The organism is uncultured Roseovarius sp. (assembly GCF_963972555.1).
GTDB lineage: Bacteria > Pseudomonadota > Alphaproteobacteria > Rhodobacterales > Rhodobacteraceae > Roseovarius > Roseovarius mucosus.
In genome coordinates this window covers 1-56,232 of the sequence record NZ_CAXAUM010000013.1, presented here as the reverse complement: position 1 = coordinate 56,232, position 56,232 = coordinate 1, and the positions used below count along the sequence as shown (strand labels likewise).

55 protein-coding genes (1 of these 55 only partly in view) are annotated in these 56,232 nt (G+C 63.1%); 30 read left to right on the top strand and 25 right to left on the bottom strand.

The features are described 5' to 3' along the window. The 5 genes from atpA to AACZ65_RS13110 all read right to left on the bottom strand — a co-directional run. Nucleotides 1–32: the start of a F0F1 ATP synthase subunit alpha gene (atpA, locus tag AACZ65_RS13130; protein WP_037272596.1), read on the bottom strand. Its footprint begins 1,507 nt before the window's first position; the window shows 32 of its 1,539 coding nt (coding positions 1–32); its start codon is at nt 30–32; its stop codon lies off the left edge, out of view. Further along, entirely contained in the window at nt 33–599 is a 567-nt protein-coding gene (locus AACZ65_RS13125; RefSeq protein ID WP_339671548.1) for a F0F1 ATP synthase subunit delta, read from the bottom strand. Nucleotides 600–968: 369 nt separating this feature from the next. Continuing rightward, nucleotides 969–1,631 (bottom strand): NnrU family protein, encoded by a 663-nt coding sequence (locus tag AACZ65_RS13120; protein WP_339671547.1) that lies wholly within the window; start codon nt 1,629–1,631, stop codon nt 969–971. Further along, nucleotides 1,631–2,845 carry an NnrS family protein gene (locus AACZ65_RS13115; protein ID WP_339671545.1) on the bottom strand — a complete coding sequence of 405 codons (1,215 nt, stop codon included), beginning with the start codon at nt 2,843–2,845 and terminating at the stop codon, nt 1,631–1,633. The genes AACZ65_RS13120 and AACZ65_RS13115 overlap by 1 nt, the downstream gene beginning before the upstream one ends. Then, complete coding sequence (locus tag AACZ65_RS13110) at nt 2,842–3,537, bottom strand: 5-formyltetrahydrofolate cyclo-ligase (RefSeq protein ID WP_339671542.1); 696 nt, start codon at nt 3,535–3,537, stop codon at nt 2,842–2,844. The genes AACZ65_RS13115 and AACZ65_RS13110 overlap by 4 nt, the downstream gene beginning before the upstream one ends. Nucleotides 3,538–3,653: 116 nt before the next feature. On the opposite strand from AACZ65_RS13110, the gene AACZ65_RS13105 reads away from it, so the two are divergent. After that, the gene (locus AACZ65_RS13105) at nt 3,654–4,076 is read left to right on the top strand and encodes an Rrf2 family transcriptional regulator (RefSeq protein WP_339671540.1); all 423 of its coding nucleotides are present in this window, start codon (nt 3,654–3,656) and stop codon (nt 4,074–4,076) included. Nucleotides 4,077–4,121: 45 nt separating this feature from the next. Here the strand turns inward: AACZ65_RS13105 and AACZ65_RS13100 are convergent, their stop codons facing one another. Then, complete coding sequence (locus AACZ65_RS13100) at nt 4,122–4,862, bottom strand: class I SAM-dependent methyltransferase (RefSeq protein WP_037272581.1); 741 nt, start codon at nt 4,860–4,862, stop codon at nt 4,122–4,124. A 63-nt stretch (nt 4,863–4,925) separates the two neighbouring features. Between AACZ65_RS13100 and gloB the strand changes: the two genes are divergently transcribed. The 3 genes from gloB (at nt 4,926) to AACZ65_RS13085 (ending at nt 9,158) form a co-directional block, all read left to right on the top strand. Then, entirely contained in the window at nt 4,926–5,693 is a 768-nt protein-coding gene (gloB, locus tag AACZ65_RS13095; protein WP_339671537.1) for a hydroxyacylglutathione hydrolase, read from the top strand. Nucleotides 5,694–5,847: 154 nt separating this feature from the next. Continuing rightward, nucleotides 5,848–8,184: an ATP-dependent Clp protease ATP-binding subunit ClpA gene (clpA, locus tag AACZ65_RS13090; protein WP_339671535.1), complete on the top strand. Its 2,337-nt coding sequence runs from the start codon at nt 5,848–5,850 to the stop codon at nt 8,182–8,184. A 41-nt stretch (nt 8,185–8,225) separates the two neighbouring features. After that, a complete protein-coding gene (locus tag AACZ65_RS13085) occupies nt 8,226–9,158 on the top strand; it encodes a M23 family metallopeptidase (RefSeq protein WP_339671532.1) in 933 nt (310 codons plus the stop codon). A 6-nt stretch (nt 9,159–9,164) separates the two neighbouring features. Here AACZ65_RS13085 and AACZ65_RS13080 read toward each other — a convergent pair whose 3' ends face one another. The 3 genes from AACZ65_RS13080 to AACZ65_RS13070 form a co-directional block, all read right to left on the bottom strand. Further along, entirely contained in the window at nt 9,165–10,925 is a 1,761-nt protein-coding gene (locus AACZ65_RS13080) for a peptidoglycan -binding protein (protein WP_339671529.1), read from the bottom strand. Nucleotides 10,926–10,927: 2 nt separating this feature from the next. Then, nucleotides 10,928–12,154: a biopolymer transporter ExbB gene (locus AACZ65_RS13075; protein WP_339671528.1), complete on the bottom strand. Its 1,227-nt coding sequence runs from the start codon at nt 12,152–12,154 to the stop codon at nt 10,928–10,930. 67 nt (nt 12,155–12,221) lie between these two features. Beyond that, nucleotides 12,222–12,746, bottom strand: a complete 525-nt coding sequence (locus tag AACZ65_RS13070) for a gamma-glutamylcyclotransferase (RefSeq protein WP_037272570.1) — start codon at nt 12,744–12,746, stop codon at nt 12,222–12,224. 72 nt (nt 12,747–12,818) lie between these two features. On the opposite strand from AACZ65_RS13070, the gene AACZ65_RS13065 reads away from it, so the two are divergent. Then, a complete protein-coding gene (locus tag AACZ65_RS13065) occupies nt 12,819–13,820 on the top strand; it encodes a DUF2125 domain-containing protein (RefSeq protein ID WP_339671526.1) in 1,002 nt (333 codons plus the stop codon). Between the two features lie 2 nt (nt 13,821–13,822). Here AACZ65_RS13065 and AACZ65_RS13060 read toward each other — a convergent pair whose 3' ends face one another. The 3 genes from AACZ65_RS13060 to cobU are packed head-to-tail and all read right to left on the bottom strand — an operon-like array spanning nt 13,823 to nt 15,856. Continuing rightward, nucleotides 13,823–14,701, bottom strand: coding sequence for a glutathione S-transferase (locus tag AACZ65_RS13060; protein WP_339671523.1), 879 nt, complete (start codon nt 14,699–14,701; stop codon nt 13,823–13,825). 58 nt (nt 14,702–14,759) lie between these two features. Then, a complete protein-coding gene (locus AACZ65_RS13055) occupies nt 14,760–15,332 on the bottom strand; it encodes a histidine phosphatase family protein (protein WP_339671521.1) in 573 nt (190 codons plus the stop codon). Beyond that, the gene (gene cobU, locus AACZ65_RS13050; RefSeq protein ID WP_339671519.1) at nt 15,329–15,856 is read right to left on the bottom strand and encodes a bifunctional adenosylcobinamide kinase/adenosylcobinamide-phosphate guanylyltransferase; all 528 of its coding nucleotides are present in this window, start codon (nt 15,854–15,856) and stop codon (nt 15,329–15,331) included. The genes AACZ65_RS13055 and cobU overlap by 4 nt, the downstream gene beginning before the upstream one ends. 147 nt (nt 15,857–16,003) lie before the next feature. On the opposite strand from cobU, the gene AACZ65_RS13045 reads away from it, so the two are divergent. The 6 genes from AACZ65_RS13045 to AACZ65_RS13020 all read left to right on the top strand — a co-directional run bounded on the left by AACZ65_RS13045 (nt 16,004) and on the right by AACZ65_RS13020 (nt 22,417). Further along, entirely contained in the window at nt 16,004–16,837 is an 834-nt protein-coding gene (locus tag AACZ65_RS13045; RefSeq protein ID WP_339671613.1) for an RNA polymerase factor sigma-32, read from the top strand. After that, a complete protein-coding gene (locus tag AACZ65_RS13040) occupies nt 16,834–17,604 on the top strand; it encodes a ChaN family lipoprotein (protein ID WP_339671518.1) in 771 nt (256 codons plus the stop codon). Before AACZ65_RS13045 ends, AACZ65_RS13040 begins: the two co-directional genes overlap by 4 nt. A 67-nt stretch (nt 17,605–17,671) precedes the next feature. After that, complete coding sequence (gene coaBC, locus AACZ65_RS13035; protein ID WP_339671516.1) at nt 17,672–18,865, top strand: bifunctional phosphopantothenoylcysteine decarboxylase/phosphopantothenate--cysteine ligase CoaBC; 1,194 nt, start codon at nt 17,672–17,674, stop codon at nt 18,863–18,865. 36 nt (nt 18,866–18,901) lie between these two features. After that, nucleotides 18,902–19,357, top strand: a complete 456-nt coding sequence (gene dut, locus AACZ65_RS13030) for a dUTP diphosphatase (protein ID WP_339671515.1) — start codon at nt 18,902–18,904, stop codon at nt 19,355–19,357. Then, nucleotides 19,357–20,427 carry a molybdopterin-synthase adenylyltransferase MoeB gene (gene moeB, locus AACZ65_RS13025; protein ID WP_339671513.1) on the top strand — a complete coding sequence of 357 codons (1,071 nt, stop codon included), beginning with the start codon at nt 19,357–19,359 and terminating at the stop codon, nt 20,425–20,427. The genes dut and moeB overlap by 1 nt, the downstream gene beginning before the upstream one ends. Continuing rightward, a complete protein-coding gene (locus AACZ65_RS13020) occupies nt 20,405–22,417 on the top strand; it encodes a M3 family metallopeptidase (protein WP_339671512.1) in 2,013 nt (670 codons plus the stop codon). The genes moeB and AACZ65_RS13020 overlap by 23 nt, the downstream gene beginning before the upstream one ends. 128 nt (nt 22,418–22,545) lie before the next feature. On the opposite strand, the gene AACZ65_RS13015 is transcribed toward AACZ65_RS13020, so the two are convergent. From AACZ65_RS13015 to AACZ65_RS13000, 4 genes are read right to left on the bottom strand one after another with little or no spacing between them, the layout of a single operon-like run. Beyond that, a complete protein-coding gene (locus AACZ65_RS13015) occupies nt 22,546–24,042 on the bottom strand; it encodes a phosphomannomutase/phosphoglucomutase (RefSeq protein ID WP_339671510.1) in 1,497 nt (498 codons plus the stop codon). Nucleotides 24,043–24,058: 16 nt separating this feature from the next. Beyond that, nucleotides 24,059–24,892 carry a 3-deoxy-8-phosphooctulonate synthase gene (gene kdsA, locus AACZ65_RS13010; protein WP_339671508.1) on the bottom strand — a complete coding sequence of 278 codons (834 nt, stop codon included), beginning with the start codon at nt 24,890–24,892 and terminating at the stop codon, nt 24,059–24,061. Nucleotide 24,893: 1 nt separating this feature from the next. Continuing rightward, complete coding sequence (locus tag AACZ65_RS13005) at nt 24,894–26,531, bottom strand: capsule biosynthesis protein (RefSeq protein ID WP_339671506.1); 1,638 nt, start codon at nt 26,529–26,531, stop codon at nt 24,894–24,896. Next, a complete protein-coding gene (locus AACZ65_RS13000) occupies nt 26,509–27,168 on the bottom strand; it encodes an ATP-binding cassette domain-containing protein (protein ID WP_037272544.1) in 660 nt (219 codons plus the stop codon). The genes AACZ65_RS13005 and AACZ65_RS13000 overlap by 23 nt, the downstream gene beginning before the upstream one ends. A 276-nt stretch (nt 27,169–27,444) precedes the next feature. Here AACZ65_RS13000 and AACZ65_RS12995 point away from each other — a divergent pair, with 276 nt between their 5' ends. The 11 genes from AACZ65_RS12995 to AACZ65_RS12945 all read left to right on the top strand — a co-directional run bounded on the left by AACZ65_RS12995 (nt 27,445) and on the right by AACZ65_RS12945 (nt 35,756). Next, entirely contained in the window at nt 27,445–27,924 is a 480-nt protein-coding gene (locus tag AACZ65_RS12995) for a UPF0262 family protein (protein ID WP_037272541.1), read from the top strand. A gap of 3 nt (nt 27,925–27,927) precedes the next feature. Then, entirely contained in the window at nt 27,928–28,389 is a 462-nt protein-coding gene (locus tag AACZ65_RS12990) for a low molecular weight phosphatase family protein (RefSeq protein ID WP_037272538.1), read from the top strand. Then, nucleotides 28,386–28,781: a ketosteroid isomerase-related protein gene (locus AACZ65_RS12985; protein ID WP_037272535.1), complete on the top strand. Its 396-nt coding sequence runs from the start codon at nt 28,386–28,388 to the stop codon at nt 28,779–28,781. The genes AACZ65_RS12990 and AACZ65_RS12985 overlap by 4 nt, the downstream gene beginning before the upstream one ends. Continuing rightward, nucleotides 28,778–29,362, top strand: coding sequence for a GNAT family N-acetyltransferase (locus tag AACZ65_RS12980; RefSeq protein WP_339671500.1), 585 nt, complete (start codon nt 28,778–28,780; stop codon nt 29,360–29,362). Before AACZ65_RS12985 ends, AACZ65_RS12980 begins: the two co-directional genes overlap by 4 nt. Nucleotides 29,363–29,488: 126 nt before the next feature. After that, nucleotides 29,489–30,421, top strand: coding sequence for a lipid A-modifier LpxR family protein (locus tag AACZ65_RS12975; protein ID WP_037272529.1), 933 nt, complete (start codon nt 29,489–29,491; stop codon nt 30,419–30,421). Nucleotides 30,422–30,522: 101 nt separating this feature from the next. Next, nucleotides 30,523–31,587 (top strand): Hint domain-containing protein, encoded by a 1,065-nt coding sequence (locus tag AACZ65_RS12970; protein ID WP_339671496.1) that lies wholly within the window; start codon nt 30,523–30,525, stop codon nt 31,585–31,587. 139 nt (nt 31,588–31,726) lie between these two features. Next, nucleotides 31,727–32,257, top strand: coding sequence for a peroxiredoxin (locus AACZ65_RS12965; protein ID WP_339671494.1), 531 nt, complete (start codon nt 31,727–31,729; stop codon nt 32,255–32,257). A gap of 154 nt (nt 32,258–32,411) precedes the next feature. Continuing rightward, nucleotides 32,412–33,032 (top strand): 30S ribosomal protein S4, encoded by a 621-nt coding sequence (gene rpsD / locus AACZ65_RS12960; RefSeq protein ID WP_008280757.1) that lies wholly within the window; start codon nt 32,412–32,414, stop codon nt 33,030–33,032. Nucleotides 33,033–33,148: 116 nt separating this feature from the next. Beyond that, nucleotides 33,149–34,231 carry a histidinol-phosphate transaminase gene (gene hisC, locus AACZ65_RS12955; RefSeq protein ID WP_339671490.1) on the top strand — a complete coding sequence of 361 codons (1,083 nt, stop codon included), beginning with the start codon at nt 33,149–33,151 and terminating at the stop codon, nt 34,229–34,231. Further along, nucleotides 34,231–35,148: a prephenate/arogenate dehydrogenase family protein gene (locus tag AACZ65_RS12950; protein WP_339671488.1), complete on the top strand. Its 918-nt coding sequence runs from the start codon at nt 34,231–34,233 to the stop codon at nt 35,146–35,148. The genes hisC and AACZ65_RS12950 overlap by 1 nt, the downstream gene beginning before the upstream one ends. Further along, nucleotides 35,145–35,756: an extensin family protein gene (locus AACZ65_RS12945; RefSeq protein ID WP_339671486.1), complete on the top strand. Its 612-nt coding sequence runs from the start codon at nt 35,145–35,147 to the stop codon at nt 35,754–35,756. Before AACZ65_RS12950 ends, AACZ65_RS12945 begins: the two co-directional genes overlap by 4 nt. Nucleotides 35,757–35,759: 3 nt before the next feature. Here the strand turns inward: AACZ65_RS12945 and AACZ65_RS12940 are convergent, their stop codons facing one another. From AACZ65_RS12940 to AACZ65_RS12910, 7 genes are all read right to left on the bottom strand, one after another. Next, complete coding sequence (locus AACZ65_RS12940; RefSeq protein WP_339671484.1) at nt 35,760–36,521, bottom strand: SDR family oxidoreductase; 762 nt, start codon at nt 36,519–36,521, stop codon at nt 35,760–35,762. Then, complete coding sequence (locus AACZ65_RS12935) at nt 36,518–38,095, bottom strand: GMC family oxidoreductase (protein WP_339671482.1); 1,578 nt, start codon at nt 38,093–38,095, stop codon at nt 36,518–36,520. Before AACZ65_RS12935 ends, AACZ65_RS12940 begins: the two co-directional genes overlap by 4 nt. Next, complete coding sequence (locus AACZ65_RS12930; RefSeq protein ID WP_339671480.1) at nt 38,092–40,089, bottom strand: acyltransferase family protein; 1,998 nt, start codon at nt 40,087–40,089, stop codon at nt 38,092–38,094. The genes AACZ65_RS12935 and AACZ65_RS12930 overlap by 4 nt, the downstream gene beginning before the upstream one ends. Further along, entirely contained in the window at nt 40,086–41,375 is a 1,290-nt protein-coding gene (locus AACZ65_RS12925) for a glycosyltransferase family 4 protein (RefSeq protein ID WP_339671478.1), read from the bottom strand. The genes AACZ65_RS12930 and AACZ65_RS12925 overlap by 4 nt, the downstream gene beginning before the upstream one ends. 10 nt (nt 41,376–41,385) lie before the next feature. Next, nucleotides 41,386–42,780, bottom strand: a complete 1,395-nt coding sequence (locus AACZ65_RS12920; protein ID WP_339671476.1) for a hypothetical protein — start codon at nt 42,778–42,780, stop codon at nt 41,386–41,388. Nucleotides 42,781–42,990: 210 nt separating this feature from the next. Then, nucleotides 42,991–43,680, bottom strand: a complete 690-nt coding sequence (locus AACZ65_RS12915) for a sugar transferase (RefSeq protein ID WP_339671474.1) — start codon at nt 43,678–43,680, stop codon at nt 42,991–42,993. A gap of 900 nt (nt 43,681–44,580) precedes the next feature. Then, nucleotides 44,581–45,447: a branched-chain amino acid aminotransferase gene (locus AACZ65_RS12910; RefSeq protein ID WP_037272501.1), complete on the bottom strand. Its 867-nt coding sequence runs from the start codon at nt 45,445–45,447 to the stop codon at nt 44,581–44,583. 165 nt (nt 45,448–45,612) lie between these two features. Here AACZ65_RS12910 and AACZ65_RS12905 point away from each other — a divergent pair, with 165 nt between their 5' ends. From AACZ65_RS12905 to leuB, 8 genes are all read left to right on the top strand, one after another. Next, nucleotides 45,613–46,110 (top strand): MarR family transcriptional regulator, encoded by a 498-nt coding sequence (locus tag AACZ65_RS12905; RefSeq protein WP_339671470.1) that lies wholly within the window; start codon nt 45,613–45,615, stop codon nt 46,108–46,110. Further along, on the top strand, nt 46,107–46,808 hold the full coding sequence (locus AACZ65_RS12900; RefSeq protein WP_339671468.1) for a response regulator: 702 nt from the start codon (nt 46,107–46,109) through the stop codon (nt 46,806–46,808). The genes AACZ65_RS12905 and AACZ65_RS12900 overlap by 4 nt, the downstream gene beginning before the upstream one ends. Before the next feature lie 151 nt (nt 46,809–46,959). Further along, nucleotides 46,960–47,466, top strand: coding sequence for a hypothetical protein (locus AACZ65_RS12895; protein WP_339671466.1), 507 nt, complete (start codon nt 46,960–46,962; stop codon nt 47,464–47,466). Nucleotides 47,467–47,772: 306 nt separating this feature from the next. Further along, entirely contained in the window at nt 47,773–49,176 is a 1,404-nt protein-coding gene (gene leuC, locus AACZ65_RS12890) for a 3-isopropylmalate dehydratase large subunit (protein WP_339671464.1), read from the top strand. Beyond that, the gene (leuD, locus tag AACZ65_RS12885) at nt 49,176–49,781 is read left to right on the top strand and encodes a 3-isopropylmalate dehydratase small subunit (RefSeq protein ID WP_037272495.1); all 606 of its coding nucleotides are present in this window, start codon (nt 49,176–49,178) and stop codon (nt 49,779–49,781) included. Before leuC ends, leuD begins: the two co-directional genes overlap by 1 nt. A 333-nt stretch (nt 49,782–50,114) precedes the next feature. Next, on the top strand, nt 50,115–50,963 hold the full coding sequence (locus tag AACZ65_RS12880; RefSeq protein WP_339671461.1) for a hypothetical protein: 849 nt from the start codon (nt 50,115–50,117) through the stop codon (nt 50,961–50,963). After that, complete coding sequence (locus AACZ65_RS12875; RefSeq protein ID WP_339671611.1) at nt 50,963–52,012, top strand: endonuclease/exonuclease/phosphatase family protein; 1,050 nt, start codon at nt 50,963–50,965, stop codon at nt 52,010–52,012. Before AACZ65_RS12880 ends, AACZ65_RS12875 begins: the two co-directional genes overlap by 1 nt. 78 nt (nt 52,013–52,090) lie before the next feature. Next, the gene (leuB, locus tag AACZ65_RS12870) at nt 52,091–53,197 is read left to right on the top strand and encodes a 3-isopropylmalate dehydrogenase (RefSeq protein ID WP_339671459.1); all 1,107 of its coding nucleotides are present in this window, start codon (nt 52,091–52,093) and stop codon (nt 53,195–53,197) included. 215 nt (nt 53,198–53,412) lie between these two features. On the opposite strand, the gene adh is transcribed toward leuB, so the two are convergent. Both adh and AACZ65_RS12860 read right to left on the bottom strand, forming a co-directional pair. Next, nucleotides 53,413–54,933 carry an aldehyde dehydrogenase gene (adh, locus tag AACZ65_RS12865; protein WP_339671457.1) on the bottom strand — a complete coding sequence of 507 codons (1,521 nt, stop codon included), beginning with the start codon at nt 54,931–54,933 and terminating at the stop codon, nt 53,413–53,415. Nucleotides 54,934–55,056: 123 nt separating this feature from the next. Then, a complete protein-coding gene (locus AACZ65_RS12860; RefSeq protein ID WP_339671455.1) occupies nt 55,057–55,923 on the bottom strand; it encodes a GAF domain-containing protein in 867 nt (288 codons plus the stop codon). Nucleotides 55,924–56,232: the final 309 nt, after the last annotated feature.

Sequence of the window (56,232 nt, the reverse complement as noted above, 5' to 3'; positions counted from 1 at the left end):
ATCGCAGAAATCTCTGCTGCTTGGATACCCATTTATCCGACCTCTTTCATTGAATTCTGGAGGAAATCGAGCTTGGAGCGGATCGACGTGTCGATCATCTTCGAGCCCATCTTGACGACTAGACCGCCGATGAGGCTTTCATCAACGGTCGCATTGATCTTGACATCCTTGCCGACGCGCGCCTTGAGCGCCTTGGCCAGCTTGTCGGATTGCGCCTTGGTCAGCGCCTTGGCGCTGGTCACATCGGCACTGACTTCGCCTTTTTCTTCGGCGATCATGGCGTTGAGCTGCGCAATGAGCTGCGGCAGCACGAACAGGCGCCGCTTTTGCCCCATCAGAGCCAGGCCGTTCTGCAACTCCGGCAGCAGCTTCATTTTGGCGGCGACCGCAGACATGGCCGCCCCTTGCACATCGCGGCTCAGAACCGGAGAGGCGATCATCACGCGCAGGTCTTCGCTCTCGCTCAGCGCCTGTGCCAGATCAGTGAGATTGCTTTCGAGTTTGGCCAAGCCTTTGGCCTCTCTCACAAGCTCGAATATCGCAGTGGCATAGCGCGCGGCAATGCCAGTAGAGATCGAAGCTGGTTCGGACACGTCCACCCTTCCGATAATCTGGCCCCGGTTGGTCAGGCGTGACGCAGGGTCACATCCGGGGGCGTTGGCATAGGGTGAGACTTGCGAACCACCCAAATTCGGCTGCGGTGTAGCAGAGCCTTCCCAAGCGGGCAAGCCGCTTGAAAACTATTGTATACTATTGAATACAGTTATATTTCAGTTACTTAACGCAAGTGCGACCTAATGCGCGCTTTTTAATGTTCAAAAAGTTTCACTTTTTACTACGAAATGGCGATTCCCCTCACGATCACCCTGCCCAAAGCTCCGGCGCACGTTAACGCTATCAGCGTTTTGCAAGGACGTCGCGCGATTTTTGCGGCATCGGCCAAAGGCTGCCAAGGCTCCGAAACGCCCCTACCCCAGTGGCGAGACACCAAAGAGCAAGGGATGCGCCGCAAGCAACCCCGCATAGAGCAAACTGCCAAGCAGCCCCCGCACGCATGCCATGCCCCAGCTTCGTGGCGCGATCCCCGCTTGCCGCCGCGCATGGTCCAGCCGCAGCCACTCTGCCCCCATTCCTCGCCGCTTGCGCCGGTCAACGATCCACATCCCCCCGATAGCAAAGCCTGCGAAACTGCCAAAGAGGATCACATGCGCCAGATCCCCATTGGGAAGCATATGCGCCACAGCCCAGAGCGCCAGCGCCAGCAACAGAGGATGCCGCGTCAGCCGCACGATCCCCGGACGGCCCGGATCAAACCGTGCATTCTGCGCGCCGCCAAAGGAAAACGGATTGGGCCGCCCGATACTCAACCCCAGGATCACGCAGACCCCCAACATCACGGCCAGCGTGACATGCCCCTGCCACGCCGCCCAGCCCCAAAGCGGCACATAGGGCGCACGCCCCGCCGCGCCGATCACCCATGCCAGAACCGCCAATGACAGGATCGAATAGCCAAGCGTGAATCCCCCTGCCCCTACCCGCGCCACAACCGGCGCCTTGATATTGGGGCGCAGCGGCACCGAATGGCTCAGGAAGAACACGGCAAAGGCCGCGATGAACTCGGCCCAGCCCATCAGGCCCCCGGTATCGTCTTTGCCGGTTTCAACCGCAGCATCAGCGGCCCATAGAGAACCGCAAACCCGCCAAACGCGCCGATCCATGCGATCCCCGCCAGTGCGTGCAACAGGACCGCCTCCGCAGGCCACAGACCAGCCGCCAACCGCGCCAGCACAGAGACCACCAGCGCGAGGTAAAGCGCTACCGTGCCGCTCCCCGCAGTCAACGCGCGGCCCGTGTGACCCAAGGTCGCCCGCGTCATCACCGCCAATGTCATCAACCCTGCCGCGCCCGCCATCCACAAATGCTGCACCGCCGCCGCGCCGAACACGCCCGAACTCAGCGCCTCCAGCCCGATGCCCAACGCTCCAAGCGGCACGAACGCATACCCAAGGTGCAGCACCCAGACGAGCGGCTCCGCCCCCGTGCGCTCTCCCGCCCAGCGCGCCAGACGCGCGGCATGGACGACACCCACGACCACCAGCGCCCCACCCGTCGCCAATGCCTCTGGCCGGGTGACCCACATCCCGAGCGCCACCAGCAATACCAGGAGCGCCCCCTTGTCGAACCGCTGCATCGGCGGCACCGGCAACCGCCCCGCCCCCCGCCGCGCCAGCCAGTTGCGCGTGAACGACGGCACGATCCGCCCACCAATGACCGCGATCATCATCACCACCGCCGCCAGTCCCAGCCGCAGGCCATAACCCTGCGCCGCATAATCCCCCCGCGCCGCCTCCCAATGAAACAGCGCATTGCCCAGCGCAAAGACCGCCAGCATCGCCAAGACGATCAGATTGCGCCAGTTCTTGCCCGCTACGATCTCGCGCAGGATCACCACGCCCAGAACCACCGGCAACGCCAGATCCATCAGCGCCACCGCCACCGGCGGCACCCCGGCAGAGAGCATGACCGCCCCCCGCCCGATCAGCCACAATGCCGCCAGCCCGCCCAGCGGCCAGCCCACGATCGGCAGCCGCCCGGTCCAGTTCGGCACCGCCGTCAGCAGGAAACCGGCAATCACCGCGCCGAGATAGCCAAAGAGGAACTCATGCGCGTGCCATGTGACCGGATCGAACGCGGTCGGCAGGCTCAGCGCGCCCGCCAGCATCGGCACCCAGAGCGCCATGATCCCCGCCGCCCAAATCCCTGCACACAGGAAAAAGGGCCGAAACCCGAAACTCAGGACCGCAGGCCCACGCCAAACCCGCATCTGCTCTGCCGTGCTCGTCATCTCTCGGTCCTTTCAGCCCTCAGGCCCGCATCCGTCACGACCATGTCGAGCGGAATATCATGCGGCTGCGGATAGATCGTCTCGATCCGCGCCTCGCTCAGCGCGATACCGATACTCACTGGGCGCGGATCAAGCGCCGCCAAGGTCCGGTCAAAATAGCCGCCGCCATAGCCCAGCCGGTAACACGCCGCCGTCCAGCCGATCATCGGCGCGAGGGTGATGTCTGGCGTCACCTGCTCCGCTTCGGGCGGCGGCACCGGAATATTCCAATCGCCGCGCACCATCTGCGTCTCGGGCGTCCAGCGGCGAAACACCAGCGGCGCGGCCTTGACCTCGACAATCGGCAACGCGATCAGCACCCCATCTGCATGCCATTCCGCCATCAGCCCGCGCAAATCCGGCTCGCCCTTTATTGGCCAGTAGCAGGACAGCACCTTGCCCCGCGCCCCGTTGAAATTCTCTTTCACCACCGCGCGCAGGTGGTCCGAGATTGCCCGCCCAACCTCCTGCCGCGCCGCCACGCTCAGCGCATCGCGCAACCCGCGCAGGCGCGCACGCTCGGATTTACGCCACCGCGCGACATCGCGCGCCTGCTCCGGATCGGTTGCGAGAGGATCGAAATAGGTCGGGTCCACCTCTGCCGCCATGCAAGGCGAAGAGGCATATCTGCCCGGCTTCGGGGTATCGGACATGCGACCGTCCTTTCCGTGGTCCGGGACGGGCACGCAGCGCCGATCCCGCTTTCCATCCCGGTCTAATCCCGCTAATAGGTATTGTAAATACCGATTCAACAGAGAGCCTAGCGACCATGCGCCTCACCTCCTTTACCGATTTCGGGCTGCGGATGCTCATGCGCATGGCCAGCGCGCCCGAGCGCGCCTTTTCCACCGCCGAGTTGGCAGCCGAATTCGACCTCTCGCGCCACCATCTCGCCAAGATCATGCAGCGCCTGTCACAGGCCGGTCTGATCGACACACGGCGCGGCGGCGGTGGCGGTGCGATCCTCGCCCGCCCTCCCACCGAAATTCGTCTTGGCGACATCGTTCGCCACCTCGAATCCGGTCAGGCGCTCGTCGCCTGTTTCGGATCAGAGGCGGGAGAGTGTTCTCTCGACGGGCGATGCCGACTCAAGGCGCGCCTGAGGGCCGCAGAGCGCGCTTTTCTCGACGACCTAGATCGAAGCACCCTGGCCGACATCGCGCTCGACCGATTGCCTTTGGCTGCAGGGTAAGGAACCTTACAAAATCGACCCCCGGTTTGTAAGCTTTGTAAGGTCTCAGACCGGCTTGGCCTCTGGCTGCGGACGCAGCACCGACAACGGTTTGCGCACCTTGTCCCGCAGCCCCGGACCGCTCGGTGCCTGCACCCGCTTGGTGGCCTCAACCATCAGCACCCCGCCCGACACTACGACCGATAGCTTGGCTCCCATCCGCTCCCACATGCCCGCCGTCTTTCGCCAGAACGGACGCTCCGAAGGCGGCTGATAGAGCGTCGTGGCGTGATGCTCTGGCAAAAAGTTGTGTGATTTCAATTGGCTCTCCAATTGCGTTTGGCTGTAGGGACGTCCAAATCCAAACGGCGTGCGATCCGAGCGCGACCACAGGCCAGCCCGGTTCGGCACGATGAACAGCACCGATCCTCCCGGCCCAAGCACCCGCCAGCACTCCTCCAGAACCGCGCCAGGCTGCTCCGAAGTCTCCAGCCCATGCACCACCAAGAGTTTGTCGACATGCCCGGTTTCCAACGGCCAAAACGTCTCTTCACAGAGCACCGAGATATTCGGCATCCCCTGCGGCCACCCGATAACCCCTTGAGGTGCGGGCATTAATCCGATCACCCGGCGCGCATCAGCCAAGTAGGGCCGCAGGAATGGCACCGCAAATCCATAGCCGACCACCGTCTGTCCCTGCGCCTCGGGCCAGAACTCCGCCACTTGCGCGCGCAAGGTTTTCTGCACCGCGCGCCCCAATGTGCTGCGGTAGTAAAAATTTCGCAGGTCTTGTACGTCTAGATGCATTGCAGCCCGGCCAAAGATCAGTCACTCTTGACCGTAACACTAACCGGCAATCGGGAAAATACCATGGTTTTGCAAATCCTTACTGTCCCCTGCCTGGCTGATAACTATGCCTATATCGCGCATGATCCGGCCACGGGAGTGACCGCAGTAATCGACGTGCCAGAGGCCGAGCCAATCCTGCAAGCCCTTGATAATCAAGGATGGGCCGCCTCTTTGGTGCTGCTCACCCATCACCACGCCGACCATGTTCAGGGCCTTGGCGCCCTGCTTGCGCGGCACCCTGCATCTGTGATCGGCGCTGCGGCCGACGCCCACCGCCTGCCCCCGCTCGACCAGTCGGTGGCCGAAGGCGACCGGATCGCGATCGGGTCGGAAGAGGGGCACGTCCTCGATGTGTCGGGTCATACGCTCGGCCACATAGCCTTTCATTTCCCCGAAAGCGCGGTGGTCTTTACCGCAGACAGCCTGATGGCAATGGGCTGTGGGCGGGTTTTCGAGGGCACAATGCCACAAATGTTTGAAAGTCTTGCAAAACTTGCGGCACTCCCACCCGAGACAATGGTCTGTTCCGGTCACGAATACACGCAAAGTAACGCGAAATTCGCACTGACCGTTGACCCGGACAACCCGGCCCTTATATCAAGGGTCAAAGAGATCAGCGCCGCCCGCGCCGCAGGTCGGCCCACTGTCCCCTCAACCCTGGCCGAGGAATTGGCCACCAACCCGTTTCTGCGCGCCGGTGACGAAGGCGTGCAGGCACATTTGGGCATGTCCGGTCGCGCTCCGGTTGATGTCTTCGCTGAAATCCGTACCCGCAAGGACCGTTTCTAAGCGGGGCGTGATGAAAACAACGCTGGTTACACGAAATGTGACCCAGTTTGATGAAATAATCCTTGAAGACTGGCCACTATCGACCAAACTTTAAGGTTATGAGGCCAAGGTTAGTGGGCAACCCGCCCCGGCCAAGATCAGAAGGAGCACGACCGTGCCTTCATTCTCGAACACGCTCGAACAGGCAATCCATGCGGCATTGGCTCTGGCCAATGCACGCCAGCACGAATTCGCGACCCTCGAACATCTTCTGCTCGCGCTCGTCGACGAACCCGACGCCGCGCGCGTGATGAAGGCATGTAGCGTAAACACCGAGGAACTGCGCACCACGTTGGTGGAATTCATCGACGATGATCTCGCCAATCTGGTGACGGACATCGAAGGATCAGAGGCGGTGCCCACCGCCGCGTTCCAGCGGGTGATTCAGCGCGCGGCGATCCATGTACAATCGTCAGGTCGGACCGAGGTCACGGGGGCCAATGTGCTCGTCGCGATCTTTGCCGAACGCGAGTCGAACGCCGCCTATTTCCTGCAAGAGCAGGATATGACCCGGTATGATGCGGTGAACTTCATCGCTCATGGCGTGGCCAAGGACCCTGCCTACGGCGAATCCCGCCCGATCACGGGTGCCTCCAGCGAGGAAGGCGAAAACGCATCCAAATCCACGGAGAGCGATGCCGTGGAGGCAGGGGACTCCGCACTTGCCAAATACTGCGTCGATCTGAACGAAAAAGCGCGCAAGGGTGATATCGACCCGCTGATCGGTCGCGATGCCGAGGTCGAGCGCTGCATTCAGGTGCTCTGCCGCCGCCGCAAGAACAACCCGCTGCTGGTGGGGGATCCCGGCGTGGGTAAAACTGCCATTGCCGAAGGTCTGGCGCATAAGATCGTGCGGGGCGAAACCCCGCGCGTTCTGTCGCGCACCACGATCTACTCGCTCGACATGGGCGCGCTGCTTGCAGGCACCCGCTATCGCGGCGATTTCGAGGAGCGGCTCAAGGCGGTCGTGACCGAGCTTGAAAAACACCCCGATGCGGTGCTTTTCATCGACGAAATCCATACCGTGATCGGGGCCGGTGCCACCTCTGGTGGGGCAATGGATGCCTCCAACCTGCTCAAGCCCGCGTTGCAGGGCGGCAAGCTGCGCTGCATGGGCTCGACCACCTACAAGGAATTCCGCCAGCATTTCGAGAAGGATCGCGCCCTTGCCCGCCGGTTCCAGAAAATCGACGTGGCTGAGCCGACGGTCGAAGATGCGGTCAAGATCCTCAAGGGGCTCAAACCCTATTTCGAGGATCACCACAGCGTCAAATACACCAACGAGGCGATCCGCTCTGCCGTGGATCTCTCGGCGCGCTACATCAATGATCGCAAGCTCCCGGACAAGGCCATCGACGTGATCGACGAGGCAGGGGCCGCACAACATCTCTTGGCGGCCTCCAAGCGGCGCAAGAGCATCGGCGTCAAGGAGATCGAAGAGGTCGTGGCGAAAATCGCCCGCATTCCGCCAAAGAACGTGTCCAAGAACGACGCCGAGGTGCTCAAGGATCTCGAGGGCACGCTCAAGCGCGTGGTCTTTGGTCAGGATGCCGCGATCGAGGCACTGAGCTCTGCCATCAAACTGGCCCGCGCGGGCCTGCGGGAACCGGAAAAGCCCATCGGCAACTACCTCTTTGCCGGTCCCACCGGCGTGGGCAAGACCGAGGTGGCCAAACAGTTGGCCGATACCCTTGGCGTGGAACTCCTGCGGTTCGATATGTCCGAATACATGGAGAAACACGCAGTTTCGCGGCTTATCGGGGCACCTCCGGGCTATGTGGGCTTTGATCAGGGCGGCCTGTTGACCGACGGGGTGGATCAACATCCGCATTGCGTTCTCTTGCTCGACGAGATCGAAAAGGCGCATCCCGACGTGTTCAACATCCTGCTGCAGGTGATGGACCACGGCACGCTGACCGATCACAATGGTCGCAAGGTGGATTTCCGCAATGTCGTGCTGATCATGACCTCCAACGCAGGGGCGGCGGAACAGGCCAAGTCGGCCATCGGCTTTGGCCGCGACCGGCGCGAGGGCGAGGATACCGCAGCCATTGAGCGGACGTTCACACCCGAGTTCCGCAACCGTCTGGATGCCGTGATCTCGTTCGGGGCGCTGCCAAAATCGGTCATTCTCAAGGTGGTCGAGAAGTTCGTGTTGCAACTCGAGGCGCAGTTGATGGATCGCGATGTGACCATCGAACTGACCCAAGCGGCTGCAGAATGGCTGGGCGACAAAGGCTATGACGATAAGATGGGGGCGCGCCCCTTGGCCCGTGTCATTCAGGAACACATCAAAAAGCCGCTGGCCGAGGAATTGCTCTTTGGCAAACTGCTCAAGGGTGGCGTTGTCACAGTGGGGGTCAAGGACAACAAGATCGACCTCGTCGTCGAGGGCCCCGTCACACGCCGCCTGACCGGCAAGAAAAAGCCGCCCCTGCTCACTGCCGAATGACGGCACGGCTTGGGACGGTACTTGGAATATTGACCCTGGCGGTGGCAACGCATGCCGCCGCCGATCCCCCCAAGCTGAGCCTCCCGTTGGACTGTGAACTCGGGCGGACCTGCTATATCGAGGATTACGTCGATACCGATCCCGGCCCCGGCCAACGCGACTATACCTGCGGCATCAAGAGCCGGGACGACCATCGCGGCATAGACTTCATGCTTCTGTCCTTCGAAGATATGGAGGCGGGCGTAAATGTGTTGGCTGCCGCCCCCGGCATTGTCGCCGCGACGCGGGATGGTATGGCCGATACCCCCGTCACCGCTGAAACGCGCGATGCCATCCGAGGGCAGGAGTGCGGCAACGCAGTCCGCGTCGATCACGGCGATGGCTGGCAAACGCTTTACTGCCACATGAGGCGCGGGTCCATCAGCGTAGGCAAAGGCGATAGTGTAGAGGCGGGCGATGTTCTGGGTCAGGTGGGTCTGAGCGGCCTTACCAATGCTCCGCACGTCCACCTGGGTGTTTTGCGGGATGGCAAGATCGTCGATCCCTTTACTCCTGGCGCGGTCGACACCTGCGGTGCGCCCCTCGATCAGAGTTTGTGGCAAACCGCCCTGCCCTATGACCCCGCCGGGCTCTTTACCGCCGGGTTTTCCAACTCCGTACCAGAGTTTGAAGCAGTCCGCTCCGGTGCGGCCCGTGCCAGCGACGCGCAGCCAGATCAGCCGCTCGTCCTCTATGGGCATGTCTTCTACGCTCAGCCCGGCGACCGCCTGAGCCTGAGCGCTCGCGGGCCTGAGGGTGAGGTTTTCGTCCACGAAATCACGCTCGACGCGCCGCAAGCACAGCTTTTTCGCGCCTTTGGCCGCAAGGCACCGCAGGGGGGCTGGCCATCAGGTGATTATCGCGGCTATGTGCGCCTGACGCGCGGCGAGACCGTTCTTGCGGTGCGGCACGCCGATATAACTGTCACGCCCTGAGCGCTGTTACCGCGTTGTCAGTTTCAACTCGATCCGCCGGTTTTGCGCGCGCGCTTCGGGCGTATCCGCAGGATTAACCGGCTGGAATTCGCCATAGCCATTTGCCGATAGCCGCTCTGCCGGGAAACCAAGGACCTCGGTGAGATAACGCACCACCGACAGCGCGCGCGCCTGGCTCAGTGCCCAATTATCGGCAAAACGCGCGCCCTCGATGATCGGCACGTTATCCGTATGCCCATCGACTTGAAGCACCCAGTTGATGCCCTCAGGGATCTCTCCGATTACATTCCGCAGGATGCCCGCCACCTTGGCAATCTCGCCCCGCCCCGCAGGTGACAATTCCGCCTCACCGGGGGCAAATAGCACCTCGGACGAGAATACGAACCGGTCGCCGACGATCTGCACCCCCTCTTGCTGACCCAAGACATCGCGCAGGCGGCCAAAGAATTCCGAGCGGTATTTTTCGAGGTTCTCTTTCTCCGCTTCCAGAAGACGCGTGCGCTCTTCTTCTGCGATGCGACGCCGCCGTTCTTCGGCAGCGACACGTGCAAGGGCGGTATTCAACTCATTCCCAAGCGACTGCAACTGCACCTCGGTTTCAGCCTCACGGGCCTTGGACTCGTCCAGCAGCGCCTGAAGTCCGGAGAGTTGCTGCCGCAAGGCAGCCACCTGTTGATTGAGCAGTGCCTGCTGTTTTTGCGCCTCCGTGGCCTGCGCCGCCTCGGCCGCGAGACGCGCTCGCGCCTCTGCCAACAACGCCGCGCGCTGTTCCGCCTCCGTCATCTGTGTCTCGGCCGCCGCTTCGGCCGCGCGTTGCGCAGCAAGCGCAGCCACCAGTTGATCCCGCACCGCTTGTGCCTCTTGCGCAGTTTGCGCCGCGGTATCGCGCATCTCGGCCAACTCGCCCTGCAGTCGCGCGATGTCGGCCTCTTGCGCTGTGGCATCCTGTTCGGCATCCAAAAGCGCCTGCGCCAACTGGTTGTTCAGGTCCGAACGCGCCGTTTCCGCCGCCGCGAGAAGCGTCAGCGTTTCTTCGGCGCGCTTGCGTTGCTCTTCCAGAGCCAATGTCATGGCGGTCAGTTCGGCATCCGCCTTTGCCAAACGCGCGCGCAACGCTTCGGCTGCGGCGGCCTCGGCCAGTCGCGCCTGTTCCTCGGCGCTAAGCTGCTGTTCAAGGGCCGCCTGAGCCTCAGCCGCGTCCGCGTTGCGCTGCCGCAGGTCCGCCGCGAGCGCCTCGAGAGCCTCGCGCCGTGCGGCAGCAAGACGCGCGGCCTCGGCCTGTGCGTCGACCTCATCCCGCAGCCCTGCAAGCGCGAGTTGCAACTGCTCTTGCTCGCTCAGCAATTCGGCGCGCGCTGTTTCAAGATCGGCGATGCGTCCCTGCGCACGCTCGCGCTCTGCCAAGAGGCCCGCGACCTGTTCTTCGAAACTGGCAATGCGCCCCTGCGCGATGCGTAGCTCTTCTGCCTGCGCGGCCTCACGGGTTCGGGCGTCGTCCAGCGTCGCAGTCAAGGTGCCAACCCGATCCTCGAGCCCCGCGCTGCGATCCTGTTCGAGCCCGAGTGCCAGCGACAACGCCGCCACTTCGGCCGAGAGCGCATCAAGTTTCGTGGCCTGCCCGCTGATTTCCTCGCGCAGCACGAACTGCACCATCATGAAGATCGTGAGAACGAACATCAGCACCAGCAGAAGGCCGGTCATCGCATCGACAAAGCCCGGCCAGATCGAGGCCTGAAACCGCGCGCCGCTGCGCCGCGAGAGGGCCATGGTCAGCCCTCCTCAGCCTGATCCGAATCTGAGCGCGGCACGATCGGGCGCACGGGGCGCGGCGTCGGCGAAGGGCGCGCCTGCCCCAGAACCCGCGTCAGGGCCGCCAGATCGGTGCGCAATTCGGTCATGGTCTCTTGCCGACCGGCACTGATTTCCTCGAGAATCCGCAGCATCTGCACGTCGATCGAGCGCAGGCGCATCCGGCTTTCTGCATCAATCCCCTCGTGGGGCGTGGCGTCGCGCGCCTCCAGCGAGGCGATCAACCGCTCTTGGCCCTCGGCCAAACGCAAGAGCGCCAGTTGCACCGGGTTCTGATCGCTCATCCGGTGTGTCAGCCGCTCGATTGAATCCGCCAAAACCCCAAGTTTCTGGTCGACCATCGCGCGGCTCATGTCCGACTGGCTGAGCATGGATTGGAGCGCGTCCATCTGTTCGGCCATGTGATCGAGCAGATGCGTTACCGCGCCCCCCTCGCCACCATCCCCGTCGCCGCTGGCGAACCCGACCCGCGTGATCGTGGACATCCATTCCTCAAGCTCGCGGTAAAAGCGATTTTGCCCATGCCCCGCAAAAAGCTCGAGCAGCCCCACCACCAACGATCCGGCAAGCCCCAGAAGCGACGAGGAAAAGGCCACACCCATTCCACCCAATTGCGCCTCAAGCCCGCTCATCAGGCGGTTGAAAACGGCGATCCCCTCTTCGCCCTCTTGCGGCGCAAGGCTGCGGATCGTGTCCACGACCGCGGGCACCGTCGTGGCAAGCCCGTAAAACGTACCCAACAGCCCGAGAAAAATCAAAAGGCTCACAATATAGCGGGTGATCTCACGCGCCTCGTCGATCCGTTGTGCAACCGAGTCGAGGATCGAGCGCGCCGAAGTTGACGCAATCTGCATCCGCTTGCCGCGCGAGCGCAGCAATGTGGCCAGAGGCGCCAGCATCGATGGCGGTTGCGTCAACTCGTGGCCGGGCAGCTGTGCGGCAAACCCGTCGATCCAGCGGGCTGACCCGATCAGTTGCAGCACCTGCCAGAAGGTCGCAATCACCCCGAGGACGAAGACAAAGAAAATGAACCCGTTGAGCCAGAGATTGGCCTCGAACACCGGCAGCACCCGAGGCAGCGCCACGAAAGCCCCGAGCGCGGTCAGCCCGATGACCACCAGCATCAAAAAGATCTGGCGGTAGGGATATGAAAACTGCGGCTCGACCTCACGGTCCGGCTGGTCCATCTGGACGCTCCCGACACTTGGATTTCTTGCGCCAACCCTACGCGGCTTGGACGCCCAAGCCAAGGATTTATCCACAGATATGGCGCACCCGTCGCACCAGCCAATCCAGCTCCTTGTCGTGGATGCCCAACTGTCGCAGGTGGTCGGCGGTGTTGTAGAGATATTCAGTGTTTGGCCCACGCCCGCCGACAGCGCGGGCGATGATACCCGCCTGTTCCTCGAGATCCAGACCACCGCAATATTGCACGTGATCGGGGTCGATCACATAGGTCACGGCCTCGACCCGGCGACCGTCGGCCAGATCAATCTCCAGCATCCTCTCCAGATAGGCCGAGGAAATCAGCTCGCGCTCGCGCAGATAGGCCAGTACATCTTCGGCCTCTGCGGGGTCGGCCCGTAGCGCCACCCCCTGGCAGAGCGCACCGGGACTGGCATCCAATGCCAGAACCAGACCGGGAACCTCATCCGTGCCGCGATGGTGGATGCTACGCATGCAAAAGCTGCGGTGATAGTCGGGCAGTCGGGCAATCACCCGCTCGACCGCGTCAAAGCCCGGATTCCACACCAGCGATCCGTAGCCGAATACCCACATTGCCTTTGCCCCTGTTCCTCGCGCACCGCCCCCTATAAACAGCTCTCACTGGGCATGAAAGGGGCGCGCACCATGAGATTTCTGCTTGCCGTGATCTTGATCGCCGCATCGGGCTGGTCTGGCTACTGGTTCGTAGGGCAAAACGGGTTGAGCCGCGGCTTTGAGACATGGTTCGAGGCGCGGCGCGCCGAAGGCTGGGTGGCCGAGACCTCGGACATCACGGTGCAGGGCTTTCCCAACCGATTTGACACCGGATTTTCCGACCTCGTGCTCGCCGATCCTGCGACAGGTCTAGCTTGGGAGGCAGAGTTCTTTCAAATCCTCGCCCTCAGCTATCAGCCAAACCACGTCATCGCCGTCTGGCCGGATCAGCAGTTGATCGCCACACCACAAGAGAAATTCCGCATCGAGAGTCGCGACATGCGCGCCAGCCTGCGCATCGCCCCTGATACGCGGCTGGCCCCGGAACGCGCCACGCTGACAGCGGAATTCCTGCAAGTCTCGCCCGAGGCACGACCAGACGAGCCAACCGCCCTCACCAGCCTCACGCTGGCCGCGGAACGGCAGCAAGAGGCTGAGTATCGTCTGGGCCTCTCCGCAGAGGGGCTGACGCTCGCCGCCCCCTGGCAGGCGCGGCTTGATCCGCAAGGGCGCCTGCCCCGGCAGATTTCCGGGCTGCATGCCGATCTGACCGTGCGTTTCGACCGGGTCTGGGACCGAAGCGCCATCGAGGACGCCCGCCCACAACCGACAGAAATCAAGGTAAAGCTGGCGGATGCAAAGTGGGGGCAGTTGCATCTTCAGGCTGCCGGCGCGGTCAAGGTCACGCCCGAAGGCTGGCCCGAGGGCGACATCACGCTCAAGGCACGCAACTGGCGTGACATGCTTCGGATCGCAGCAAAGACCGGTGCCGTGCCCGATAGTATGCTGGGAACGCTGGAAAGCGGGCTTTCCCTCATGGCGCAGATGTCAGGCAATCCCGAAACGCTGGATGTGCCGCTGACATTTCGCAACGGGCGCATCTTGCTGGGTCCGATCCCGATTGGCCCAGCACCGATATTGCGGCTGAGATAGGTTCAGGCCCCGTCGCGCAGGGCAACAAAGGCCGGCCATGCATCGGGATCAGCCACTGTCTTGTCGCGGCAGAACGGGTTGCAAAAGCCGAAGATGCGCCCTTCGCTCTCCATCAGGTCGGTCACGGGATCGCCGGAATAGGGACAGGCCGTATTCTCGGGCGTGCCCTCAGCCACCGCGCGTGCCCGGCGCGGCACCGGGCCGGGCCAAGGTGCGGTGGCGTAGGGCTTGGCATAGCGGGCAAGCGTCGCCCCGCGCACCAGTCCCATGGCGCGCCAACGACGAAACGCAGGATCGTTCAGATGGGCCGCAACATAGGCGCGGGCATGCTCGGACACCGGCAGGCCATACCCCGCAATCCGCGCAGCAACCGGTGCAAAAAACGCATCCGCAGCGCTGTAATCCCCGCAGAGCCATGGGCCATTTGGCGCGCAGGTGGCACGGGCGTGCTGCCACAGGGTCTCGATCCGGGCGAGATCATTCAGCACCGCCTGCGAAGGCGTGACACCGATATAGGCCGTGCGCAGGTTCATCGGACAATCGCCGCGCAGAGCCCCAAAGCCCGAATGCATTTCCGCTGCAAGTGTGCGCGCCGTTGCGCGGGCTCGTGGATCGGTGGGCCATATCCCCGCCTCGGGATGTCGGCTGGCCAATTCCTCGGCCATGGCAAGGCTGTCAGACACTGCAACCCCTTCGGGCGTCACCAGCACCGGCACGGTGCGTGCCGGGGCCAAATCGGCCAATTGCTGCGCCACGCTCGCCTCGGCGTCGAAATCGAGCAGGCGCACGCGATAAGGAAGTCCAAATCGCGCGAGCAAGAGCCATCCGCGCAGGGACCAGGACGAATAGGCGTAATCGCCAAGGATGAGATCATAGGTCATGGGGCGATGCTATCGCTGGCCCCGCCCCGCGCCTAGCGCGTTTTTGTGCACCCCTGCATCACGGATGGTGATTGATCGCACGTGCCTGCCAACCCGCCCCGACCCAATGCAATTCCGTCACCGAGAGGTTGTCGATCCGATGCGCGAACGCCTCGTAGGCCGTGACCCCGAGGGCGGCCTGTACCTGAGTCAGGATCGCGCCCATATGCGCCACCGCGACAATATCGCGCCCCGGATGGGCGGCACGCAGTCGCTCAGCGGCGCGCGAGACGCGGGCGGACACCTCATGCCAGCTTTCGCCGCCGGGGGCGCGGATATCGCCCGGCTTTTCCCAAAAAGCGCGCAACAGGGGTTGATCGGGCACGGTATCAAAAGCCTGCAATTCCCATGCGCCAAAATGGATTTCGCGCAGGTCGGGATCATCGGCAAGACGGTCTCGCCTACCCGCGATGGCATCAGCAGTGGCACGCGCGCGGCTGAGGTCAGAGGAAATCACCAAGGCATCGTCGGGCAGATGCGATGCCACCCGCGCCAGCCGTGCCACATCGCTCAGGTCCGCCGGAATATCCGACCAGCCCACCATGGATTTGGCATGCGTCGGCCCATGGCGAACCCAGAAAAATCGGCTCACGGCAGCGTACCCTTTAGAACTAGGGGCAATCCCGCGATGACATTCACCACCAGATCCGAGCGGGCCGCCAAGGCCTGATTGATCCGGCCCTGCGCGTCCCGGAACCGGCGGGCGAGCGCGTTGTCGGGCACCACCGACAGCCCCACCTCGTTCGAGACCATCACCACCGGCGCAGCGCAGGCATCAAGCGCGACCATCAGCGCCGCTTGCGCCTTGTCGAGATCGTGGTCCGCCAGCAGGTGATTGCTGAGCCACATTGTGATACAGTCGAGCAACACGACCTCATCCGCCCCCGCCTGTTCCAGCGCCGGGGTTAAGTCGAGCGGGGCCTCAATGGTGCGCCAGTTTGGCCCACGCATCACGCGATGCCGCTCCAGCTTGGCGCGCATCTCGTCGTCAAAGGCCTGCGCCGTGGCGAGATAGACGCGCGTGCGTTCGGTGCCGGTAACAAGCGCCTCGGCAAACCCGGATTTACCCGAAGCAGCGCCCCCCAGAACAAGGCTAAGTCGTGGAAGATTGGACACGCACCCTCCTTTTTTGATCCGGTCACGCCCGCGCTGCGTAGCACTTTGCGACAAGAGGAAAAAGGGCGCAACGAAGTCACGCCGCCGATAGGGGGAATTCAGATGCCACTGGACGCACCGCAGCAAAGGTCCATGTCCCGCACCGCAATGAAAGCGGAAATGCTGGACGCCGAAACCGAACTGGCGCTTGCCTATGCTTGGCGCGATCAGCGCGACGAAGAAGCGCTGCATCGCTTGATCAACGCTTACATGAGGCTTGCGATTGCGATGGCGTCGAAATTCCGCCGCTATGGCGCGCCGATGAATGACCTCATTCAAGAGGCTGGCCTTGGCCTGATGAAAGCGGCGGACAAGTTTGACCCCGACCGTGGCGTGCGGTTTTCGACCTATGCCGTGTGGTGGATCAAGGCCAGCATTCAGGACTACGTCATGCGCAATTGGTCGATGGTGCGCACAGGGTCTACCTCCTCGCAAAAGTCCTTGTTTTTCAACATGCGCCGCGTGCAGGCACGGCTGGAGCGCGAGGCGCTTGCGAATGGCGAGCAGCTGGACGGCTATCAACTGCGTGAGATGATAGCGCATGAGGTGGGGGTGCCCCTGCGCGACGTCGAGATGATGGAGGGGCGTCTGTCGGGCTCTGATTTTTCGCTCAATGCGACGCAATCCTCCGAGGATGAGGGCCGCCAGTGGATCGACACGCTCGAGGACGATGGCGCGCGCGGAGACGAGATCGTGGAACGCGACCATGATATGCACGCGCTGCGCACATGGCTGGCAGATGCCTTGTTGCGCCTCAATGATCGCGAGCGGTTCATCGTGCGCGAACGCAAGCTGCGGGATGAGCCGCGCACGCTGGAGAGCCTTGGCGAGGAGCTGAACCTCAGCAAGGAACGCGTTCGCCAGCTTGAGGCGGCTGCCTTCCAGAAAATGCGCAAGCATCTTGAAAAGCACGGTGGCGAGGTGCAAAACCTGCTCGCATGACCGTGCGCGCCCTTGCCCTTTCGATCTGCTCTGTCTTGGCCTCGCCTACATACGCGCAGGACGTGGTGATACTAGGCGAAGTGCATGACAATCCCGCACACCATGCAGAACAGGCTGCGCGCGTCGCTCGAACAAGGCCAAAGGCAATCGTATTCGAAATGCTGACCGCTGAGCAGGCCGCGCGCGTCACCCCGCAGGTGTGGGGGAATGAAGCAGAACTTGAGGCAGCGTTAGGCTGGGCCGAGAGTGGCTGGCCAGATTTTTCGATGTATTATCCGATCTTCGCCGCAGCCCCTGAGGCCGAAATCTATGGCGTGCAGGTGCCTCGTGACGCCGCGCGCGCAGTGATTGCCGACGGGCCAGCCGCTTCGTTCGGGGAAGAGGCTGCGCGCTACGGGCTCGACCGCGATCTTCCGCCGCAAGAGCAGACAGCTCGTGAAACGCTCCAGAAAGAAGCGCATTGCAACGCCCTGCCCGCAGAGATGCTGCCCGGCATGGTCGCCATCCAACGTCTGCGCGACGCCGTATTGGCCCGTGCGGCCATAGAGGCGCTCGAGGCAACCGGCGGGCCGGTGGCGGTAATCACTGGCAACGGCCACGCCCGCCGCGACTGGGGCGTGCCCGCCTACCTGACTATGGTCGCGCCGGATCTCGACATCTGGGTTCTGGGCCAGACCGAGGACAGCCGCCCGCTCGACGGCGGGTTTGACCTCGTCACGAGCGCGCCTGCGGTCGAGCGCCCCGACCCCTGCGCGGCGTTCAAGTGATCCGGCGCACCCTTGCGCGGCCCCGGCCGCAGCCCTAGTGTCAGGGCGCAAGTCACAAGGAGCGGCCATGCTCAGCTCGAAACGCATTCTTCTGATCATCGGCGGCGGCATCGCGGCCTACAAGACGCTCGATCTCATCCGGCGTCTGCGGGAGCGCGGCGCGTCGGTGACACCACTGCTGACGCGGGCCGGGGCGGAATTCGTGACCCCGCTCGCGGTCTCGGCCCTGGCTGAGCGCAAGGTGTTCTCCGACCTCTTTGACCTCACCGACGAGGCAGAGATGGGTCATATCCAACTCAGCCGCTCTGCCGACCTCATTGTCGTGGCGCCGGCCACCGCTGACCTCATGGCCAAGATGGCGACGGGCCGGGGGGACGATCTTGCATCAACAGTTCTGTTGGCCACCGATACGCCTGTGCTGATCGCCCCCGCGATGAATGTGCGGATGTGGGAGCACCCTGCTACACAACGCAATATCGCTGTGCTGAAAGGCGATGGAATTACCTTTGTCGGACCGAATGCGGGCGATATGGCGTGCGGAGAGCATGGTCCGGGACGCATGGCCGAGGTGCCGGAAATTTTGAGTGCCATTGAAACAGCGCTTGGCGATGGCCCGCTGAAGGGGCAGCGCGTGCTCGTGACCTCGGGACCCACCCATGAACCCATCGACCCGGTGCGCTATATCGCCAACCGGTCGTCAGGGGCGCAGGGCACGGCGATTGCCCGCGCGCTTGCAACCCTCGGGGCGCATGTGGTCTTTGTCACCGGCCCCGCCACCGTGCCGCCCCCCGATGGGGTGACAGTGATCCGTGTCGAGACAGCGAAAGAAATGCTCGAGGCCGTCCAAGCTGCCCTGCCTGTGGACGCGGCAATCTGCGCCGCTGCTGTCGCAGATTGGCGGGTGGCCAGTGCGAGTGACCACAAGATCAAGAAAACCAAGGGTGGCCTCCCGGTGCTGGAGTTTGCCGAAAACCCCGACATACTTGCAACGCTCAGCCAGAGGACGACGGACAGACCAAGGCTGGTCGTGGGCTTTGCCGCCGAAACCAATGACGTAATTGCGAACGCCACCGCCAAACGCGCGCGCAAGGGTTGTGACTGGATTGTCGCCAATGATGTGCGTCCCGATACCGGCATCATGGGAGGCAGTGAAAACGCTGTCACGCTGATCACCGCGGACGGAGCCGAAGACTGGCCGCGTATGGGCAAAGATCAGGTGGCCACGCAACTGGCGGCCAGGATCGCTACGGCCCTGAGCTGAAATTATGCTTACTTTCAACAGGATGGAGAGGGGCGTATGCTGACCGTCGCATTTCAATGGGAGGGCGGGGCGGATCGCGACCTCGGCCTGCCCGCCTATGAAACCACCGGCGCGGCCGGGGCCGATCTGCGCGCGAATTTCCCGGATCGCGCTTCGGTCATGCTGGCACCGGGCGCACGGGCGCTGGTGCCCACAGGGCTGCGGTTGGCGGTGCCGGCGGGGTACGAAGTGCAGGTGCGCCCGCGCTCTGGCCTTGCCCTCAAGCATGGGATCACACTTCTCAATAGCCCCGGCACCATCGACAGCGATTATCGCGGACCCTTGGGCGTAATCGTGATGAACGCCGGGACGGAAACCTTTGAAATCACGCATGGAATGCGGATTGCGCAGATGGTGGTGGCCCCTGTGGCGCAGGCGCGGTTCACACTGGCCGAAACGCTGGACGAGACCGCACGCGGTGCGGGTGGGTTCGGCTCGACGGGGATCGGCTGATGTTGCTGGTGGGGGTCATGGCGGCGGTGCTCTGGGGCATTGGCGCGGCGTTAGGCACGCCCCGGCGGCTGCGGTGGGGGATGATCGCGGGGCTATGGGCTGCGGTGGTGCTGACGCATCTGGTGCTGCCGGAGGGCCATCCGCTCCGCATGGCCACGGGCGAGAGCGCGGCACTCTGGCTGATGCTGGGCGGCGCGGCGGCGATTGCACTGATCTACCGTACCGGATTGCGCCGCCTGCGGGCGCGCTCGATGCAGGCAAAAACACCGACTGAAACGCACAATCCTTTGTTTTCAGAGACGGAACTTGGACGTTACGCGCGCCATATCGTGCTCCGGGAAATTGGCGGACCGGGGCAAAAGGCGCTGAAGCAAGCCCGCGTTCTGGTTATCGGCGCGGGTGGTCTTGGCTCGCCAGCGTTGCTCTATCTGGCGGCGGCGGGTGTGGGCACCATAGGGATCATCGACGATGATATAGTGGATAACTCCAACCTGCAGCGGCAGGTGATCCACCGCGATGCGGATATCGGCCTGCCCAAAGTGCAATCGGCCATGGCAGCAATGCAGGCGCAGAATCCGCATGTTGTGGTGCGCCCCTATCAGCGGCGACTGACGCCCGAAATCGCGAGTGACCTCTTTGCCGATTATGATCTGATTCTTGACGGCACCGACAATTTCGAGACGCGCTATCTGGCCAATGCGACTGCCGCAGCCCAAGGAAAACCTTTGATTTCAGGCGCTTTATCGCAATGGGAAGGACAATTGAGCGTGTTCGACCCGGCCCATAGCACACCCTGCTATCAGTGCATTTTTCCAGAGGCCCCCGCCCCCGGTCTGGCGCCATCCTGCTCCGAAGCGGGGGTCTTGGGGCCCTTGCCAGGCGTGGTCGGTGCCATGATGGCCACCGAGGCGGTGAAACTCATTACTGGAGCAGGACAATCCCTGCGCGGAGAGATGTTGATCTATGACGCGCTCTATGGCGAAAGCCGCAAGATCGGGCTAAGCCGCCGCGCAGATTGCCCCATATGTGGGGGAAAAGGAGAGAGTGATGACCAACATGTTGCAGGCTGAATGGACAACACCGTTCGCCCTTGCCCCCTTTGACGCCATTTCGGACGCGGATTTCGCGCCTGCGTTCGAGGCAGCTCTGGACCAGGCGCGCGCCGAAATTGCGACGATTGCCGATAATCCGGAGCCGCCCAGCTTTGCCAACACGATCGAGGCGCTGGAAGCCTTGGGCAAGGGATTGGATCAGGTGCTGGCGGTTTTCTACACGCTGGCGGGTGCGGACAGCAATCCAAAGCGGCAGGAATTGCAGCGTCAATTCGCCCCGAAGCTCGCGGCATATTCGTCAGAATTATATGGAAATAAGCCGCTTTTTTCACGTATTGAAACCCTCTGGGCGGCTCGGGACACACTTGACCTGACACCGGAAGAGGAGCGATTGCTGATGCTGACCCACCGGGGCTTCCGCCGCTCTGGCGCGGCATTGACCGGGGATGAGGAAGCCCGGATGCGCGCAATCATGGCGCGGCTGGCGGAATTGGGGACGGCATTCACGCAGAACCTGCTGGCGGATGAGGCCGGGTGGCATATGGAACTGGCTGAGGCTGATTTGGCGGGATTACCTGAATTTCTGGTCGATGCCGCCCGCGCGGCGGGGCGCGAAAAGGGGCTGGAACGGCCGGTTATCACCCTCTCGCGGTCGTTGATCGTGCCGTTCCTACAATTCTCGCCCCGCCGTGATCTGCGAAAAAAGGCATATGAATCATGGGTTTCGCGTGGAGCCATGGGCGGTGAGACCGACAATCGCGAGGTGGCTGCCGAGATTTTGCGCCTGCGGGCAGAGCGGGCGGCATTGCTGGGATACGAGAGCTTTGCGGCTTACAAGCTGGAAACCGAGATGGCCAAGACACCAGAGGCGGTGCGCGACCTCTTGATGGCAGTATGGGAACCGGCCAAGGCGCAGGCGGAAAGGGATGCCGCGCGCCTGACGGAAATGATGCAAGCCGATGGAATCAATGGAGAATTGGAACCATGGGACTGGCGCTACTATGCCGAGAAGCGGCGGCAGGCAGAGCATGATCTGGATGAAACCGCGCTCAAACCTTACCTATCGCTCGAGAGTATGATCGCGGCGGCGTTTGGCTGTGCCAATCGGCTGTTCGGGCTGGAGTTTCACCCGCTTGATGTGCCCCTCTACCACCCTGATTGCCGGGCCTGGGAGGTGACGCGCAATGGTGAGCATGTCGCTGTTTTCATTGGGGATTATTTTGCGCGCGGGTCCAAGCGGTCGGGTGCCTGGTGCTCGGCGATGCGCGGTCAGGCCAAGCGGCCAAAGGTGCAGGGGCCGGTGGTGATCAATGTCTGCAACTTTGCCAAGGGCGATCCGGCGCTGCTGAGTTATGACGATGCGCGCACCCTCTTTCACGAGTTTGGCCATGCCCTGCACCAGATGCTGTCGGACGTAAATTATGAAAGTATTTCAGGAACTTCCGTAGCGCGAGACTTTGTCGAACTGCCCTCGCAGCTCTATGAGCATTGGCTGGAAGTGCCCGAGGTGCTGGAGCGCTACGCCACCCATGTCACGACGGGTGCGGCTATGCCACGGGATTTGCTGGATAAATTGCTGAAGGCCGCGAATTTCGATCAAGGGTTTCAGACGGTGGAATATGTCGCCTCTGCCCTTGTCGATCTGGCGTTCCACGAGGGGGAAGCGCCCAAGGACATCATGGTCAAGCAATTGGAAGTATTGGATAATCTCGGCATGCCGAGGGCAATTACCATGCGTCATGCCAGCCCACATTTCGCGCATGTGTTTTCCGGGGACGGCTATTCCAGCGGCTATTACAGCTATATGTGGTCCGAGGTGATGGATGCCGATGCCTTTGCCAGTTTCGAGGAAGCCGGCGGGCCATTTGATATAGAGCGGGCCAAGGCCTTGGAATCGCACATTCTTTCGCGCGGCGGATCAGAGGATGCCGAAACGCTCTATTTGAAATTCCGTGGGCGGATGCCGGGGGTCGCGGCGCTGCTCAAAGGTCGCGGGCTTGCGGCGTGAGCGATGTAAGCTCTGTAAGGTTTGTCAGGTGATTTTGTAAGGTCCGAGGGGGTATTGGGGGCGCTGCCCCCGCCCCGGATGAAATCCGGGACTCCCCCGAGGTATTTTCGGCCAGATGAAACCCGGTTTCAGATCGTCTGATCGTAGTCGCCTACTCCCGGTTCAGTGCGGATGACGGCATCAATATCCGCGAAGATGGCGCGCATTTCCGCATCGCTGTCGCTGCTCTCGCACACGACCACGAGGTTCGGGGTGTTGGAGGAGGCACGCACGAGGCCCCAAGAGCCATTGTCGAGAATGACGCGCGCACCATTGACGGTCACGACCTCTTTGATCGCGCGCCCGGCGAGGGGTTCGCCTGCGGCATGACGCGCGACAAGGCGCGCGACGATACGGTCCAGCACGGCGTATTTTTCGGTATCGGCGCAATAGGGTGACATGGTGGGGGTCGAATAGGTCACGGGCAGCGCGCGGCGCAGGTCGGACATCGACATATCGGGGTTGCGGTCCATCAGTTTGCAAATCTCGACCGCGACGCGCATGCCGCAGTCATAGCCGCGCCCGATGGGTTCGGCGAGGAAGTAATGACCGGATTTCTCGAACCCTGCGAGCGCACCCAGTTCCTTGACCCGGCGCTTCATATGGCTGTGGCCGGTTTTCCAGTAATCGGCGGTCACGCCGTTTTTGATAAGTTCGGGGTCAGAGGCGAAGAGGCCGGTGGATTTCACGTCGGCCACGAAAGTGGCGTTGGGGTAAATCTTGGACAGGTCGCGTGCCATGATGACACCGACCTTGTCGGCAAAGATTTCCTCGCCCTCGTCATCCACGACGCCGCAGCGGTCGCCGTCGCCGTCAAAGCCGAGCGCGAAATCGGCACCCGTCGCGCGCACGGTTTCGGCCATGTCATGCAGCATTTCCATGGCTTCGGGATTGGGATTGTAATGCGGAAAGGTGTAATCGAGCGTGTTGTGCGAGGGGATCACCTCGACCCCCAAGCGCTCGAATAGTTCAGGCGCAAAGGCGGAGGCGGTGCCATTGCCGGTGGCGCAGACGACACGCAACTTGCGGCTCATGCGGAAATCGCCGACGAGATCGTCGAGATAGGCCTCGCGCACGCCGGAGACGAATTCGTAGGCGCCGCCGGGGCGGGGCAGACCGCGCCCTTCGAGCACGATGTCGCGGAGTTCGGCCATCTCGTCGGGGCCGTGGGTGAGCGGGCGATCAAAGCCCATCTTGACCCCGGTCCAGCCATTCGGGTTGTGCGAGGCCGTGACCATGGCGACGGCGGGCACATCGAGATGGAATTGCGCGAAATAGGCCATCGGGCTGAGGGCGGGGCCAATATCCTTGACCGTGATCCCCGCCTGCATGAGACCGAGGATAAGGGCGTTCTTGATCGAGAGCGAATAGTCGCGATAGTCATTGCCGACCGCGATCACAGGTGCGATGCCGCGCGCGTGCATCTGGGTGCCGAGACCGAGACCGAGAGCGGTAATGCCGGGCAGGTTGATCTGATCGGGGTATTTCCAGCGGGCGTCATATTCACGAAAGCCGGTGGGGGCGATCATGGCATCGCGGAGGAATTCCCAGGTGTTGGGAGTGACGGTCGGCAAGGGTTTGGTCATAAAAGCACTTTGTCAGTCAGAGGTGGATCGGGTTGGCCTTGGCCAGACGGTCGAATTGCATCAGCGTGTCGATGAGTGCTGACATCTGCGAGAGCGGGATCATGTTGGGCCCGTCGGAGGGGGCGTTGTCAGGGTCTTCATGGGTTTCGATGAAGACGGAGGCAACGCCCAAGGCAACCGCCGCGCGGGCCATCACAGGGGCGAATTCGCGCTGTCCACCGCTGCTGCCACCACGCCCGCCGGGTTGTTGCACCGAATGGGTTGCGTCCATCACCACGGGATAGCCGGTCGCCGCCATCTGCGGCAGGCTGCGCATATCGGCCACGAGGGTATTGTAGCCAAAGGAGGTGCCGCGTTCGGTCAGCAGGATGCGGGTGTTGCCGGTGCTCTCGATCTTGGAGATGACATTGGGCATGTCCCAAGGGGCGAGAAACTGGCCCTTCTTGACGTTGATCACCGCGCCGGTTTCACCGGCCGCGATCAAGAGATCGGTCTGGCGGCAGAGAAAGGCCGGGATTTGCAGCACATCGACCACCTCGGCCACCGGCGCACATTGCTCGGCGGTGTGGATGTCAGTGAGCACGGGCAAGCCAAGTGTATCCTTGACCGATTGCAGCACCTTGAGCCCCTCGTCGATGCCCAGACCGCGCTTGCCCGAGAGCGAGGTGCGGTTGGCCTTGTCAAAGCTGCCCTTGAAGATCAGCCCCGCGCCATGGGCGGCGCAGGCCTCTTGCAGAGTGCCCGCGATCAACTGGGCGTGATCGGCGGATTCGAGCTGGCAAGGCCCGGCAATGAACGTCAGAGGGCGGTCATTGCCGATGGCCCATCCGTTGAGGTCGATATGTTTCATATCAGGAAGACACCTGTTCACGCAGAATGGAAGCTGTAAGCGATATGAGCAGGTAGATACCAGAAAAGATCAGGAAGGCCAGTATCGTATTCTCGAAGGCCCGCGGATAGGAGGAATCCTGCGAGGCGAGGGGCCGCACGCTAACCGTGAGATAGCGGACCTGCTTGTTGGCCTCGATCTCGGACTGGCGCTTTGCCTCAAGCGCGGATTGCAACACGAGGTCTGCGGTGGCGAGGTCGGCCTGTGCCATCTGGATCGCGGCGGTCTTGGAGGCCAGCGAGCTTTCGCCAGCGGTGGCCTCGGTCAGGCGGCTTTTCTGGCGGGAGAGTTCGGCGCGCAGGATCTCGATCTCGCTCTGGAGTGCCTCGACGCGGGCGGCGTTGGGGCGGGCGTTGTTGAGTTGGATATTGAGGGCCAGTTCCTTTTCCTGAAGCTGCAATTCGACGGTGTTCACGAGGGCGCGGATGCTGGCAATCTCGCCCTCGGGATCGAGGATGGTCCCCTCTTGCAACGTCACGAGCATCTGCTGGGCGGCGCGACGGTCGGCCTTGGCCTGCTCCAGGCTGGTGGCGGCGGTGCTGACCGCGTCCTGACGTTTTTGGCGGCTGAGGTCATCCACGCGCTCTTCGGCATATTTGATGAGGCGTTCGGAAAAGGTGGCGCTGAGGGCGGGATCTGCGGTCGACACCTCCATCCGGATCACGCCTTCGGTCGGGTCGTAGCCGAGTTTCACGTATTTGCGATAGAGCTTGTAGGCGGTTTCGTGGCTGGCATCGGGATCGAGTCGCTGGAGCGGGTCGATCGAGGGGTCGCTGAAATGCGCACGAAAGCCGAGTTCCTCGTCAAGGCGCAGCATCGCATCCTTGGATTCGAGATATTCCTGAGTGGCGATGGCATCCTGACCGGTGGCGAATTGCGTGGGCAAAAGGCCGCCCAGACCGCCACCTGTGCTGCTGCCGCCATCCGCCGACAGGATCAAGAAGGCGGATTTGGTCGAATACATCGGCGTGGCGATGGCGTAGAAATAATAGCCGACCACGATGGTCGGCAGCAACACGAAGGCTGCAAGGCGCGAAAAGAGCAACAGCAAGCGGCGGCGGCGGCGGCGACCGATGTCGCGCTGAATTTCCTGGATTTCCTTGGCGCGGCGATCCGCCGGGCTGATATCGGTGGAGGGCAGCGTCTGGCGCGCGACAGGCACTGTTTGCGGCAATTGCACGCGGCCCTGCGGCGCGCCCGGATCACTTGCCGCGGCCGGGCCATTGGGCGGGGGCGGCGGGGTGTTGCCACCGTCGCTGGCCACAAGTTCGAGAATGTTGGCCCGCTGAAACGGGTCAATGCCGCGCGCGCGCAAGAGGCGCACGGCGTCGAAATCCGACGTGGGCGCGAGCCCGTGCTTTTGCGCCATGCGCCGGGCCATGCGCAGTTCGCGCCCGGTCAACCCCTCGCGGCGGATGTCGTCGATACTCTGGCTGGTCGCGGTTTCGCGCGCCGAGGCGACCTGCCCCTCTTGTGCGGGCGGTGACGTTTCCGCAACAGGCGCGGCAGCACCTGCATCATCCGAGGTGGCGACACGCGGCGCGAGGGAATCGGCGCTCCGGCGGATGCGGAACTTTCTAGCCTTGGGTTTCGTAGTCATAAAGCTCTTTTGCCTCTTCCAAGGTGTCAAACATGTATAGTTTGCCGCCCATCAGCACAGCGGCCGAACGGGCGAATTTCTCCAGCACCTTGGGATCATGCGAGACGATGATCACGGTGGTGGTGCGCAGACGTTCCTGAAGGATATCGCCTGCCTTGCGGTTGAACTCGACATCGGTCGAGCCGGGCATACCCTCGTCGATCAGATACATATCAAAATCGAGGGCCAGCATGAGTGCGAAGCTGAAGCGCGCGCGCATGCCCGAAGAATAGGTGCCGAGCGGTTGGTCGAAATATTCGCCCAAGCCACAGAGCCAGCGGCAGTAGGCCTCGATGTAGTCGGGATCAAGGCCGTAGAGACGCGCGATATAGCGCGAGTTGTCCAGCGCCGAGAGGCGGTTGACCACCCCCCCCATGAAGCCCAGAGGAAAGGAGATGCGACAGCTGCGCCGAACCACCCCCTCGTCCGGTTTTTCAAGACCGGCCATCATGTTGATCAGCGTCGTCTTGCCGGTGCCGTTGGGTGCCAGAATGCCAAGGCTATGGCCAAGCTCGACGCGGAACGACACCCGGTCGAGGATGACCTTACGCTGTGTGCCTGTCCAAAAGGACTTGCTGACGTTCTCGAACTCGAGCATTCAATCGCCCCGGTAAACCTGCTCTTCCCGATTATAACGGGATACTCTTAAGGTCGGCTTAGCCTGTTTTTCAGTATTATTGCCGATCTGGGAACAATTTGCCACGGCAACAAGGCAAGATTGTGATCAATCGCCAAGATTTCGCGGCAATTTCCCGGCATGCGTGGCGGGGGAGTGACGCCACGCGCCCCAAGCGACGGCCAAGAGGTCACGGCGATTGCCCAAGCCGCCGCGCTGCGTTAGGGACGAGGGAAGGACGCAGCACGAGTAAGACCAATGAGCCGGATTTGCCATATAGAGTTGGACGATGCCAACCTTCCGCCCCCCACGCCCGAGATTGAGCAGGAGCGCAAGGTGGCGATGTATGATCTCATCGAGGAAAACAGTTTTGCGCTGCCCGCGCGCGACGACCGCCCGGTGCCGGAGGGTCCGTATCGTCTGGGGCTGGCAATCCGCGAAAAGCGGTTGGTGTTCGACATCCGCACCGACGCGGACGAACCGGCGGCCGAGTTCCATCTGTCGCTCAGCCCGTTCCGGCAGGTGGTCAAGGATTACTGGGCTATCTGCGAAAGCTATTTTGACGCGGTGAAGAACATGCCGCCCTCTCAGATCGAAACGATCGACATGGCCCGGCGCGGGATTCACAACGAGGGCGCGCGCGTGCTGGCCGAGCGGCTGGAGGGCAAGGCCGAGATCGACAATGACACCGCGCGGCGCCTGTTCACGCTGATCTGCGTGTTGCATTTCGGGGGCTGAGGCATGCCCGAGCCGCTGCCGCAATCGGTGCTGTTCTGTTGCGATCACAACGCGGTCCGCTCGCCCATGGCCGAGGGGATCATGAAGAAGTTTTATGGCACCGACACCTATGTACAATCGGCGGGCGTCAAGAACGATATGGAGATCGACGGTTTCAGCATCGCCGTATGCCGCGAGATCGGCGTAGAGCTGGAGCGGCACCGCAGCCGCAGCTTTGACCAGATGGAGCAGTGGGGCGATGATCTGTCATCCTTTGACATCATCGTCGCGCTCAGCCCGGCAAGCCAGCGGCGGGCGCTGGAATTGACGCGGTTTTTTCATCTGGACGTGGTGTATTGGCCGATCATGGACCCGACCGGCCTTGCGCAGACGCGCGAGGCGCGGTTGGATAGCTATCGTCAGACCCGAGACCAGATCATCGGGCATTTGCAGGACCGTTGGGGACCACCCCGGGAGGATTTATGAACGAGACCGTCAAAGCCTATTTCGATGCCTTCAACCGGGGCGATGTGCCCGGCATGTTGGCGTGCCTCAGCGACGATGTGCGCCATCATGTGAACGAGGGGCAGGTGCGAGAGGGCAAGGACCTCTTTCGTGCGTTTTGCGATCACATGAGCCGGTGCTACCGCGAAGAGCTGACCGATATGGTGATCTTTGACGCCGAAGGTGGCACGCGCGCGGCGGCGGAATTCGTCGTGAACGGCACCTATCTGGAGACCGACGAGGGCCTGCCGGAGGCGAAGGGGCAGACCTATGTTCTGCCTGCCGGGTCGTTTTTCACGCTCAAGGATGGGCTGATCACCCGCGTCGTGACCTATTACAACCTTGCGGATTGGGTGAAACAGGTTTCGGCATGATCCGGGTCGAGCGGCTGACGGGGGCGGCGATGGCGCGCGCCCTGCCCGATGTGGCGCGGCTCAGGATCGAAGTGTTTCGGGCCTATCCCTATCTCTACGAGGGCGATGCCGCCTATGAAGAGCGGTATTTGCAGGTCTACCGCGACAGTGCCGATGCCATTCTGGTGGGGGCCTATGACGGCGCGCGCCTGATCGGCGCGGCCACGGGCGCCCCGATGGAGGATCACGCAGACGATTTCGGCGCGGCCTTTGCCGAGAGTGGCATTGCGCTCGACCGGATATTCTATTGCGCCGAAAGCGTGCTTTTGCCCGAGTATCGCGGTCAGGGGATCGGTCATCGGTTTTTTGATCTGCGCGAGGCCCAGGCACGGGAGCTGGGGCGCAACTATGCCGCGTTTTGCTCGGTGATGCGGCCGAAGGATCACCCCGCACGGCCCGACGGGTATCAGCCGCTGGACGGCTTTTGGCACAAGCGGGGCTATGCGCCTTTGTCAGGAGCGGTGGCGCAATTCAACTGGCGGGAGATCGGGGCGGCGCAGGAAAGCGCCCATGATCTGCAAGTCTGGCTGCGCGCGCTCTGACCTTGCGCGCGCGAAACCATGGGATTTGCGCCACGGTTTCACGGAATGGTAAAGTTTAGCTGGTCAATTCGCGTGAGGGTTTGCTAAGCAGAAACCGCCGGGGGGCGCAACATGGGGACGTGACGCATGACACGTAGTTTCGCCATTGCCCTCGGGGCGTTTCTGGCACTGACAATGGGCCTGAGCACGGTTGCCTCGGCACAATCCGAAGGGCGGCAACGCCTGGGCTATGGCCTGTTGTTCACCAATGACGTTCTGGGCGACACGGATGATCGCTGGCGCACCGGGTCGATCACGTCGAGCCGGGTTTGGGGGCCTGCGTGGCAGGGTCACGCGCCAGAGCGCATCGGGCAGCTTCTGGAATTCCGGTTTCACGGCGAGGTAATTGCCCCCGAGAACCTGAGCCGCCCTGCCCCGCTGGATCGGCCCTATGTGGGCGCGCTCGGCTTTGGGCTGCATACGCATTTCCAGAAAGCTCAGGTGGATTACGCCTTGGGCGCAGATCTGATCGTGACCGGGCCGCAGACGCAGCTTGATGATTTCCAAGACTTTTTGCACGGGTTTCTGGGCGGGCGCGACGTGGGTCGGCGGGTCCGGCGCAACCAGATCGACGATGGGATCCGCCCCTCGGGCGTATTCGAAGCGAGCCGCGAGTTTGAGCTGGGCTTTGCACGGCTGCGCCCCTTTGCCGAGGCGCGGCTGGGGGTCGAGGACCTGATCCGGGCGGGGGCAGACATCACCTTTGGGGACATCGGGCGCGGCGAGTTGCAGGTGCGCGATGCGGTCACGGGCCACCGCTACCGCGTGGTGCGCGCCGAGCAGGCGGGCACGGCGTTTCTCTTGGGGGCCGACATTGCCTATGTCGATGACAGCGATTACCTGCCCGCGCGCAGCGGTGTCACCCTGACCGAGGACCGCACACGGGTGCGCGCAGGGCTGCATTGGGAAAACCGCAACGGGGCCGCGCTCTTTTACGGGCTGACGTGGCTCAGCGAGGAATTCGATGAACAGCGCGAGGGGCAATTTCTGGGCGCTGTGCAGTTCAGGCTGCGGTTCTGACAAAAATGCAATCAGGGGCTTTTCAGACTGATTCGCCTTTGCTACCTTAACGATAATAATAAGCGATAAAAAAAGAAACGAAGAGGCAGGCAGTCAGGGTTATGGGGACGGGCTTTCGAGGCACGTTCGTCATTTCTTGGTCGCAAACAGAACTGGACGGGATCACGACTGCGCCGGTGCAGTCGCTTTCGGTGGGACAGACATGGTCCTGGCGGGGTGATGCGGTGCGAGTCGATGGGCCGAACCAACTGTTGCGTCTGGAAGGGGCGAATGGGGAAACCGTGAACCGCAAACGTGCGGCACGGATGGTGCGGCGTCTGGTGGGCGCGGCGATGAATAACACACGCGATCTGATCCCGGCGGATGTGGAAGAGCCGCTTATGGATTTGGGTTTCGTCGTCACAGACGGCACGCGCAGCTATACGGTCACGATCATCGAAGTGGGCAGCGAGGGCACGCCGCTGTTGATGTTTCACGACGAAATTCCGCCCCGCGGGCGGGAAATGTGGATCGTGCACCACTCGCTTGAGGGGATGCGCGGGGCCTCAACCGGACCGGCGAGCGGAGGGGTCATCTGTTTTACCCCCGGCACGCGGATCGAAACGCCGGAGGGACCGCGGCTTGTCGAGGAGTTGCGCGAGGGCGACCATGTGCAGACCCGTGACAACGGCGCCGAGGAAATCCAGTGGATCGGCAGTCGCCGGATGACCGGCGCACGGCTCTTTGCCATGCCTAAGCTGCGGCCGATCCGGCTACGGGCCGGGGCGCTCGGCATCGGGCGGCCGGATGCGGAATTGCTGGTCAGCCCGGAACACCGGATGCTGGTGCGGGGCGATGTGGCGCGCGCGCTCTTCAACACGCCCGAGGTGCTGGTGATGGCGCGTGACCTGATCAACAATGACACGGTGGCGGTTGATCTGGCCTCTCGCGAGGTGACGTATATTCATCTGCTTTTGCCGCGCCATCAGATCATCTGGGCCAATGGCCTGGAAACCGAGAGCTTTCACCCCGCGAGCACGGCACTGTCGACGCTGGACGAGGGCGATCGCGCGCGGCTCCTCGCGATCAATCCCAATCTGGAATACGAGCCCAATCTCTATGGCGGCTATGCGCGGCGCTGTCTGAACGGGTCCGAGGCCGCGATCCTCGCGCATGAGGCGGCGTAAGGTTCGGGGGCGCGGCCCCCGGACCCCCGAGGTATGTCAGGCCAGATGAAGGGCGGATTTTGGCGGGTTTGGCCCCTTTACCGCGCGCGCGGGTGGTTTATGTCGGGGAACAGTTCTAGCCTTAACCGGAGATCCCGACGTGACCCCCAAAACTGTCCCTGATGTCATCTTTCATACCCGCGTGCGCAATCCGGCGCTAGAGGGAGACAATCCCTTTGAGTGGAAGGATCTGAGCACCGCCGATGTTTTCGCGGGCAAGCGCGTGGTGGTCTTTGGTCTGCCCGGCGCGTTCACGCCCGCCTGTTCCGATAGCCACCTGCCGGGGTATGAGCGGCTCTATGACGATTTTCTGGCCGCAGGGATTGACCGGGTAATCTGCACCGCCGTGAACGATGCCTTTGTGATGTTCCAATGGGGCAAGGCGCAGGGGATCGAAAAGACCATGATGCTGCCCGATGGCAATGGCGATTTTGCCCACGGTTTGGGCATGCTGGTGGATCGCTCGCGTCAGGGTATGGGCAAGCGCAGCTGGCGCTATTCCATGCTGGTCGAGGATGGGGTAATCACGGCGCTCTTTGCCGAGCCGGGGTTGCAGGACAACCCGGCGGGCGTGCCGGTCAAGGTGTCGGATGCTGAGACGCTGCTGGCGCATATTCGCGAGAAAGAATAAAGGGCACTGCCCCCTGTTGACACCCGCCGACGCGCCTGTATAAGCGCGGCTTCATTGGTGTTGGTGGACCCCGCAAGGGGAGACCTGTCGGCTGACCGGAACGTGCCGGAACGCAGAGGACAACGCCCTTCGATTCAAGTGAAGGAGATCAGCCGTGACCAAACGCACGTCTGCCAAGTACAAAATTGACCGCCGGATGGGTGAAAACATCTGGGGCCGCCCGAAATCCCCCGTCAACAAGCGTGAATATGGCCCCGGCCAGCACGGTCAGCGCCGCAAGGCCAAAATCTCTGACTTTGGCCTGCAGCTGCGCGCCAAGCAGAAGCTGAAGGGCTATTACGGCGACCTGACCGAAAAGCAGTTCCGCCGCATCTATGCCGAGGCCGAGCGTCTGAAGGGCGACACCGGCGAGAACCTGATCGGCCTCTTGGAGCGTCGTCTGGATGCCGTGGTTTACCGCGCCAAATTCGTGGTCACCATGTTTGCCGCGCGCCAGTTCGTGAACCATGGCCATGTCACCGTGAACGGCCAGCGGGTCAATATCCCCTCCTATCGTGTGAAAGAGGGCGATGTGATCGAGGTCCGCGACCGTTCCAAGCAGATGACCGTTCTGCTCGAGGCCGTGCAACTGGCCGAACGCGACGTGCCCGATTACATCGAGGCGGATCATTCCAAGATGAAGGCCACCTTTGTCCGTCAGCCCGGCCTGTCGGATGTGCCCTATCCGGTGATGATGGAACCGAACCTCGTGATCGAATTCTACGCGCAGAACTAAGCGTTCTGAAATGCAGCGAAGAGGCCGCGACGGGGAACCGCCGCGGCCTTTTCCTTTTGGTGCTGGTCAAGCCGGGGCACCAAAGCTAGAACCTCTGACGATAGACGGGGAATGACATGACCAAGATCACGCCGCAGCCGGGCATCATGGAAATCGCGCTCTACAAGAGTGGCGAGGCCGTGATTGCAGGCAAAGCCGAGCCACTGAAGCTTTCGGCCAATGAAAGCCCTTATGGCCCGTCGGACAAGGCCAAGACGGCCTTTGCCCGCTCTGCCGCGACGCTGCATCGCTATCCCGGCACCGACCATGCCGAGTTGCGCGGCGCGATTGCCGAAGCGCATGGGCTGGACCCGGAGCGGGTGATCTGTGGCGTGGGATCGGACGAGGTGTTGCAATTCGTGGCACAAGCCTATGCCGGAGCGGGTGACGAGGTGATCCACACCGAGCACGGCTTTGCCATGTATCCCATCCTCGCGCATGCGGTGGGGGCCACGCCGGTCTGTGTGGCCGAGCGGGAGCGCGTGGTGGACGTGGACGCCATTCTGGCGGCCTGCACGGCGCGAACGCGGATCGTCTTTATCGCCAATCCCGGCAATCCCACCGGCACCATCCTGCCCGAGGCGGAATTGGCGCGGCTTGCCGATGGCCTGCCCGAGGGGGCCATTCTGGTGCTGGATGGGGCCTATACGGAATTCGCCGCAGGCTATGACGGCGGTGTGGCGCTGGTCGAGGCGCGCGACAATGTCATCATGACGCGCACCTTTTCCAAGGCTTACGGACTTGGCGGGTTGCGGATCGGCTGGGGCTATGCGCAGCGCGCGATGATCGAGGTGCTGAACCGCATTCGCCAGCCTTTCAACCTGTCGCCCACGCAACTCGTCACCGCCGAAGCGGCGGTGCGGGATCAGGAGTGGCTGGGCAAGGTGGTGAGCGACACGCTGCGCAACCGGGCCTGGCTGACCGAGGCGCTGCGCGAGAGCGGTGTTGCGGTGGACGAGAGCCACGCCAATTTCGTGCTGGCGCGGTTTGACTCAGAGGACGAGGCGGCGGCCTGTGATGCCGCCTTACGCGCTGATGGGATCATCGTGCGCCGGGTGGGCGGCTATGGCTTTCCCAATGGGTTGCGGATCACGGTGGGCGAAGAATCCGCCTGTCGCCGGGTGGCGCATGTGATCGGACAATTCAAGGGGGTCCGGTGATGGCGCAGATCTATGACCGGGTGGCGCTGATCGGGCTGGGGCTGATTGCATCATCCATGGCACATGCGATGCGCCGCGCGGGTGTTGTGGGCGAGATCACGGGCTATGCGCGCTCGACCGAAACCCGGGATGTGGCGCGCGAAATCGGGCTGTGTGATCGCGTCTGCGACAGCGCGGCAGAGGCCTGCGCGGGTGCCGATCTGGTGGTACTCTGCGTGCCGGTGGGCGCGATGGGGGCGGTTGCCGCCGAGATCGCGGGCGCGCTCAAGCCCGGTGCCACGGTCAGCGATGTGGGATCGGTCAAGAAGGCGGTGATCGAGGCGGTCGCCCCCCATATTCCGGCGGGAGTGCATTTCGTGCCGGCGCATCCGCTGGCGGGGACCGAACATTCGGGGCCGCGGTCGGGCTTTGCCGAACTCTTTGACAACCGCTGGTGCCTGATCGTGCCGCAAGCGGGCAGCGACCGTGCGGCAGTGGAGCGGTTGGAGGCGTTCTGGCGGGCGCTTGGGTCGAACACCGAAGAGATGGACGCCGAGCATCACGATCTGGTGCTGGCGGTGACAAGCCATGCACCGCATCTGATCGCCTATACGATGGTCGGTGTGGCCGACGATCTGCGCCGCGTCACCGATAGCGAGGTGATCAAGTATTCCGCCGCCGGGTTCCGGGATTTCACCCGGATTGCCGCGTCTGATCCGACCATGTGGCGCGATGTGTTTCTCAACAACAAGGAGGCGACATTGGAAATTCTGGGCCGCTTTACCGAGGAGTTGTTCGCGCTGCAACGCGCCATTCGCATTGGCGATGGCGATCACCTGCACGCCTATTTCACCCGCACCCGTGCCATTCGGCGCGGCATCATCGAGGCCGGGCAGGACACTGCCGCGCCGGATTTTGGCCGGGTCAAGAAGGCATGAGGCGGGCGGTTCTGGGCATCGCCGCGGGCCTGAGCCTGATCGCGTCGGGCTGTGGGCGCAGCGACAATGACGAGGTCAGCCGGGGGGGCGGGCTCTGTGGTGATCCGGGGTTGGTCGGGTCTGTCTCGGGGTTTCAGCACCATGAGGTGAATGGCTGTGGGATTGAGCGCGCCGTGCGGCTTGAGGCGGTGCATGGCGTGCGATTGAGCCAAGCGGCGACGCTCGATTGCCCGACGGCGCGGGCGCTCGGGGATTGGGTCAAGCGCAGCGCCAAGCCGGCGGTCGGGCGCATGGGCGGCGGTCTGACGGGGTTGCAGGTGCCGGCGCATTATGTCTGCCGCACGCGCAACAGCCAGCCGGGCGCGCGGATTTCCGAACATGGGCGCGGCAAGGCAATTGATATTTCGGCGCTGAAGCTCAAAGACGGCTCGGATATCTCGGTTCTCAGGGATTGGGGCCGAGGTCATGAGGGGCGTATCCTCAAGCGGGTGCATGGCGAGGCTTGCGGGACGTTTGGCACCGTGCTTGGCCCGAATTCGGACCGGCACCATAAGGACCATTTCCATTTCGACACGGCCAAGCACGGCAACGGGCCGTATTGCCGGTAACGGTCAGGTCTGGATCACGCGCGGACGGCGGCGGCGCAGCAAGAGCGCATCCTTGATCCGGCCCTTGAGGCCGTGCGGGGCGAGGATTTCGCGATCCTGCTCGAACACCGCGCCATTGAGCGAGGGATCGTGCCAGAGCGCGAGCGCGGCACCCCAGCGTGCAGCCTGCGCCGGATCAAGCCCATGGGGCACACCCATTCGGGTGGCGAGCATGCCGGGCATCCAGTCGGTCAGGACAATGCCCGGAAAGCGGTCGGCAAGGTCGGCCATCAGCGCACGGGTCAGGATGCGCCCTGCCCCCTTGGACACCGCATAGGCCGAGGAGGCGGGCAAGGGGGCCAGATCGGCGAAGGTCGAGACATTGAGGATGCGGCCAAAGCCGGTCTCGACCATGCTGTCGAGGGCCAGCCGGGTGCAGGCCACGGTGCCACCGAGATTGATCGCCATGGTTTCGGCAAAGCTCTCGGGGGTTTCATCCAGAAAATCGCGGCGCGGGTAGATGGCGGCGTTGTTGACGAGCAGCGTCACCGGCGCGGTTCGGGTGATCTGGGCAAAGGCCGCGCGCAGCGCCTGGGGGTCCGCAACATCGGCGGTGACGGGCGTGATCCGGCCGCTTGGGGCCATGGCGGCGGTCTCGGCAATCCCCTCGGGCGCGCGCCCCATGGCCACGACGCGCTGACCGCGCGCCGCGAGGTCCACGGCGAGCGCGCGCCCCAACCCGCCGCCCGCGCCGGTCACGACCGCCAATCCGTCCGAGAGCCTCATGTCATGGCCTTTCTGCGGCGGGCGATGGCCTCGGCCACGCGCAGCGCGTTGGCCGCGATGGTGAGGCTTGGGTTGACCCCCATGGACGAGGGCATGAAAGAGGCATCCGCCACATAGAGATTGTCCAGCCCATGCGCCCGGCAGTCGGGGTCAAGCACGCTGGCGCCGGGATCGGTGCCGAACCGCAGCGTGCCGCAGGGATGGCCAAAGTTCAACTCTGGCGTATGGGTGAGAAAGAGCCGCCGATGCCCGCGCAGCCCCGCCCGGATGGCGCGGCGAAAGGCGCGGCGGCGTGCGAGCAATTCAGGGTGCAGCGTGTAGCTGATGTCGATGGCATCGGGCGTGGTGCGGTCATAGGTGACGCGGTTCTCGGGGTATCCCAGATCCTCCATCAGCCCAACAAAGACCTGCGCCCGCCCCAACATCCGCGCCGCAAAGGCCGCAGGAAGGCGGGTGAAATGGCGCAAGGGGCGGATATGGCGCAGCGCGGAGCGGTCGAACATGCCGTTCAAGGTATGCACGATTTCGCCATAGCCCGCCGCGATGCCCATCGACTGCACCGTGCCAAAGCGTTGCCCGTCGCTGTGGTAGAAATCGCGGAGCGAGATCGCCTTGCTCGGGCCGCTGTCGGGCGTGCCGCGCGGCGGCCAGAGGGCGAAAATCTCGTTGAGGTGAAACATGAGGTTGCGCCCCACAAGGCCGGAGCCATTGGCGCAGCCCTCGGGCCAGTGCTCGGATGCGGAGGCCAAAAGCAGGCGGGGCGAGCCAAGCGCGCCTGCGGCGAGCACGATCTGGGGGGCTGTGAGCGTGAAGCTCTCGCCATCGCGGATGACCTCGATATGGGTGATGGTCTGGGCCGTGCCGCAGAGGCGGCGCACCTCGGCACGATCCAGAAGGGCCGCATTGCCGGTGGCAAGCGCCGGTTCCACGCCCGCAGAGCGGCCATCCATCTTGCAGGCTCTGGGGCATTTGACGCCCAGACACTCATGGCACCCCGGCATATGGCGGATCGCGGCATGCAGCCGGTAGGGATGCAGCCCTGCGGCGCGCAAGCTGTGCATGAGGGCGGCATCGGGGGCGGAGAGCGGTGGCGCGGGGCGCAGCGGTGTCTCTTGCTCCGGCGAGAGCGGATCGGGATCGCCGCAGATATGCAGGAGGTCTTCGGCCTCGGCATACCAGTCGCACATCGCGTCAAAGCCGCCGGGCCAGCCGCCGGTCGGGTGCGGGCGGGTCTCTGTCGCCTCGAGATCGTGGCGTTCGGGGCGTTCCAGCGTGGCAGCATAGAACACCGAAGAGCCGCCCACCCCGGCCCCGATGGGACCAAAGAATTCCGAGGCGCGGCCATTGATCTGCGCCCTGATCGGCCCCGGCCAATAGCCACGCAGCTGGCGGGCGGTGGGATCGACCATTTCGGGGTTGAGGCCCTGACGCTCGGACCGGTGGCCTTGGGGGCCTTTCTCGATGAATAGCACCTTGAGGCCACGCTCGGCCAGCCGGCGCCCGATGAGGCCACCGCCCATGCCGGTGCCGATGACGATCACGTCCCAATGGGCATTCCGTATCTCGGCGGTCATTTCGGGGCCTCGAACACGGGGGCGAACAGATCGCTGAGGGCGATGGCGGCGCGGTTGGTGAGGTGGTTGTTGTCGAAATAGAACGCTTGTCCATCCTGCATCACATGGCATGTGCTGGCATCGCAGAGCCTTGGCCAAGGGTCGATGAGGGTGATCGCCCCGGAGCGGTCCAAGGCCATCAGCGGCGCCTCGGCGCGGGTGGCACGCGCCTCGGCCATGGCGCGGGGCACAGTAAGGCGGGTCGTATCGTCCACGCTCATGCGGCCATGCACCAGCGCGCGGGCCACGGCGCGGGAATCATACTCCGGCACCTCGGGTGGTTGACGCAGGACATGGATGCGCGGGAAGTGCGGGGAGAGTTCGGCAAGGGTCCGGGTGAGGCCTGCATTGAAAAGCGTGTGTTGCGGACCTTGGGGCAAAAGGCTGCCCGGTTCAGGCGCAAGGGCAATGCGGTTATGCGCGTCGAGCCCAACCCCCTGCCCTTCGGCATAATAGGACCAGCGGCCAACGAGGAGGAGGGTGTGCAGGCTGTCCATTTGGGCGATGCCGGACCGGATCATCTGATTGGCACGGGTGCAGGCGGCGTCCTGTGCCGGGGTGGCGGCGGTTTCGGCCTTGGCCACGTCAAAGAGCGGCGGACAGCCTGCGTGCCAGAGGATGAGCGCGGGGCGGTTGGCGGCGAAGGCCGCGACCTCCAGCCCCTCTTTCATGGCGCGCAGGTGGCTGTCGCCCCAGATCAGCACCTCAGGCGGGCCATCCGGGCCGATGGGGCAGGTCTCGACCCCCGCCAGTGGGCCGGTGGTCGGGGTGGTGCAGCGCGACCAGTCCTGATTGAAATCACCCGAGGCGGCGATATGCGTGCGCAACTCTGGCGCAAAGCGGGTGGGCAATCCATCGCCGCGCCAGAGGAGCAGACCCACGGCCAATAGGGCAAGCGAGGCCAGCGCCGTGCCTGAGACAAGCGCGCGCGTGCCGCCCTGCATCAGGCGCACGGGGCGTTCGATGTAGCGCCACGAGAGGATGGAAACGGCAAAGGCGAGCGTGAGCCAAGCCGCAGACTCGACCGGGCCGGAATAGCCATCGCGCCAATAGGAGGACAGAACGAAAACCGGCCAGTGCCAGAGGTAGAGCGAATAGGAGATGAGGCCGATGAAGACCGGGGCCGGGTGCATCAGGGCGCGGTTCACGGGGTTGGCATCGCGGCCATTCATCAGGATGAGCAGCGTGCCCGCCACGGGCAGGATCGCCTGCCAGCCGGGAAAGCCCTCGGCCCGGATCAGGGTGATGGAGGCGAGGATCAGCGCCAGACCGGCCCAGGAAAGCGCGGGGTGGAGGGCGTAGCGCGCCTTGTTCTCCTGCCCCGCGATGGCCAGCAGGACGCCTGCCAAAAGCTCCCACGCGCGGAAGGGAAAAAGGTAGAAGGCCGCCGTGGGCGAGTGGGGCGTGAGCCAGAGACAGGCGGTGAGCGAGAGTGCTGCGAGGGCCGCGAGGATCATGGGCAGCGTGGGGCGCCAGCGGACCAGAGCCAAGAGAAGGAAGGGCAGAACGATGTAGAACTGTTCCTCGACTGCCAGCGACCATGTGTGCAACAGCGGCTTTTCCTCGGACACGCCGTCGAAATAGCCCGCTTCACGGTAGAAATGGATGTTGGAGAGATAGACCGTGGCGGCGATCAGGGATTTGCCGAATTCGCGAAACTCGAACGGCAAGAGGATGAGCCAGCCCATCAGCAGCGTTGCCGCTGCCATGGCGAAATAGGCAGGGGCCAGACGGCGCAGGCGGCGCAGGTAAAACCGGGCAAGGCGGATGCGGCCCGTTTCGCGCAGGTCCGCCCAGAGGATGCCGCCGATGAGAAAGCCGGAGATGACAAAGAAGATGTCCACGCCGACAAAGCCGCCGGGAATGCCCGGCATCCCGAAGTGATAGAGCACCACGGACAACACCGCGATGGCGCGCAAACCGTCGATTTCGGGGCGATAGGCGGCGGCGTTCATGCGGCAAAGACCTCTGGCAGCGGAGCCTTGGCCAGCAGGGCGTCATAGACGCGGCGCACTTGGCCTGCCTTGGCGGCCCATGTAGCCTGTTCCAGCACCCATGCGCGGCCCGCCTGCCCCAGGGCGGCGAGGGCGGCGCGATCGTGGCTGAGCGCCTCAAGCGCCTTGGCAAAGCCTGCGATGATTTCGGCCCGCGTGCCCAAGGGCACCTTGAGCCCGCGCGCGGCTGTGACCAGCTCGCCGGGGCCAGCGTAATCGACGATGAGCGGCGGCACGGCGAGGGCCATCGCCTCGAGCACCACGCCGCCGCCGAATTCGCGGATCGAGGGGAAGGCGAAGAGGTGGCAGGTGGCGAGCACGTCCTGCACCGCGCGATGTTCCAACCAGCCGTGAAAGGTGATCTGAGCGGTCACGCCCAGGGTATCGGCCTGCGCGCGCAAGGCGGGCATCATCGGCCCGTCGCCCACCAGATCAAGATGGAGGTGCCCCGCGCGCAGCATCGGCGCTGCCGCCTCGATCAGCATATCGGGGCCTTTATAGAGCACGAGCCGCCCGACGAAGGCCGCGCGCAGGGGGCCATTTGGCGCGGGTGTGGCGATGCGGGAAAAGCGGGCGGGGTCGATAGCATTTTCGGGCAGATAGACGGTCTTGGCGCGGGCAAAGCCGGGCAATTCGCCCATCGTATGCCGAGAGCCCGCAAAAACGGCTGCGGCATGGCGCAGGGTTGCGGTGCGGCCCGGCAGCGCCTTGTAGGCGCTGCGCAGGTAGCTCAGATACTCGCGCTCGCGCCGCCGCTCGGCATCAAAGCCTGCGGGCCATGGCACGCCGCCGTTGAGCGGCCCGAGGACAAAGGGCACGCCCGCACGGGCGCATTTGCCCGCAAGCGACGAGGAAATCGTCGGGCTGAGGGGGGTGATGCGATGCACGATTTCATAGCGCCCGGCGCGGATGTCCGCGCCGAACTGTTGCCACACAAGATGCTCGAACCACGGGTAGCTGAGCGCGTTGATCACTTGCAGCGTGGTCCAGCCCCTGCCCTGCCCCATGCGCAGCCGCTCGCCCAGGGCCCAGAGGGGGCGGGCCAGCGCCTCGGAATCGATCGCGGTGAAATCGACGCCCTCGACCAGCCCTGCGCGCAGAAACGCATCGCGGTTGCGGATCTGGGTGACGATATGCACCTCGGCCACCTCGCGCAGGGCGGTGGCCAGCGACCATCCGACCAGCGGCACGCTGACCCATTCGGGATTGGCGGCCTCGGCAAGGACAAGCACGCGGGGGCGGGTCATGGCGCGCGCCTCACATGATCGGCCGCCAGCCCAGAGGGCGGCGGCGAGACGCGACAGGGCGCTGATGGCGCGCGGTCTCTGCCAGACCCAGCACCGCGCCGGCAAAAAGCCATGTGAGCGGCGTGAGCGTGGCATTGGGCAGCATGTCGATCAGGTTGATCGCCAGCAAGAGCGCCACCGGGCCAATCAGGCGCATATGGGCGGCATCGCCCAAACGGCGACCATAGATCCAGAGCATCAGGACCGGCAGGGCAATCAGGCCGAATTCCGCCAGATACCCAACCCAGCCGAAGATGCCGATCAGGATGATCCAACGCCCATCGGTCACTGTCTCGATCACGCCGGTTACGGGATTGAGGATATGGTTGCGCCCCCAACTGCCCCAGCCAAAGAGCGGCTTTTCAAGGGCGCGTTCCATGAGGATGTCCTCGTTATCGAGGCGGAAGCGCAGGGAATTGGCGCGCTCGGGGTCCACCTTGGCGGCCTGTTCGAGAATCCAGTCGACCGGGATCAAGCCTGCGCCCTTGAGCACCGGATAGGCGATCGCCACCACCGCCATGACCCCTGCGATGCGGATTTGCATCCGGGTGGGCAGGAAAAGTGCCAGCGGTGCCAGATAGACGCCATAGATCAGCGAACCCAGCGATTTGCAGAGCACCAGAACACCGCCAAGATAGAGTGCCGCCACAAGGTAAAAGATGCGCCGTCGCATATCCGCTTCACGCGCCAAAGCAATGGCGCAGGTCATGGCCATGACGGTGAAGAAGGCGACCCAGAGGCCATGATACATGAAGACGATGGGCCGAAATCCACCCGCGCGCATCATCTGTTCGAAACTGTGCTGGAAGTAGCCGTAAATCCAGATGTTGAGCTGGGGAGAGAGCCGCACCTCGAGAAGCATCGGCAGGGAATAGATCAACCCGCCCAGCATCAGCGCCATGACCAATTCGCGCAAGCCTTTGGGCGTGGCCAGATGTTGCCGCGCCAGAAGAAAGGGCAAGAGCAGAATGGTTTGCAGAAGGCAGAGCGCCACCATGTCCTTGAGCCCGAGCGCGGGCAGGCCGATACGGCCATAGAACACCGGCTCGCCATTGGTGAGGACGGTGGCCACCGGGCTGAGGATGAAGAGGACGACAAGAGCGCGGGCCGGCAGGGTCTGAGGCAAGAGCGGCGCGCGGGCCTTGGCATGGATGAGGCAGATGACGAAGGTGGCAAGGCTGGGCAGCGATTCCTTGGTCAGGGGTGGCATCAGCGGGAAATCGAAGGCAGCGGGCGGCGGCGGCAGGAACATATAGGCGCCCAAGAGCGACCAGATCAGCGCACGCTCCATGGGCCAACGCCGGAACATCACCAGCGTGATCAGCGGCCAGGCGGCCAGCATCAGATAGGCCAAGGCATTGGGCATGACGCGCCGGGCACCTCTTTGACTGTTTCGCCGGTCTGGCAGCGGGTCGCAGCGCGCCCCACAAAGCCAGATGGCACGAACAGCCTAGGTGCCAAAACCGATGAATTTCAATAGATTCAGACCGATGCGCCGCGATTTTGGCGGCTAGGTGCATCAATGCGCCAGTCCCGGACGGATTGTCCCGCGCTCAGGCAGGGCTGCCCGGCTGCTCTAGCAGCCAGTTCCGGTCAAGACCACGCGGAAGGTGCAGAGCATCACGCGCAGGTCGGTCCACAAGGACAGCTCACGCAGGTACTTGGTATCGAATTGGGCGCGTTCGGCAAAGCTGCTCTCGTTGCGCACCGAAATCTGCCAATAGCCGGTGATGCCGGGACGCAGGGCGTAATAGCCGCGAGCAGGATAGAGCGCCTTTTGGTTGGGCATCATGGGGCGCGGGCCCACGATCGACATATCACCGATCAGCACGTTCCACAGCTGCGGCAGCTCATCAAGCGAGGTCTTGCGGATCAGCCGACCGATGCGGGTGATCCGCGGATCATGGCGCAATTTCTGATGCTCGTCCCATTCCACACGCCGGGCGGGATTGGCCGCAAGATAGCTCTCAAGCTGTTCATCGGCATTCAGCACCATGCTGCGCAGTTTCCACATCCGGAAGATGCGGCCATTCTTGCCAACCCGGTCCTGCGAATAGAAGGGCGACGCGCCATCCCGTGCAATCAACACGCAAAGGGCGAGTACGACCGTGAGCACGGCGGGTGCCGCAAGCAGGACGATCACAATATCCAGAACGCGCTTAAAAAAATGTCCGTAGACCTGAACCGATTTCAATCCGACGGTCGGATTTTGAATCAAATTCGCGTCTTCCCGGCGCAAAGGCACCGAAATAGATCGCAGTGACATGGCAGCTCTCCCCAGAATCTCGAAACCCTAAAACCGTTTACACATACCCCGCCCTGCCTGTTGCCACGGGCCGCACCTGTCGTCTGGCGCACCGTTACAATGATGTCCGAAATGTGGCGCAACTGTCGCCAGAGTTCGGCAGGCTGGGACCAAGTAATGCGTCACTTTTCGCATATGACTTCGGTCAGGCAATTCACCCCGAGGATACGACCGGCCAATGCCCCCACTGCCTGTCATTTCCAGATTTACTAGTTATTAACGTAACTTACATGTTGATGCACCTTGCCTCTGACCAAGTCAAGGACCCCGAAAAAATACAACTCAGGGGTGTTTTCGGCCGCCACCGCTTCCCGTCAGGTCACGGCAGCCCCCCCTGTGGCCGCCGATGTTTTGCCACAATGCGCCTTGCCCATTTTGTCCGGATGCAGCCAGATCATGCCACATTTTAACCACAAACTGTCCCTCGAACTGTTGACGGCATCACGGATCGCACAAGGGGTTGCGCGCCGGATTGTCCCACCCCTCGAAACAACCCTTCGATACGCCGCGCATTGCCGCCGCGATAGGGGGAAAAATACCGCTTTGGTTGCCAAGAACGGGTCGCGACGTAGCGTAATGTTGCAGACCTGGAAACGGCGGGTGATCTGGACTGCGCGCCGAAGCCCTGGCAGGCAGAGCTGCGTTGTGCGACGCAGGCGCGACACATTTCTGACACGTTTAAGGAGAGCTTTGAGGGGAACTTTTACGGGATCAAATGGCGTCGCGGTGTGAAATTTCAGCGAATCACTCAGTCAGCACGGTGCAAAAACACGAGACTCCGCATGAAAACGCCGCCCGACAGGACCGAGCGGCGATTGTGGCGAAATTAGGGCCGGGGTCCGGCCGGGGCTTTGCAGCCGGTCAGGCGCGCACAAGCGCCTCGTAGGCCTGTGAGACGTCGCGCGTCATCGCGCCCACCTCAAAGGTGTAGTCGCCGATCTGGCCCACCGGCGTCACCTCGGCGGCGGAACCGGTCAGCCAGCACTGTTCGAACCCTTCCAACTCTTCGGGCATGATATGGCGCTCATGCACCTTGATCTGGCGATCCTTGAGCATACCGATCACGGTCTGGCGCGTGAGGCCGTTGAGGATCGCATCGGCCAGCGGCGTATGCACCTCGCCATCCTTGACGAAGAAGATATTGGCCCCCGTCGCCTCGGCCACATAGCCGCGATAGTCGAGGAACATCGCATCCGAGCAACCCTTGGCCTCGGCGGCGTGTTTGGACATGGTGCAAATCATGTAGAGACCGGCGGCCTTGGCGGCGACGGGGATCGTTTCGGGGCTGGGGCGTTTCCATTTGGCGATGTCGAGCTTGGCCCCCTTCATCTTGGCGTCGCCATAGTAATTGCCCCATTCCCAGGCGGTGACGGCCATGCGGATCGGGTTGCGCGCAGCGGCAACACCCATGTCGGGGCCCGCTCCCCGGAAGGCGACGACGCGGACATAGGCATCGGTGAGGTTGTTGGCCTCGAGCACGGCGCGCTTGGCCGCCTCGATTTCGTCCACGGTGTAGGGGATCGCCATATCCATCAACTCGCCCGATTTCAGAAGGCGTTCGGAATGGGCGCGGCTCTTGAAGACCTTGCCGCCATAGCAGCGCTCGCCCTCAAAGACCGAGCTGGCATAATGCAGCGCATGGGTCAGGATATGCACATTGGCATCCCGCCAGTCCACCATTTTGCCATCCATCCAGATTTTGCCGTCCCGATCGTCATAGCCAGACATTTCCGCTTCCTCTTCGCGATGTTTGCATTTATTGCGCTACTTATGTCCGCCCCGGACATATTATTGCGCAAAAACTGAGATTCGGTAGCAGTTTGATCTTGGAATGTCAACAAAGCTGACTTAATATGAAATATGTGGCGTGATGATTGTGAACGGAGCCTGAGCATGGCCGAAATGCATGGTGGCGAAAACCTGTTGTTTCTCACCGACGAGCAATTGCGTCAGGGTATCGAGGCGATGTTCTTTGCCTATCGCGGATTTACCGCCGATCCCGACCGTATTCTGGCCACCATGGCCTATGGCCGGGCACATCACCGGGCGATCCATTTCATCGCGCGCAGCCCCGGCACCACGGTCAACAACCTGCTGGCCATCCTTGGCGTGACCAAGCAATCGCTGAACCGCGTGCTGCGCACCCTGATCGAGGACGGGCTGGTCGAGAGCCGGGTCGGCACCACGGACAAGCGCGAGCGGCACCTGACCTTGACCGACGCAGGGGCAGCGCTGGAGCGCAAGCTGTCGGACGCACAGCGCGCGCGCATGCGCGCCGCCTATCGCGCGGCGGGTCCGCAGGCCGTGGCCGGGTTCCGTCAGGTGCTTGAGGCGATGATGGAACCAGACTTGCGCCGCCGCTATTACGCCATCCGGGAGAGTGACACATGACCGAGCCCGCCCCCCATCTGCTGATTGTGGATGACGACGAGCGTATTCGCGGCCTTTTGCGCAAGTTCCTGATGCGGCATGGATTCCTGGTGTCCGTGGCGCGCGACGCAGGCCATGCGCGCCGCGTGCTGGCGGGGCTGGATTTCGACCTGATCGTGCTGGATGTGATGATGCCCGGCGAGAGCGGGGTGGAATTGACCCGCGCGCTGCGCGCCACCCACAAGACGCCGATCCTGCTCTTGACCGCCAAGGGCGAGACACCCGACCGGATCGAAGGGCTGGAGGCGGGTGCAGATGATTACCTGCCCAAGCCGTTCGAGCCCAAGGAACTGTTGCTGCGGATCAACGCGATCCTGCGTCGGATGCCCGAGCCCGAGCAGGAGCCGGCGCAACCCAAGGTCGTGCATCTGGGGCCCGTGCGCTATGACATCGAGCGCGCGGAACTCAGCCGGGCGGGCAAGCCTGTGCGCCTGACCGCGACCGAGGTGCAGCTGATGCGGATCTTTGCCGAGAACCTGCGCAAGCCGGTGAGTCGCGCCAAGCTGGTCGAGGATCTCGGCCGCGATGGCGGACAGGCGCAGGAGCGCGCCGTGGATGTGCAGATCACCCGCCTGCGCCGCAAGATCGAGAGCGATCCCAAGCAGCCGCGCTACCTGCAGACCGTGCGCGGCGAGGGCTATATGCTGTCGTCGGACTGAGCGTGGCCCCCATACATTCCGAAATCACGATATTTGCACGCATAAGTGACTGACTGAAATCAAACAACCGTTGAGCGCGTGGTGCCTGCGTGAAAAGCTTTGCCTGTCGGCCGATCAGGCTTGGACAGATCGTTTCTTAGGAGAACCACAAATGCATTTTAGATTTGGGACAGTACGCCTTGCGGCGCTGTGCGCAATTACCTTGCTGCTGGAGGGCGGGGCGATGGCCGCGCCCGTATCCGTCAGCGCGGTCATGGACCCGCAAGAGCAGATGCGCTTTGAGATGGGCGACGGCACCCCGCATTTCGTGCTGGCGGTGCGCCGCGAAGGCGTATCCGAGGGAGAGGGCGTGCTGGCCGGGGCAAAGGTCACGGAATTCGGCTGGCATGACATTCAGCCGCCCCTGGGGGGCGATCCGCGCGGCTATCTGCGGTTCGAGGCGGAAAACGGCGATGTGGCGGTCATCAAGTTCACCGTGCGCGCCGTGTTCATGAAAGGGGCCGACAAGCCTGCCCTGCATGATGACGGGTTTTGGGAACTGGTCAGCGGCACCGGGCAATTCGCGGACAAGCGCGGGGTTGGCGCGCTCAGGATCGAACCGGCGGGCGATCCCAAGCGGCTCTTTACCCTGACAGGCGAGATTGGGGACAAGCCTTGATCTGAAAAGCGGGATGGGGGCGCTGCCCCCGTCCCGGATTTCATCCGGGACTCCCCCGAGGGATTTCGGGCCAGATGAAGCGCGGGCGGCTCGGCATTGACCGCATCGCGGCACGCGACCCTCTTGATAGAGGGGCGGCGGCACTGTATCTGCGGTGCATGACACGGGTTTTCGACATGGATGATCGCGCGCGCCTGCCCTGGAGGTTCTTTGGGGCGATGCGCAGCATTACTGCGCGCCTATGAGGCGCGCCGCCTTTTCGTGACGTCTCTTAGCCAATCCAACCAGCAAAACGGGAGAGGACGCATGTCCCCCAAGACACTCTATGACAAGATATGGGATGCCCATGTGGCCCATGAGGCCGAAGATGGCACCTGCCTTCTTTATATCGACCGCCACCTCGTGCATGAGGTGACGAGCCCGCAAGCCTTTGAAGGGCTGCGGATGGCCGGGCGCAAGGTGCACGCCCCCGACAAGACCATCGCCGTGCCCGATCACAACGTGCCGACCACGCTCGACCGCGCCAATGCCGCCACCATGACCGAGGACAGCCGTATTCAGGTCGAGGCGCTGGACAAGAATGCGCGCGATTTCGGCATTCATTATTATCCGGTGTCGGATGTGCGCCAGGGGATCGTGCATATTGTCGGCCCCGAGCAGGGATGGACCCTGCCCGGCATGACCGTGGTGTGCGGTGACAGCCACACCGCGACGCATGGGGCCTTTGGCGCGCTCGCGCATGGCATCGGCACCTCGGAGGTCGAGCACGTGCTGGCGACGCAGACGCTCATTCAGCGCAAGGGCAAGAACATGAAGGTCGAGATCACCGGCAAACTGCGCCCCGGTGTGACCGCCAAGGACATCACGCTCTCGGTCATCGGCGCCACCGGCACGGCGGGCGGCACCGGCTATGTGATCGAATATTGCGGCGAGGCTATTCGCGATCTGAGCATGGAAGGCCGCATGACGGTTTGCAACATGGCAATCGAGGGCGGCGCGCGCGCGGGCCTGATTGCGCCGGACGAAAAGACATTCGAATATGTCAAAGGCCGGCCGCACGCGCCCAAGGGCGCGCAGTGGGAAGCCGCGCTCAATTGGTGGAAGACGCTCTATTCTGACGATGACGCGCATTGGGACAAGGTGGTGACACTCAAGGGTGAGGATATCGCCCCCGTCGTGACATGGGGCACGAGCCCCGAGGACGTGTTGCCGATTACCGCCACCGTGCCCGCGCCCGAGGATTTCACCGGCGGCAAGGTCGACGCGGCCCGCCGGTCGCTGGAATACATGGGCCTCAAGCCCGGTCAGAAGCTGAGCGAGGTCGAGATCGACACCGTCTTTATCGGCTCTTGCACCAATGGCCGGATCGAGGATCTGCGGGCCGCGGCCGAAATCCTGAAGGGCAAGAAGATCAAGGTGAAACGCGCCATGATCGTGCCCGGCTCTGGCCTTGTGCGGGCGCAGGCCGAAGAAGAGGGGCTGGCGGATATTTTCATCGAGGCCGGGTTTGAATGGCGGCTTGCGGGTTGTTCGATGTGCCTTGCGATGAACCCCGATCAATTGTCGCCGGGCGAGCGCTGCGCGGCCACCTCGAACCGCAACTTCGAAGGGCGTCAGGGCCGGGGCGGACGCACCCACCTGATGAGCCCCGCCATGGCGGCGGCGGCAGCGGTAACGGGGCATCTGACGGATGTAAGGGAGATGATGTGATGGAAAAGTTCGAGAAACTCAGCGGCATTGCCGCCCCCCTGCCCCTTATCAATATCGACACCGACATGATCATCCCCAAGCAGTTCCTCAAAACGATCAAGCGGTCGGGGCTCGGGGTCAATCTCTTTGACGAGATGCGCTATGACAGCGAGGGCAAGGAAATCCCCGATTTCGTGCTCAACAAGCCGCAGTATCGCGACGCGCAGATCTTGGTTGCGGGCGACAATTTCGGCTGCGGGTCGAGCCGCGAGCACGCCCCTTGGGCGATCAAGGATTTCGGCATCCGCTGTGTCATCGCGCCGAGCTTTGCCGATATCTTTTACAACAACTGCTTCAAGAACGGCATCCTGCCGATTGCCCTGCCGCAAGAGCAGGTGGATGTGCTGATGAAAGAGGCCGAAAAGGGCGCCAATGCGCGGATCGAGATTGATCTGGAGGCGCAGACCGTGTCGACGTCGGAAGGTCAAATCTTTGGCTTCGAAGTGGATGCGTTCAAGAAACATTGCTTGCTGGAAGGGTTGGACGACATTGGCCTGACGCTGGAAAAGGCCGCGGCCATCGAGAGCTTTGAGGCGCAGGCAGCACAGGCGCGCCCCTGGGTCTGAACCGGACCGCAACACAAGAAAAGGACGCCGCGGAGCAATTCGCGGCGTTTTCTTTTGGCCGCGCGCCTTGTGGCCAGCCCGACACAGGCCACAAGATACAGTGTTTACAGCCCCTTACGCCACAAAGTTGAACCAAGTTTGATGCAATCCTGCACCACTTGGACCCTCAATCGGCCCTAAATCTTTCGTCTTATTAACCAAGGGCTTGTGGTGAATAGTGAAAGTAGGCAAAAATTGGGCGAGATTGAGGCAACCCGCCATAAAGTGTGGGATCAAGTTGGAACAAGGGCGCGGCACCGCATCGCGACCGACCAAGTTGAAGGGGAACGGGCAGTGTTTTCACTGATTCCAGGTGCGCTTGCGCGTGCCATTCTGATTGCGATCCTGGTCGCCACGCCCTCTTTGGTCGTGCCGTCCACAGGCGCGGATACCGCGCAGATCGTGATCGTGCTCTCGATCCTCGCGGGGTTCATGACCTTTATCGAATACTACGGCAAATATCCCAGCATCATCGAATTCCGCTTTGCCCCGCCGTTCAACCGATCCAAGTTTTTTGCATTGGCCGCCATCCTCGTGTCATTGTCGATGATAGTGCGCGGCACGACCAACCCAACCGAAGCGACCGAGTGGGTGACGCAATTCGGCCGGGGTTTGGGCGACGCTATCGATTTTCCCTATTCACCCGTACGTCTGGTGGTGCTGATGATGCCTGCAGATGCCGATGCCGCGCTGATAGACATGGTGCGGATCGCCTCGGGGATTTCCTATACCTTGTCGCTGGTCATGATCCTCTATTTCGTGACGCTGGTGCGGTTTCTGGGCTGGCCTGCACGGTCGGGGGCGTTCAACGTCTGGATCAACCTGCCGCTCTTTGATCCCACGGGCGGCGGCGATGTGCTGCACCGTTTGCGGCGGGATGCCGGTCTTAACGTTGTATTAGGATCTTTGCTGCCATTCTTGATTCCAGCAGTGGTGCGCGCGGCCTCGGGTATGATTGACCCGATTTCGATCACGCAACCGCAAACCTTGATCTGGACGATGACCGCATGGGCGTTTCTTCCTGCCAGCATGTTGATGCGCGGCCTCGCGATGAGCCGGATCGCCGACATGATCGAGGACAAGCGCCGCCGCGCCTATGCCGAAGGCGACGCGCTGATCGCAAAGGGGCTGCAGGGCGCCTGATCTGGGGGCTTTTCGCGCTATTTCTCTGCGCACTGCCCGCCTATGCAGACAGACTGCGTCTGGCGAGTTGGAATGTAGACTTGGAACGCGCGGGGCCGGGCCTGCTTTTGCGGGATTTGCGGCGGGGCGACGATGCGCAGATTGCAGCAATCCTGCATGTGCTGGCGCAAACTCAGCCGGATATTCTGGTCTTGCAGGGGGTCGATTACGACCTTGATCTGCTTGCGCTGAGCGCGCTGCGCGACCGTATTTCCGACGGGGGCGGGCCACGTTACGAACACCTCTTTGCCCGCGTCCCCAATGCAGGTCTCGCCACCGGGCTCGACATGGATGGCGACGGGCGGCGCGGCGGACCACGGGATGCGCAGGGATATGGCGCCTTTGCCGGACAGGGTGGCATGGCGCTCTTGTCGCGCTATCCCGTGGAGGAGGCGGACGCGCGGGACTTCAGCGCGTTTCTGTGGCGGGACCTGCCCGGCGCGCTTTTGCCCCGAAAGGGCGATGCCCCCTTCCCCTCGGATGCGGCACAGGCGGTGCAGCGCCTGTCGTCGCGCGCACATTGGGTGGTGCCGGTGCTGTTGCCCTCCGGGCTGTTGCAGGTGATGACCTTTCACGCCACCCCGCCGGTCTTTGACGGTCCCGAGGATCTGAACGGGCGGCGCAACCATGATGAGCTCCGGTTCTGGCAGCTCTACCTTGATGGCCTGTTGGGACCACCGCCAAAGGGACGGTTCGTGCTGATGGGCGTTGCCAATCTGGACCCCGAGATCGGCGAAGGGCGGCCTGAGGCGCTGCGCGCGCTCTTGGCCGATCCGCGCCTGCAAGACCCGCGCCCGATACACCCCGGGGAAAAGGCGGCGCATCTGGAAACCGTCGAATGGCCCCCTCCGGGGCCCGGTGCGCGGCGGGTGTCCTATATCCTGCCCGCCGTCGATCTGAGGGTCGCGGATGCAGGCGTGCATTGGCCGCCCGAGGGCACGCCAGAGGGGGATATGGCCGCCACCGCCAGCCGTCATCGGCTGGTCTGGGTCGATCTGAGCCTGCCGTAACATCGGGGTTTCTTGACCATTCCGGGGCTTGCGTATAGGCCAACGGGCAACATCCAACGCAAGCCAAGGAAACGCCCCATGAGCAACCCATCGCTTCTTATTCTGCCCGGTGACGGTATCGGCCCCGAGGTCATGACCGAGGTGGTCAAGATCATCGACTGGTACGGGGCCAAGCGCGGGCTGGTGTTCGACGTCTCCGAGGATCTGGTGGGCGGGGCCGCCTATGACAAGCACGGCACGCCGCTGCATGACGACACGATGGCACGCGCGCAAGAGGTCGACGCCGTGCTCTTGGGGGCCGTGGGCGGTCCGAAATACGACAACCTCGATTTCAGCGTCAAACCGGAACGTGGCCTTTTGCGGCTGCGCAAGGAAATGGACCTGTTTGCCAATCTGCGCCCGGCGCAATGCTTTGACGCGCTGGCGGATTTTTCAAGCCTCAAGCGGGATGTGGTGGCTGGTCTCGACATCATGATCGTGCGGGAATTGACCAGCGGCATCTATTTCGGCGAGCCGCGCGGCATTTTCACCGAAGGCAATGAGCGCGTGGGCATCAACACGCAACGCTATACCGAAAGCGAGATCGACCGCGTGGCACGTGCCGCGTTCGAGCTGGCGCGCAAGCGGGGCAACAAGGTCTGTTCCATGGAAAAGGCCAATGTCATGGAGTCGGGCATTCTCTGGCGCGAGGTCGTGCAAAAGGTGCATGACGCGGATTACCCCGATGTCGAGCTGAGCCATATGTATGCGGACGCAGGCGCGATGCAGCTTTGCCGCTGGCCCAAACAGTTCGACGTGATCGTGACCGACAACCTCTTTGGCGATTTGCTGTCGGATGCGGCGGCGATGCTCACGGGATCGCTGGGTATGCTGCCGTCCGCCTCTCTCGGCCTGCCGATGGCCAATGGCCGGCCCAAGGCGCTCTATGAGCCGGTGCATGGCTCTGCCCCCGACATTGCCGGTCAGGGCAAGGCCAACCCGATTGCCTGTATCCTGAGCTTTGCCATGGCGCTGCGGTATTCGTTTGACCAAGGGGCAGAAGCGACGCGGCTGGAGAAGGCCGTGGAGCAGGTGCTGGCGGACGGGCTGCGCACCGCCGACCTCTTGGGCGAGGACGGTGTGACGCCGGTCTCGACCTCGGAAATGGGTGATGCCATCGTGGCGGCGCTGGAGGCAAGCCTCTGAGGCGAACGCCGCTACAAAAGTCCAAAGGCCCGCCAATTGCGCGGGCCTTTTTTGTAGGGGGTGCACGGCGTAGGTTTGGCTGGGTGGCGGGGGCCAATGCCACAAGAGATGAGCCGCGCCTTGATTCCGCACAGTGACGATTGGGGCCAGCGTCAACCCAATGCAAAAACCGCCGGGAATGACCCCGGCGGCTCACACTCTTTAACCATGAACCTTCAGAAAAACCCGAGCTTGTTGGGATTGTAGCTGACCAGCATGTTCTTGGTCTGCTGGTAGTGATCCAGCATCATCTTGTGGGTCTCGCGCCCGATGCCCGATTGCTTGTAGCCGCCAAAGGCCGCGTGCGCGGGGTATGCGTGATAGTTGTTGACCCAGACGCGGCCCGCCTCGATGGCGCGGCCAAAACGATAGGCGCGCGTGCCGTCGCGGGTCCAGACGCCGGCCCCAAGCCCGTACATCGTGTCATTGGCGATGGCGAGCGCCTCGGCCTCGTCCTTGAAGGTGGTCACGGACACGACCGGGCCAAAGATTTCTTCCTGGAACACGCGCATCTTGTTGTGGCCCTTGAGGATGGTAGGCTGGATGTAATAGCCGCCCGCAATCTCGCCGTTGAAGCGGGCAGCGTCGCCGCCCACCAGCACCTCGGCCCCCTCTTCCACGCCGATGGTGAAATAGGACATGATTTTTTCGAACTGCTGCAGGCTGGCCTGTGCGCCGACCATTGTGGTCATCTCGCGCGGGTCGCCCTGCTGAATGGCCTTCACACGGGCGATGCAGCGCGCGATGAATTCTTCATAGATGTCTTCCTGGATCAGCGCGCGGCTGGGGCAGGTGCAAACCTCGCCCTGATTGAAGGCAAAGAGAACAAAGCCCTCGACCGCCTTGTCGAGAAAGGCGTCATCGGCGGCCATCACGTCCGAGAAGAAGATGTTGGGGGACTTGCCGCCCAGTTCCAGCGTCACGGGAATGAGGTTCTCGGTCGCGGCCTCCATGATCTTGCGCCCTGTCGCGGTCGAGCCGGTAAAGGCAATCTTGGCGATGCGGGTGGATTTGGCGAGCGGCGCGCCGACCTCGGCCCCCATGCCGTTGACGATGTTGAGCACACCGGCAGGCAGGAGAGAGGCGACGAGTTCGGCCAGAACCATGATCGCGGCAGGGGTCTGTTCGGCCGGTTTCAGCACGATGCAATTGCCGGCGGCCAAGGCCGGGGCGAGTTTCCACGCCGCCATCAGGATCGAGAAATTCCACGGGATGATCTGACCCACGACGCCCAGGGGTTCGTGGAAATGATAGGCGACCGTGTCATGGTCGATCTCGGACATGGTGCCTTCCTGGCTGCGCAGGACGCCTGCGAAATAGCGGAAATGATCGACGGCCAGCGGGATGTCGGCATTGGTCGTCTCGCGAATGGGCTTGCCGTTGTCCCATGTCTCGGCCTGCGCCAGGAGATCGAGATTGGCCTCGAGCACATCGGCGATCTTGAGCAGGGTGTTGGAGCGCTCGGCGGCAGAGGTGCGGCCCCAAGCCTCGCGGGCGGCATGGGCGGCATCAAGAGCGAGTTCCACATCCATCGCGTCGGAGCGGGCGACCTCGCAGATCACCTCGCCGGTGATGGGCGTGATATTGTCGAAATAGCGGCCATTGACGGGGGGCACGAATGTGCCGCCGATGAAATTGTCATAGCGCGTCTTGAAGGGCGAGGCATAGCTGCCCGCGACTTGGGTCATCTCGTTCATTGGGGTTCCTCCGGTTACGCCCGGTCCTCCGCCGGGAATGACCAGAGAATGCGCCCTGCCCCGGCATGCGTCACCGGGGGGGCGGGGCACCGGGCGGCCCACCTGTCTCAGGAGTGAGACACTTCAATGCAGGTTTTCACCGATCCCCAGCCGTTTCATCCGGCGATAGAGCGTGGCACGTCCGATACCCAAGGCGCGCGCCGCCTCGGACACATTGCCGGACGCGCGGGCAAGGGCGCGAATCACCGCCGCCCGCTCGGCCCGCTCAAAGCCGCTGGGGCCATCCTCGCGACCAAAGATGTCAGAGGCGGGAACGGGGCGGATCGGCCCGATGGCCCCCAGATTGAACGCCTTGCGCGCGGCCCTTGTGGCGCCGACGACGATGTCATCGGCATCGACCGCGAGCAGCATTGCCGCCTCAGTTTCGTCGTGGTCGGCATAGAGAATGCGCGCGCGCGGATGGGCGGCGCGGAAATTGTCGGCCTCGATCTGGCGGGCGGTCTGGGCCACCATCGCGGCGATCAGGCGGTTGAATGCCTCGGTCTGGTCGGAACGGGCCGAGGACACATCGAGCGCGCCGATGATGCGCCCATCCGCGCCATAGATCGGCGCGTCCATACAGCTCATGGCGGTGTTGCGCGCCAGAAAATGCTCATCCCGGTGGATGATGACGCGGCGATCCTCTGCCAGACAGGTGCCGATCCCATTGGTGCCCTCGGACGCCTCGGACCAGTCGGCCCCCTGCCAGAGGCCCCAGTCCTGAAAGATCGCGGCATCGCCCTGCGCGCAGCGTTGATCCAGAACAACCCCCTCGGCATCGGTCAGGAGCACGGCACAGCCGGAATGGCCGACAAGGCCGAAGAGCTGATCGAGTTTGGGCGCGGCCACTTGCAGGAATTGCGCCTGCGCGCCTTGGCGTGCGGTCAGATCGTCAGCTGCGATCCGCCCTGGTGCACGGCGCTCGGCGGGGTCGAGCCCATGCTTGAGCATCGAACGCCGCCAAGAGGCGACGATGCGCGAGCGCGCGGGCGCGGAGGCTGACTGCGATTCCTCGAGAACCTTGTCGATATGGGTGCGGCGATGGGCGATCTGGGGGCCTCTTGCAATCCTGGCAGCGATGGAATGTCTCTTTAGACGCCTGTGGCCCCTGCCCTGTCAATCCGACCTTCGGACCGGTTGCACAGCGCGGGCAAAACACCGCGAAACCCCTTGCAATGCCCCGCCACGCGGTATAATCGCCTGTCTCACGGTCGGGCTGTAGCGCAGCCTGGTAGCGCACCTGCTTCGGGAGCAGGGGGT

What these genes read in the sequence shown, in the direction of transcription:
- AACZ65_RS13120 (WP_339671547.1), bottom strand. Translation starts at nt 1,631, where the DNA reads ATGGGCTGGGCCGAGTTCATCGCGGCCTTTGCCGTGTTCTTCCTGAGC.
- AACZ65_RS13115 (WP_339671545.1), bottom strand. Translation starts at nt 2,845, where the DNA reads ATGACGAGCACGGCAGAGCAGATGCGGGTTTGGCGTGGGCCTGCGGTC.
- AACZ65_RS13110 (WP_339671542.1), bottom strand. Translation starts at nt 3,537, where the DNA reads ATGTCCGATACCCCGAAGCCGGGCAGATATGCCTCTTCGCCTTGCATG.
- AACZ65_RS13105 (WP_339671540.1), top strand. Translation starts at nt 3,654, where the DNA reads ATGCGCCTCACCTCCTTTACCGATTTCGGGCTGCGGATGCTCATGCGC.
- AACZ65_RS13100 (WP_037272581.1), bottom strand. Translation starts at nt 4,862, where the DNA reads ATGCATCTAGACGTACAAGACCTGCGAAATTTTTACTACCGCAGCACA.
- gloB (WP_339671537.1), top strand. Translation starts at nt 4,926, where the DNA reads ATGGTTTTGCAAATCCTTACTGTCCCCTGCCTGGCTGATAACTATGCC.
- AACZ65_RS13080 (WP_339671529.1), bottom strand. Translation starts at nt 10,925, where the DNA reads ATGGCCCTCTCGCGGCGCAGCGGCGCGCGGTTTCAGGCCTCGATCTGG.
- AACZ65_RS13075 (WP_339671528.1), bottom strand. Translation starts at nt 12,154, where the DNA reads ATGGACCAGCCGGACCGTGAGGTCGAGCCGCAGTTTTCATATCCCTAC.
- AACZ65_RS13070 (WP_037272570.1), bottom strand. Translation starts at nt 12,746, where the DNA reads ATGTGGGTATTCGGCTACGGATCGCTGGTGTGGAATCCGGGCTTTGAC.
- AACZ65_RS13065 (WP_339671526.1), top strand. Translation starts at nt 12,819, where the DNA reads ATGAGATTTCTGCTTGCCGTGATCTTGATCGCCGCATCGGGCTGGTCT.
- AACZ65_RS13060 (WP_339671523.1), bottom strand. Translation starts at nt 14,701, where the DNA reads ATGACCTATGATCTCATCCTTGGCGATTACGCCTATTCGTCCTGGTCC.
- AACZ65_RS13045 (WP_339671613.1), top strand. Translation starts at nt 16,004, where the DNA reads ATGAAAGCGGAAATGCTGGACGCCGAAACCGAACTGGCGCTTGCCTAT.
- AACZ65_RS13040 (WP_339671518.1), top strand. Translation starts at nt 16,834, where the DNA reads ATGACCGTGCGCGCCCTTGCCCTTTCGATCTGCTCTGTCTTGGCCTCG.
- coaBC (WP_339671516.1), top strand. Translation starts at nt 17,672, where the DNA reads ATGCTCAGCTCGAAACGCATTCTTCTGATCATCGGCGGCGGCATCGCG.
- dut (WP_339671515.1), top strand. Translation starts at nt 18,902, where the DNA reads ATGCTGACCGTCGCATTTCAATGGGAGGGCGGGGCGGATCGCGACCTC.
- moeB (WP_339671513.1), top strand. Translation starts at nt 19,357, where the DNA reads ATGTTGCTGGTGGGGGTCATGGCGGCGGTGCTCTGGGGCATTGGCGCG.
- AACZ65_RS13020 (WP_339671512.1), top strand. Translation starts at nt 20,405, where the DNA reads ATGACCAACATGTTGCAGGCTGAATGGACAACACCGTTCGCCCTTGCC.
- AACZ65_RS13015 (WP_339671510.1), bottom strand. Translation starts at nt 24,042, where the DNA reads ATGACCAAACCCTTGCCGACCGTCACTCCCAACACCTGGGAATTCCTC.
- kdsA (WP_339671508.1), bottom strand. Translation starts at nt 24,892, where the DNA reads ATGAAACATATCGACCTCAACGGATGGGCCATCGGCAATGACCGCCCT.
- AACZ65_RS13005 (WP_339671506.1), bottom strand. Translation starts at nt 26,531, where the DNA reads ATGACTACGAAACCCAAGGCTAGAAAGTTCCGCATCCGCCGGAGCGCC.
- AACZ65_RS13000 (WP_037272544.1), bottom strand. Translation starts at nt 27,168, where the DNA reads ATGCTCGAGTTCGAGAACGTCAGCAAGTCCTTTTGGACAGGCACACAG.
- AACZ65_RS12995 (WP_037272541.1), top strand. Translation starts at nt 27,445, where the DNA reads ATGAGCCGGATTTGCCATATAGAGTTGGACGATGCCAACCTTCCGCCC.
- AACZ65_RS12990 (WP_037272538.1), top strand. Translation starts at nt 27,928, where the DNA reads ATGCCCGAGCCGCTGCCGCAATCGGTGCTGTTCTGTTGCGATCACAAC.
- AACZ65_RS12985 (WP_037272535.1), top strand. Translation starts at nt 28,386, where the DNA reads ATGAACGAGACCGTCAAAGCCTATTTCGATGCCTTCAACCGGGGCGAT.
- AACZ65_RS12980 (WP_339671500.1), top strand. Translation starts at nt 28,778, where the DNA reads ATGATCCGGGTCGAGCGGCTGACGGGGGCGGCGATGGCGCGCGCCCTG.
- AACZ65_RS12975 (WP_037272529.1), top strand. Translation starts at nt 29,489, where the DNA reads ATGACACGTAGTTTCGCCATTGCCCTCGGGGCGTTTCTGGCACTGACA.
- AACZ65_RS12970 (WP_339671496.1), top strand. Translation starts at nt 30,523, where the DNA reads ATGGGGACGGGCTTTCGAGGCACGTTCGTCATTTCTTGGTCGCAAACA.
- hisC (WP_339671490.1), top strand. Translation starts at nt 33,149, where the DNA reads ATGACCAAGATCACGCCGCAGCCGGGCATCATGGAAATCGCGCTCTAC.
- AACZ65_RS12950 (WP_339671488.1), top strand. Translation starts at nt 34,231, where the DNA reads ATGGCGCAGATCTATGACCGGGTGGCGCTGATCGGGCTGGGGCTGATT.
- AACZ65_RS12945 (WP_339671486.1), top strand. Translation starts at nt 35,145, where the DNA reads ATGAGGCGGGCGGTTCTGGGCATCGCCGCGGGCCTGAGCCTGATCGCG.
- AACZ65_RS12940 (WP_339671484.1), bottom strand. Translation starts at nt 36,521, where the DNA reads ATGAGGCTCTCGGACGGATTGGCGGTCGTGACCGGCGCGGGCGGCGGG.
- AACZ65_RS12935 (WP_339671482.1), bottom strand. Translation starts at nt 38,095, where the DNA reads ATGACCGCCGAGATACGGAATGCCCATTGGGACGTGATCGTCATCGGC.
- AACZ65_RS12930 (WP_339671480.1), bottom strand. Translation starts at nt 40,089, where the DNA reads ATGAACGCCGCCGCCTATCGCCCCGAAATCGACGGTTTGCGCGCCATC.
- AACZ65_RS12925 (WP_339671478.1), bottom strand. Translation starts at nt 41,375, where the DNA reads ATGACCCGCCCCCGCGTGCTTGTCCTTGCCGAGGCCGCCAATCCCGAA.
- AACZ65_RS12920 (WP_339671476.1), bottom strand. Translation starts at nt 42,780, where the DNA reads ATGCCCAATGCCTTGGCCTATCTGATGCTGGCCGCCTGGCCGCTGATC.
- AACZ65_RS12915 (WP_339671474.1), bottom strand. Translation starts at nt 43,680, where the DNA reads ATGTCACTGCGATCTATTTCGGTGCCTTTGCGCCGGGAAGACGCGAAT.
- AACZ65_RS12910 (WP_037272501.1), bottom strand. Translation starts at nt 45,447, where the DNA reads ATGTCTGGCTATGACGATCGGGACGGCAAAATCTGGATGGATGGCAAA.
- AACZ65_RS12905 (WP_339671470.1), top strand. Translation starts at nt 45,613, where the DNA reads ATGGCCGAAATGCATGGTGGCGAAAACCTGTTGTTTCTCACCGACGAG.
- AACZ65_RS12900 (WP_339671468.1), top strand. Translation starts at nt 46,107, where the DNA reads ATGACCGAGCCCGCCCCCCATCTGCTGATTGTGGATGACGACGAGCGT.
- AACZ65_RS12895 (WP_339671466.1), top strand. Translation starts at nt 46,960, where the DNA reads ATGCATTTTAGATTTGGGACAGTACGCCTTGCGGCGCTGTGCGCAATT.
- leuC (WP_339671464.1), top strand. Translation starts at nt 47,773, where the DNA reads ATGTCCCCCAAGACACTCTATGACAAGATATGGGATGCCCATGTGGCC.
- leuD (WP_037272495.1), top strand. Translation starts at nt 49,176, where the DNA reads ATGGAAAAGTTCGAGAAACTCAGCGGCATTGCCGCCCCCCTGCCCCTT.
- leuB (WP_339671459.1), top strand. Translation starts at nt 52,091, where the DNA reads ATGAGCAACCCATCGCTTCTTATTCTGCCCGGTGACGGTATCGGCCCC.
- adh (WP_339671457.1), bottom strand. Translation starts at nt 54,933, where the DNA reads ATGAACGAGATGACCCAAGTCGCGGGCAGCTATGCCTCGCCCTTCAAG.
- AACZ65_RS12860 (WP_339671455.1), bottom strand. Translation starts at nt 55,923, where the DNA reads ATGCTCAAGCATGGGCTCGACCCCGCCGAGCGCCGTGCACCAGGGCGG.